At 73.5% G+C, this 56348-nt stretch carries 54 protein-coding genes (1 of these 54 only partly in view); 32 read left to right on the top strand and 22 right to left on the bottom strand.

Annotated features, from left to right (window positions below; all coding sequences use genetic code 11):
- The first annotated feature begins 147 nt into the window (after positions 1 to 147).
- The 4 genes from ACNAW0_RS06970 to ACNAW0_RS06955 all read left to right on the top strand — a co-directional run bounded on the left by ACNAW0_RS06970 (position 148) and on the right by ACNAW0_RS06955 (position 2799).
- A complete protein-coding gene (locus ACNAW0_RS06970; RefSeq protein WP_416286889.1) occupies positions 148 to 801 on the top strand; it encodes a class I SAM-dependent DNA methyltransferase in 654 nt (217 codons plus the stop codon).
- Entirely contained in the window at positions 798 to 1775 is a 978-nt protein-coding gene (locus ACNAW0_RS06965) for an asparaginase (protein ID WP_416286888.1), read from the top strand. Before ACNAW0_RS06970 ends, ACNAW0_RS06965 begins: the two co-directional genes overlap by 4 nt.
- Positions 1776 to 1920: 145 nt before the next feature.
- Positions 1921 to 2166, top strand: a complete 246-nt coding sequence (locus ACNAW0_RS06960) for a DUF5522 domain-containing protein (RefSeq protein WP_416286887.1) — start codon at positions 1921 to 1923, stop codon at positions 2164 to 2166.
- A gap of 78 nt (positions 2167 to 2244) precedes the next feature.
- Positions 2245 to 2799 (top strand): hypothetical protein, encoded by a 555-nt coding sequence (locus ACNAW0_RS06955; RefSeq protein WP_416286886.1) that lies wholly within the window; start codon positions 2245 to 2247, stop codon positions 2797 to 2799.
- A 72-nt stretch (positions 2800 to 2871) separates the two neighbouring features.
- Here ACNAW0_RS06955 and ACNAW0_RS06950 read toward each other — a convergent pair whose 3' ends face one another.
- Complete coding sequence (locus ACNAW0_RS06950) at positions 2872 to 3558, bottom strand: metal-dependent transcriptional regulator (RefSeq protein WP_416286885.1); 687 nt, start codon at positions 3556 to 3558, stop codon at positions 2872 to 2874.
- Positions 3559 to 3657: 99 nt separating this feature from the next.
- On the opposite strand from ACNAW0_RS06950, the gene ACNAW0_RS06945 reads away from it, so the two are divergent.
- The 3 genes from ACNAW0_RS06945 to ACNAW0_RS06935 are packed head-to-tail and all read left to right on the top strand — an operon-like array spanning position 3658 to position 8328.
- A complete protein-coding gene (locus ACNAW0_RS06945) occupies positions 3658 to 4515 on the top strand; it encodes a sulfurtransferase (protein ID WP_416286884.1) in 858 nt (285 codons plus the stop codon).
- A 48-nt stretch (positions 4516 to 4563) separates the two neighbouring features.
- On the top strand, positions 4564 to 5745 hold the full coding sequence (locus tag ACNAW0_RS06940) for an acetoin utilization protein AcuC (RefSeq protein WP_416286883.1): 1182 nt from the start codon (positions 4564 to 4566) through the stop codon (positions 5743 to 5745).
- A 24-nt stretch (positions 5746 to 5769) separates the two neighbouring features.
- Positions 5770 to 8328, top strand: coding sequence for a GNAT family N-acetyltransferase (locus tag ACNAW0_RS06935; protein ID WP_416286882.1), 2559 nt, complete (start codon positions 5770 to 5772; stop codon positions 8326 to 8328).
- Between the two features lie 82 nt (positions 8329 to 8410).
- Here the strand turns inward: ACNAW0_RS06935 and sigB are convergent, their stop codons facing one another.
- Positions 8411 to 9448: an RNA polymerase sigma factor SigB gene (sigB, locus tag ACNAW0_RS06930; protein WP_416286881.1), complete on the bottom strand. Its 1038-nt coding sequence runs from the start codon at positions 9446 to 9448 to the stop codon at positions 8411 to 8413.
- A gap of 221 nt (positions 9449 to 9669) precedes the next feature.
- Between sigB and ACNAW0_RS06925 the strand changes: the two genes are divergently transcribed.
- Complete coding sequence (locus ACNAW0_RS06925) at positions 9670 to 10455, top strand: sporulation protein (RefSeq protein WP_416286880.1); 786 nt, start codon at positions 9670 to 9672, stop codon at positions 10453 to 10455.
- Between the two features lie 9 nt (positions 10456 to 10464).
- Here ACNAW0_RS06925 and dtd read toward each other — a convergent pair whose 3' ends face one another.
- Together dtd and ACNAW0_RS06915 are read right to left on the bottom strand one after the other, a co-directional pair.
- Entirely contained in the window at positions 10465 to 10887 is a 423-nt protein-coding gene (gene dtd / locus ACNAW0_RS06920; RefSeq protein WP_416286879.1) for a D-aminoacyl-tRNA deacylase, read from the bottom strand.
- Positions 10887 to 12371, bottom strand: coding sequence for a methyltransferase (locus ACNAW0_RS06915; protein WP_416286878.1), 1485 nt, complete (start codon positions 12369 to 12371; stop codon positions 10887 to 10889). Before ACNAW0_RS06915 ends, dtd begins: the two co-directional genes overlap by 1 nt.
- A 185-nt stretch (positions 12372 to 12556) precedes the next feature.
- Between ACNAW0_RS06915 and ACNAW0_RS06910 the strand changes: the two genes are divergently transcribed.
- Positions 12557 to 13774 (top strand): S8 family serine peptidase, encoded by a 1218-nt coding sequence (locus ACNAW0_RS06910; RefSeq protein WP_416286877.1) that lies wholly within the window; start codon positions 12557 to 12559, stop codon positions 13772 to 13774.
- Positions 13775 to 13877: 103 nt separating this feature from the next.
- Positions 13878 to 14453, top strand: coding sequence for an HhH-GPD-type base excision DNA repair protein (locus ACNAW0_RS06905; RefSeq protein WP_416286876.1), 576 nt, complete (start codon positions 13878 to 13880; stop codon positions 14451 to 14453).
- A 92-nt stretch (positions 14454 to 14545) separates the two neighbouring features.
- Here the strand turns inward: ACNAW0_RS06905 and ACNAW0_RS06900 are convergent, their stop codons facing one another.
- Together ACNAW0_RS06900 and ACNAW0_RS06895 are read right to left on the bottom strand one after the other, a co-directional pair.
- Positions 14546 to 14857, bottom strand: a complete 312-nt coding sequence (locus tag ACNAW0_RS06900; protein ID WP_416286875.1) for a hypothetical protein — start codon at positions 14855 to 14857, stop codon at positions 14546 to 14548.
- Positions 14847 to 15158 carry a hypothetical protein gene (locus ACNAW0_RS06895; protein WP_231934773.1) on the bottom strand — a complete coding sequence of 104 codons (312 nt, stop codon included), beginning with the start codon at positions 15156 to 15158 and terminating at the stop codon, positions 14847 to 14849. Before ACNAW0_RS06895 ends, ACNAW0_RS06900 begins: the two co-directional genes overlap by 11 nt.
- Before the next feature lie 106 nt (positions 15159 to 15264).
- On the opposite strand from ACNAW0_RS06895, the gene ACNAW0_RS06890 reads away from it, so the two are divergent.
- The gene (locus ACNAW0_RS06890; protein WP_416286874.1) at positions 15265 to 15615 is read left to right on the top strand and encodes a DUF3099 domain-containing protein; all 351 of its coding nucleotides are present in this window, start codon (positions 15265 to 15267) and stop codon (positions 15613 to 15615) included.
- A 35-nt stretch (positions 15616 to 15650) separates the two neighbouring features.
- On the opposite strand, the gene ACNAW0_RS06885 is transcribed toward ACNAW0_RS06890, so the two are convergent.
- Both ACNAW0_RS06885 and ACNAW0_RS06880 read right to left on the bottom strand, forming a co-directional pair.
- Positions 15651 to 16550 (bottom strand): carbohydrate kinase family protein, encoded by a 900-nt coding sequence (locus tag ACNAW0_RS06885; RefSeq protein WP_416286873.1) that lies wholly within the window; start codon positions 16548 to 16550, stop codon positions 15651 to 15653.
- A 4-nt stretch (positions 16551 to 16554) separates the two neighbouring features.
- Positions 16555 to 17481, bottom strand: coding sequence for a pseudouridine-5'-phosphate glycosidase (locus ACNAW0_RS06880; protein WP_416286872.1), 927 nt, complete (start codon positions 17479 to 17481; stop codon positions 16555 to 16557).
- 88 nt (positions 17482 to 17569) lie between these two features.
- Between ACNAW0_RS06880 and ACNAW0_RS06875 the strand changes: the two genes are divergently transcribed.
- The 3 genes from ACNAW0_RS06875 (at position 17570) to ACNAW0_RS06865 (ending at position 20407) form a co-directional block, all read left to right on the top strand.
- Positions 17570 to 17788 (top strand): DUF3039 domain-containing protein, encoded by a 219-nt coding sequence (locus tag ACNAW0_RS06875; protein WP_416286871.1) that lies wholly within the window; start codon positions 17570 to 17572, stop codon positions 17786 to 17788.
- Between the two features lie 39 nt (positions 17789 to 17827).
- Positions 17828 to 18478 carry a trimeric intracellular cation channel family protein gene (locus ACNAW0_RS06870; RefSeq protein ID WP_416286870.1) on the top strand — a complete coding sequence of 217 codons (651 nt, stop codon included), beginning with the start codon at positions 17828 to 17830 and terminating at the stop codon, positions 18476 to 18478.
- Positions 18479 to 18670: 192 nt separating this feature from the next.
- Complete coding sequence (locus tag ACNAW0_RS06865) at positions 18671 to 20407, top strand: DEAD/DEAH box helicase (protein WP_416286869.1); 1737 nt, start codon at positions 18671 to 18673, stop codon at positions 20405 to 20407.
- A 154-nt stretch (positions 20408 to 20561) separates the two neighbouring features.
- Here the strand turns inward: ACNAW0_RS06865 and ACNAW0_RS06860 are convergent, their stop codons facing one another.
- Positions 20562 to 20795 carry a hypothetical protein gene (locus ACNAW0_RS06860; RefSeq protein WP_093410327.1) on the bottom strand — a complete coding sequence of 78 codons (234 nt, stop codon included), beginning with the start codon at positions 20793 to 20795 and terminating at the stop codon, positions 20562 to 20564.
- Positions 20796 to 21040: 245 nt separating this feature from the next.
- A complete protein-coding gene (locus ACNAW0_RS06855; protein ID WP_416286868.1) occupies positions 21041 to 22651 on the bottom strand; it encodes an RNA polymerase sigma factor in 1611 nt (536 codons plus the stop codon).
- A gap of 278 nt (positions 22652 to 22929) precedes the next feature.
- On the opposite strand from ACNAW0_RS06855, the gene ACNAW0_RS06850 reads away from it, so the two are divergent.
- Positions 22930 to 23751 (top strand): inositol monophosphatase family protein, encoded by an 822-nt coding sequence (locus ACNAW0_RS06850; protein WP_416286867.1) that lies wholly within the window; start codon positions 22930 to 22932, stop codon positions 23749 to 23751.
- An 8-nt stretch (positions 23752 to 23759) separates the two neighbouring features.
- Here ACNAW0_RS06850 and ACNAW0_RS06845 read toward each other — a convergent pair whose 3' ends face one another.
- Positions 23760 to 24275 (bottom strand): LytR C-terminal domain-containing protein, encoded by a 516-nt coding sequence (locus ACNAW0_RS06845; protein WP_416286919.1) that lies wholly within the window; start codon positions 24273 to 24275, stop codon positions 23760 to 23762.
- 434 nt (positions 24276 to 24709) lie between these two features.
- On the opposite strand from ACNAW0_RS06845, the gene ACNAW0_RS06840 reads away from it, so the two are divergent.
- Both ACNAW0_RS06840 and ACNAW0_RS06835 read left to right on the top strand, forming a co-directional pair.
- A complete protein-coding gene (locus tag ACNAW0_RS06840) occupies positions 24710 to 25006 on the top strand; it encodes a DUF4193 domain-containing protein (RefSeq protein WP_416286866.1) in 297 nt (98 codons plus the stop codon).
- A gap of 213 nt (positions 25007 to 25219) precedes the next feature.
- Complete coding sequence (locus ACNAW0_RS06835; protein WP_416286865.1) at positions 25220 to 26050, top strand: hypothetical protein; 831 nt, start codon at positions 25220 to 25222, stop codon at positions 26048 to 26050.
- A 6-nt stretch (positions 26051 to 26056) separates the two neighbouring features.
- On the opposite strand, the gene ACNAW0_RS06830 is transcribed toward ACNAW0_RS06835, so the two are convergent.
- The gene (locus ACNAW0_RS06830) at positions 26057 to 26551 is read right to left on the bottom strand and encodes a DUF3093 domain-containing protein (protein WP_416286918.1); all 495 of its coding nucleotides are present in this window, start codon (positions 26549 to 26551) and stop codon (positions 26057 to 26059) included.
- 91 nt (positions 26552 to 26642) lie between these two features.
- Here ACNAW0_RS06830 and dut point away from each other — a divergent pair, with 91 nt between their 5' ends.
- The 4 genes from dut (at position 26643) to ACNAW0_RS06810 (ending at position 29130) form a co-directional block, all read left to right on the top strand.
- On the top strand, positions 26643 to 27140 hold the full coding sequence (dut, locus tag ACNAW0_RS06825; protein ID WP_416286864.1) for a dUTP diphosphatase: 498 nt from the start codon (positions 26643 to 26645) through the stop codon (positions 27138 to 27140).
- A 25-nt stretch (positions 27141 to 27165) separates the two neighbouring features.
- Positions 27166 to 27849, top strand: coding sequence for a DUF3710 domain-containing protein (locus ACNAW0_RS06820; RefSeq protein WP_416286863.1), 684 nt, complete (start codon positions 27166 to 27168; stop codon positions 27847 to 27849).
- Between the two features lie 220 nt (positions 27850 to 28069).
- A complete protein-coding gene (locus tag ACNAW0_RS06815; protein WP_416286862.1) occupies positions 28070 to 28450 on the top strand; it encodes an OB-fold nucleic acid binding domain-containing protein in 381 nt (126 codons plus the stop codon).
- Positions 28447 to 29130 carry a DUF3159 domain-containing protein gene (locus ACNAW0_RS06810; protein WP_416286861.1) on the top strand — a complete coding sequence of 228 codons (684 nt, stop codon included), beginning with the start codon at positions 28447 to 28449 and terminating at the stop codon, positions 29128 to 29130. Before ACNAW0_RS06815 ends, ACNAW0_RS06810 begins: the two co-directional genes overlap by 4 nt.
- 90 nt (positions 29131 to 29220) lie before the next feature.
- On the opposite strand, the gene ACNAW0_RS06805 is transcribed toward ACNAW0_RS06810, so the two are convergent.
- Both ACNAW0_RS06805 and ACNAW0_RS06800 read right to left on the bottom strand, forming a co-directional pair.
- Entirely contained in the window at positions 29221 to 29904 is a 684-nt protein-coding gene (locus ACNAW0_RS06805) for a potassium channel family protein (protein WP_416286860.1), read from the bottom strand.
- Between the two features lie 3 nt (positions 29905 to 29907).
- Positions 29908 to 30573 carry a potassium channel family protein gene (locus ACNAW0_RS06800; protein ID WP_416286917.1) on the bottom strand — a complete coding sequence of 222 codons (666 nt, stop codon included), beginning with the start codon at positions 30571 to 30573 and terminating at the stop codon, positions 29908 to 29910.
- Positions 30574 to 30730: 157 nt separating this feature from the next.
- Between ACNAW0_RS06800 and ACNAW0_RS06795 the strand changes: the two genes are divergently transcribed.
- The 3 genes from ACNAW0_RS06795 (at position 30731) to dxs (ending at position 36031) form a co-directional block, all read left to right on the top strand.
- Complete coding sequence (locus ACNAW0_RS06795; RefSeq protein ID WP_416286859.1) at positions 30731 to 32782, top strand: APC family permease; 2052 nt, start codon at positions 30731 to 30733, stop codon at positions 32780 to 32782.
- Complete coding sequence (locus ACNAW0_RS06790; RefSeq protein ID WP_416286858.1) at positions 32779 to 34017, top strand: class I SAM-dependent RNA methyltransferase; 1239 nt, start codon at positions 32779 to 32781, stop codon at positions 34015 to 34017. Before ACNAW0_RS06795 ends, ACNAW0_RS06790 begins: the two co-directional genes overlap by 4 nt.
- Positions 34018 to 34087: 70 nt before the next feature.
- On the top strand, positions 34088 to 36031 hold the full coding sequence (gene dxs, locus ACNAW0_RS06785) for a 1-deoxy-D-xylulose-5-phosphate synthase (protein WP_416286857.1): 1944 nt from the start codon (positions 34088 to 34090) through the stop codon (positions 36029 to 36031).
- A gap of 57 nt (positions 36032 to 36088) precedes the next feature.
- Here dxs and ACNAW0_RS06780 read toward each other — a convergent pair whose 3' ends face one another.
- Positions 36089 to 37279 (bottom strand): hypothetical protein, encoded by a 1191-nt coding sequence (locus ACNAW0_RS06780; protein ID WP_416286916.1) that lies wholly within the window; start codon positions 37277 to 37279, stop codon positions 36089 to 36091.
- Between the two features lie 200 nt (positions 37280 to 37479).
- Here ACNAW0_RS06780 and ACNAW0_RS06775 point away from each other — a divergent pair, with 200 nt between their 5' ends.
- Positions 37480 to 39270, top strand: a complete 1791-nt coding sequence (locus ACNAW0_RS06775; RefSeq protein ID WP_416286915.1) for a hypothetical protein — start codon at positions 37480 to 37482, stop codon at positions 39268 to 39270.
- Between the two features lie 17 nt (positions 39271 to 39287).
- Here the strand turns inward: ACNAW0_RS06775 and ACNAW0_RS06770 are convergent, their stop codons facing one another.
- A complete protein-coding gene (locus tag ACNAW0_RS06770; protein WP_416286914.1) occupies positions 39288 to 41126 on the bottom strand; it encodes a hypothetical protein in 1839 nt (612 codons plus the stop codon).
- Between the two features lie 129 nt (positions 41127 to 41255).
- Here ACNAW0_RS06770 and ACNAW0_RS06765 point away from each other — a divergent pair, with 129 nt between their 5' ends.
- Positions 41256 to 42530 (top strand): PQQ-binding-like beta-propeller repeat protein, encoded by a 1275-nt coding sequence (locus tag ACNAW0_RS06765; protein ID WP_416286856.1) that lies wholly within the window; start codon positions 41256 to 41258, stop codon positions 42528 to 42530.
- A gap of 154 nt (positions 42531 to 42684) precedes the next feature.
- Here the strand turns inward: ACNAW0_RS06765 and ACNAW0_RS06760 are convergent, their stop codons facing one another.
- A complete protein-coding gene (locus tag ACNAW0_RS06760; protein WP_416286855.1) occupies positions 42685 to 43917 on the bottom strand; it encodes a C39 family peptidase in 1233 nt (410 codons plus the stop codon).
- A 127-nt stretch (positions 43918 to 44044) separates the two neighbouring features.
- Here ACNAW0_RS06760 and ACNAW0_RS06755 point away from each other — a divergent pair, with 127 nt between their 5' ends.
- From ACNAW0_RS06755 to ACNAW0_RS06745, 3 genes are all read left to right on the top strand, one after another.
- A complete protein-coding gene (locus tag ACNAW0_RS06755) occupies positions 44045 to 44713 on the top strand; it encodes a response regulator transcription factor (RefSeq protein ID WP_416286854.1) in 669 nt (222 codons plus the stop codon).
- Positions 44710 to 45870 carry a sensor histidine kinase gene (locus ACNAW0_RS06750; protein WP_416286853.1) on the top strand — a complete coding sequence of 387 codons (1161 nt, stop codon included), beginning with the start codon at positions 44710 to 44712 and terminating at the stop codon, positions 45868 to 45870. The genes ACNAW0_RS06755 and ACNAW0_RS06750 overlap by 4 nt, the downstream gene beginning before the upstream one ends.
- A gap of 213 nt (positions 45871 to 46083) precedes the next feature.
- Positions 46084 to 46470: a VOC family protein gene (locus tag ACNAW0_RS06745; RefSeq protein ID WP_416286852.1), complete on the top strand. Its 387-nt coding sequence runs from the start codon at positions 46084 to 46086 to the stop codon at positions 46468 to 46470.
- Positions 46471 to 46533: 63 nt separating this feature from the next.
- Here the strand turns inward: ACNAW0_RS06745 and ACNAW0_RS06740 are convergent, their stop codons facing one another.
- The 5 genes from ACNAW0_RS06740 to ACNAW0_RS06720 all read right to left on the bottom strand — a co-directional run bounded on the left by ACNAW0_RS06740 (position 46534) and on the right by ACNAW0_RS06720 (position 53242).
- Positions 46534 to 47331, bottom strand: coding sequence for a hypothetical protein (locus ACNAW0_RS06740; RefSeq protein ID WP_416286851.1), 798 nt, complete (start codon positions 47329 to 47331; stop codon positions 46534 to 46536).
- A 195-nt stretch (positions 47332 to 47526) separates the two neighbouring features.
- Entirely contained in the window at positions 47527 to 49626 is a 2100-nt protein-coding gene (locus tag ACNAW0_RS06735) for a 3-hydroxyacyl-CoA dehydrogenase NAD-binding domain-containing protein (RefSeq protein WP_416286850.1), read from the bottom strand.
- Positions 49623 to 50846 carry a thiolase family protein gene (locus ACNAW0_RS06730; protein ID WP_416286849.1) on the bottom strand — a complete coding sequence of 408 codons (1224 nt, stop codon included), beginning with the start codon at positions 50844 to 50846 and terminating at the stop codon, positions 49623 to 49625. The genes ACNAW0_RS06735 and ACNAW0_RS06730 overlap by 4 nt, the downstream gene beginning before the upstream one ends.
- Before the next feature lie 296 nt (positions 50847 to 51142).
- The gene (locus ACNAW0_RS06725) at positions 51143 to 52459 is read right to left on the bottom strand and encodes a ribonuclease D (RefSeq protein WP_416286848.1); all 1317 of its coding nucleotides are present in this window, start codon (positions 52457 to 52459) and stop codon (positions 51143 to 51145) included.
- A 210-nt stretch (positions 52460 to 52669) separates the two neighbouring features.
- A complete protein-coding gene (locus ACNAW0_RS06720; RefSeq protein ID WP_416286847.1) occupies positions 52670 to 53242 on the bottom strand; it encodes a DUF3000 domain-containing protein in 573 nt (190 codons plus the stop codon).
- A gap of 173 nt (positions 53243 to 53415) precedes the next feature.
- Between ACNAW0_RS06720 and hemE the strand changes: the two genes are divergently transcribed.
- The 3 genes in view from hemE to hemQ are tightly spaced (at most 10 nt apart) and all read left to right on the top strand, a layout consistent with a single transcriptional unit that may run on beyond the window.
- A complete protein-coding gene (gene hemE / locus ACNAW0_RS06715) occupies positions 53416 to 54507 on the top strand; it encodes a uroporphyrinogen decarboxylase (RefSeq protein WP_416286846.1) in 1092 nt (363 codons plus the stop codon).
- A gap of 10 nt (positions 54508 to 54517) precedes the next feature.
- The gene (hemG, locus tag ACNAW0_RS06710; protein ID WP_416286845.1) at positions 54518 to 55918 is read left to right on the top strand and encodes a protoporphyrinogen oxidase; all 1401 of its coding nucleotides are present in this window, start codon (positions 54518 to 54520) and stop codon (positions 55916 to 55918) included.
- A gap of 5 nt (positions 55919 to 55923) precedes the next feature.
- Positions 55924 to 56348: the 5' portion of a hydrogen peroxide-dependent heme synthase gene (gene hemQ, locus ACNAW0_RS06705; protein WP_416286844.1), read on the top strand. It continues 277 nt past the right edge of the window; 425 of the gene's 702 nt are visible here — the first part of the coding sequence; it begins with the start codon at positions 55924 to 55926; its stop codon lies beyond the right edge, outside the window.

The raw sequence follows: 56348 nt of genomic DNA, 5'->3' as shown, positions 1-56348 counted from the left end.
GCGAGCAGACCACGAACAGGGCGGCGCTCCACATGCCGAGAACGCAGACCAGCAGCGCGGGCCGCAGCCCGAGCCGGGTGCCGAGCGCGCCGCCGAACAGTGGACGGTACGTACGAGGTGCCGGGCCGGCGATTAGGGTTGCCGGTCGTGACCGAACCGAACTGGGTGGCCGAGACCCGTGCCGCGTACGACACGGTTGCCGTGGACTATGCCCGACTGCTCCCCGAGGTGGTGGAGGGCCCGCTCGACCGGGGGATGCTGACCGCGTTCGCCGAGCAGGTCGGGCCCGGTCGACCAGTGCTGGAGGTGGGCTGCGGCACCGGTCGGATCACTGCCCACCTGCGCGATCTCGGGCTGGACGTGGCCGGCTTCGACCTCTCGCCGGGCATGGTCGAGGTGGCTCGCCGGGCCTACCCGGAGCTGCGCTTCGAGGTCGGCTCGATGACCGCCCTGGCGCTGCCCGATGCCGGGCTGGCCGGGCTCGTCGCCTGGTACTCGATCATCCACCTGCCGCCCGAGCTGCTGCCCGAGGTGTTCGCCGAGTTCCACCGGGTGCTCGCTCCCGGCGGGTACCTGCTGCTCGCGGTCAAGGCCGGCGACCAGCGAATCCGCCTCGAGCAGGCGTACGGCCACACGGTCTCGTTTGACGTGTACCGGCTGCCGCCCGACCGGCTGGCTACGCAGCTCACCGAGGCGGGGCTGACCGTGCACGCCACGCTGGTCCGCGAGGCGGAGGGCCCTGAGCGGGGACCGCAGGCGTTCCTCCTGGCCACCCGGTCGGACGGGAGGGCGGAGCGATGACCGTCGCCCTGTTCACGCTCGGCGGCACGATCGCCATGGCTGGGACCAGCGGCCAGGGAGTGGTCAGCCGGCTCACCGGAGCCGAACTCACCGCCGCCGTACCGGGGCTCGCCGACGTCCCGCTCGACGTCCACGACGTGCAGGCGGTGCCCAGCGCCGCCCTGACGTACCGGCAGGTCCTGGACATCGTGGCGGCGGCGGGCGCGGCGGTGGCGGCCGGGGCGACCGGCGTGGTCATCACCCAGGGCACCGACAGCCTGGAGGAGACCGCGTTCCTGGCCGACCTGGTCTGGCCGCATGCGGCGCCGCTGGTGTTCACCGGCGCGATGCGCAACCCCACCCTGGCCGGCCCGGACGGCCCGGCCAACCTGCTCGCCGCCGCCCGGGTCGCCGCCGCGCCGGCCGCGCGCAACCTCGGCGTGCTGGTCGCGTTCAACGACGAGATCCATGCCGCGCGGCACGTCCGCAAGACCCACAGCACCAGTACGGCCACCTTCGCCTCACCCAACGTCGGCCCGCTCGGCCACGTCATCGAGGGAGAGGTACGCCTGCTCGCCCGGCCGCCCCGGCGCGCCCCGCTGTCGCCGGTGGACGCCGATCGGCTCGCCGCCACCCAGGTGGCGCTGCACACCGTCACCCTCGACGACGACGTGGCGCTGCTCGACGCGCTCGCCCGGAACCTCGACGGGCTGGTGGTGGCCGGCTTCGGAGTGGGGCACGTGCCGCCGGACTTCGCCCCGGCACTCGGCGCGTTGGCCGAACGGATGCCGGTGGTGCTCGCCTCGCGTACCGGCGCCGGGTCGGTGCTGCGCCACACGTACGGCGCGGTCGGCTCGGAGCGCGACCTGCTCCGGCGGGGGCTGGTCTGCGGCGGGCTGCTCGACCCGTACAAGGCGAAGGTGTTGCTCCGGCTCCTGCTGGCCGGCGGCGCCGACCACACGGAGGTCGCCGAGGCCTTCGCCCGGCACGGCTGAGCCCGGGCCGCCGGGCCCAAGATCCGCACAGCATCGGGGAAGTTGCTGCTTCCTGGCGTGAGGAGGCAGCAACTCCCGGGATGTTGCGCGCCTGGTGTGGTGACGGGCGGGTGGGTGTCAGCGGCGGTCTCCGTAGACTCGGGCGGTGAGTGAAGAGCGACGGCTGCCCCTGGCGGACCGGGCGTTGACCGAGCCGCACCCGTCCCGGTTGTCGCCCGAGCACCCGCGCCGCGAGCGGATCCTGGCCGCCCACGCGGTGGCGCTGGCCGCCGGGGAGGCCGGCTACCTCGACCCGGAGACCGGGTTCTTCGTGCTCACCGCCGGATTCCTCGCCCGGCGGGGCACCTGCTGCGGACGAGGCTGTCGGCACTGTCCGTACGTGGACGATTGACGACTTCCCTCCCACGCGGGCACCCCGTACGGTGTCCGACGGACATCCGGCGGGGGAGCCGCCGTCGAGGGTGGAGGGATGAACGTGCGGGCCCGGATCTGGCTGGCCGCTTCGGCCGTACTGCTGACCGCCGGCTGTGCCGCGGAGGCCACCCCGGTGGCGTTGCCTTCCGTGGCACCGCGGCCGGTGGAGGTGGCGGCGGCATCCTCGGGTGGCGCCTGCCGGCTGCTCGACTTCGAAGTGATCGCCGAGCACACCGGGGCGAGGTTCGACGTGGCCGCCGCCGTGGAGCGGGGCAACACCCACACCTGCGTGCTCCGCGCCGAGACCGCCCTCCTGCCGGAGCTGACGCTCACCGTCACCGAAACGTCGATCGACAAGTCGGGTTTCACCCAGGATGTGCTGCCCAGGGGCGCGACGAAGGTCAGCAAGCTGGGCGAGATCGCCTACCGGCAGAAGCTGCCGAAGAAGGGCAAGGTCGGCCCGGGGGCCGAGGTGGGGTGGCTCGCCACCGAGGGGCGCCTGGCCACCCTCCGCTGGACCTGCCCACTCGGGACGGACCCGGCGGAGGCCGAGAAGATGACCGGCAAGCTGGTCAACCTGGCCAAGGCGGTGGACACCCGCCAGCTGTGACCGGCGGGGTCAGGCAAAGCCCGCGACGGCCGATGGCCGCTCGCGGGCGCGGCGAAGATCCTGATCGGCGGGTCAGTGGGCCGCGACGAACACCCGGGAGGCCACCTCGCGGGGTAGCCGGATGCGGTCGCCGGAGCGGTCGATCGAGACCCCGTCACGCTCCTGCGCCACGGTCACCGTGGCACCCGGGTCGACGCCCGCCGCATGCAGCTGCCGCAGCACGTCCGCGTCGGTCTGCACACTCTCGCAGATCCGCCGCACCACCACCGGGCCGGTGAGGCCGGGGAAGGCCAGGTTGCGCTCGGTCTCCGGCGACTCGGCCTCGGGCTGCCCGGGCTCGCCCAGCTCCTCAAGGCCCGGGATCGGGTTGCCGTACGGCGAGCGGGTGGGGCGGTTGAGCAGGTCGTAGACCCGCTTCTCCACCGCGTCGCTCATCACGTGCTCCCACCGGCAGGCCTCGTCGTGGGCCTCCTCGTAGGGCATCCCGATTACGTTCACCAGCAGCAGCTCGGCCAGCCGGTGCTTGCGCATGACCGAAACCGCCGTGCCGCGCCCGCGCGAGGTGAGCGACAGGTGCCGGTCGCCCTCGACGGTGAGCAGGCCGTCCCGCTCCATCCGGGCGACGGTCTGGCTGACGGTCGGACCGCTCTGCCGCAGCCGCTCCGCGATCCGGGCACGCAGCGGCGGCACCCCCTCCTCCTCCAGCTCAAGGATGGTGCGCAGGTACATCTCGGTCGTGTCGACAAGATCATGTTTCACGTCAGAGGCCCTCCCGATGATCGATGCTACCCCGGACCCCCGACGACCGGCCGACGGCGAACCGTGGGTTCGCTGCCCGGATGGTGTTGACTGGACCGCATGTCCGGAACCGCCAACCTGCTCGTCGAGCCCGACCAGCTCGCCACCGAGCTCCACCGCGCCGACCCGCCCACCCTGCTCGACGTCCGCTGGCGGCTCACCGGGCCGCCCGGCCGGGGCGACTACACCGCCAACCACCTGCCCGGTGCCGTCTTCGTCGACCTCGACACCGAGCTCTGCGGCCGGCCGGGCGCCGCCGGCCGGCACCCGCTGCCCGACCCCGCCGCGCTTCAGTCCGCGCTGCGCGCCGCCGGGGTACGCGCCGGTCACCCCGTCGTGGTGTACGACGGCGGCGACGGCATGTCCGCCGCCCGGGCCTGGTGGACGCTGCGCTGGGCCGGCCACCGCGCGGTCCGGGTGCTGCACGGCGGCTTCCCCGCCTGGGTCGCCGCCGGCCTGCCCGCCTCCACCGAGGCGCCCACCCCGCCGCCCGGGGACGTCACCGTCACACCTGGTGAGCTGCCGGTGCTCGACGCGGGGGAGGCCGCCCGACTGGCCGCCGCCGACACCGGGGTGCTGCTCGACGTGCGGGCCGCCCCGCGCTACCGGGGCGAGACCGAGCCGATCGACCCGGTCGCCGGGCACATGCCGGGAGCGGTCAACCTGCCCGCGCCGGAGTACGTCACCGACGGCCGCTTCCCCACCGTGGAGGCGCTGCGTCAGCGGTTCGCCGACGCCGGGGTCGCCGAGGACGCGCCGGTCGGGGCCTACTGCGGCTCCGGGGTGACCGCCGCCCAGGCGGTCCTGGCGCTGCACCTCGCCGGCCGGCCGGACGCCGCCCTGTACGTCGGCTCATGGAGCAACTGGGTGGCCGACCCGGACCGTCCGGTCGCCACCGGTGGGACACCCGGCCACTGAGCAGCACGTGGCCTGAGCAGGGCCGGGCGCCCATGCGACGATGGCCCAATGGCCGACGACACGGTGGTGGTGTGGGACGAGGCCCTGCTCGCCTACGACATGGTTGATCATCCGCTCGACCCGGTCCGGGTCGAGTTGACCATGGCGCTCGCCCGCGAGCTGGGCGTGCTGGACCGGCCCGGGGTACGGCTGGTCAAGCCGGAACCGGCCGACGACGAGCTGCTGACCCGGGTGCACGAGCCGCGCTACCTCGACGCCGTACGGGCCGCCCCCCGCGACCCGCTCTTCGCCGGCTTCGGGCTGGGTACCTCGGACAACCACGTCTTCGAGGGAATGCACGAGGCGAGCGCCCTGGTCGCCGGGGCGAGCGTGGCCGCGGCCGAGGCGGTGTGGCGCGGCGAGGCCCGCCGGGCGGTCAACGTGGCCGGCGGGCTGCACCACGCCATGCCGGCTCGGGCCGCCGGGTTCTGCGTCTACAACGACCCCGCGGTGGCCATCGCCCGCCTGCTCGACCTGGGCGCGGAGCGGATCGCGTACGTGGACGTGGACGTGCACCACGGCGACGGCGTGCAGGAGGCCTTCTACCACGACCCCCGGGTGCTCACGGTCAGCCTGCACGAGACCCCGCTCGCGCTCTTCCCCGGCACCGGGTTCCCCGACGAGACCGGCGGGCCGGGCGCCGAGGGCAGCGCAGTCAACCTGCCGCTGCCGCCGGGCATCGACGACGCTGGCTGGCAACGCGCCTTCCACGCCGTCGTGCCGTCGGTGCTCCGGGCGTTCCGGCCGCAGCTGCTGGTCACCCAGTGCGGGGCGGACGGCCATCGACTCGACCCCCTCGCGGACCTGCGTCTCTCCGTGGACGGGCAGCGGGCCACCTACCTGGCGCTGCGGGCCCTCGCCGACGAACTCTGCGACGGCCGCTGGGTGGCCTTCGGCGGCGGCGGGTACGCGCTGGTCGAGGTGGTGCCCCGGGCCTGGACACACCTGCTCGCCGTGGCCACCGGCGAGCCGATCGACCCGGCGACGCTCACCCCGCCCGCCTGGCGGGAGCTGGCGGCCATACGGCGGCCCGGCCGCGAGGTACCGCTGCGGATGACCGACGACGTCGAACCGTCGTACGAGCCGTGGCAGCCCAACGGCGAGCCGGACGCGGTGGGCCGGGCGATCGCGGCCACCCGCCGGTCCGTCTTCCCGCTGCTCGGGCTCGACCCGCACGACCCGCGGGACTGACCGGCGGTAGGGGAGGACCGGCCGGTGACCACCGTCGAGCAACCGGTGGACGTGCTGCTCAGCGACGGCACGACCGTCCAGCTGCGACAGATCCGGCCCGACGACGGGCCGGGGATCGTGGCGATGCACGCACGCTTCTCCGAGCGCACCCGCTACCTGCGCTACTTCTCGCCGTACCCGCGCATCCCGGACCGGGACCTGCACCGCTTCGTCAACGTCGACCACCGCGACCGGGAGGCGTTCGTGGTGCTGGCCGGCGAGCGGATCGTCGCCGTCGGCCGGTACGAGCGGCTCGGCCCCGGGTCGCCGGAGGCCGAGGTGGCCTTCGTGGTGGAGGACGCGTACCAGGGCCGGGGGATCGGCTCGGTGCTGCTGGAGCACCTGGCCGACGCCGCCCGCCGGTTCGGCATCGTGCACTTCGTCGCCGAGGTACTCCCGGCCAACGGGGCGATGCTGCGGGTCTTCTCCGACTTCGGCTACCAGGTCCAGCGCCAGTACGCCGACGGCGTGGTGCACCTGAGCTTTCCGATCGCCCCCACCGAGGCGACCCTGGCGGTGCAGCGCGGCCGGGAGCACCGGACCGAGGCCCGCTCGATCGCCCGGCTGCTCGCCCCGCGCGGCATCGCCGTGTACGGGGCCAGCACCACCGGGCAGGGCGTCGGCGCGGCCCTGCTCGGGCACCTGCGCGACGGCGGGTTCACCGGCGCGATCGTCCCCGTGCACCCGACGGCGGCGGCCGTGGCCGGGCTGCCCGCGTACCCGTCGGCGGCCGACGCCGGGCTCGACATCGACCTGGCGGTGGTGGCGGTGGCCCCGGAGGCGGCGGCCGAGGTGGTCGCCGACGCAGCGCGGGCCGGCGCGCACGGCCTGGTGGTGATCTCGGCCGGCTTCGCCGAGTCGGGGTCGGCGGGGGCGGCCGCCCAGCGCGTCCTGGTCCGCGCCGCCCACCTGGCCGGCATGCGGGTTGTCGGCCCGAACTGCCTGGGCATCGCCAACACGGACCCGGCGGTACGCCTCAACGCCACCCTCGCCCCGGTGCTGCCGGCCCCCGGCCGGGTGGGCATCTTCAGCCAGTCCGGCGCGTTCGGGGTGGCCCTGCTCGCCGAGGCGTCCCGGCGCGGGCTGGGCCTGTCCAGCTTCGTCTCCGCCGGCAACCGGGCCGACGTCTCCGGCAACGACCTGCTCCAGTACTGGCAGGACGACCCCGGCACCGACGTCATCACGCTTTATTTGGAGACCTTCGGCAACCCGCGCAAATTTGCCCGGCTGGCCCGGCGGATCGGCCGGCGCAAGCCGATCGTCGCACTCGCCACGCTGGCCCGCCCGCCGGGCGTCGGGGACGGGGGCACGGCCCTGGACGCCGCCGCGGTCAGCGCGCTCTTCGCCCAGTCCGGGGTGATCCGGGTGGACACCGTCTCCGAGCTGCTCGACGTGGGCGTGCTCCTGGCCCACCAGCCGTTGCCGGCCGGCCGCCGGGTCGCCGTGGTCGGCAACTCGTCGGCGCTGGCCGGGCTGGCGGCCACCGCCTGCGCCGCCCAGGGCCTCACCGTCGCCGACGGCTACCCGCACGACGTCGGCCCCCGGGCCGGCGCCGCCGAGTACGCCGCCGCGCTCGCCGCCTCCGCCGTCGACGAACGGGTCGACGCCGTGGTGGCCGTCTTCGCACCACCGCTGCCCGGCCAGCTCACCGATCCGGAGGCCGACTTCACCGCCGCCCTGCCCGACGCGGCGACCGTCGGCAAGCCGGTGGTGGCGACCTTCCTCGCCGGCCGGGTGCCCGCCGGAGTGCCGGCGTACCCGAGCGTGGAGGAGGCGGTGCGGGCGCTCGCCCGGGTCACCACGTACGCCGACTGGCTGCGCCGCCCGCCCGGGGTGCTGCCCGAGCTGGACCGGATGGACCGGGCCGCCGGGCAGGCCGCGCTGCGGGCCGACGGCGCGGATCCGGCGGGGCTGCTGCGGGCGTACGGGATCGACGTGGTGGAGTCGGCGCCGGCGCGCTCGGCCGACGAGGCGGTGGCGGCGGCCGAAAAGCTCGGCTGGCCGGTCGCCCTCAAGGCCGCCGCGTCCGGGCTGCGGCACCGGCTCGACCTCGGTGCGGTCCGGCTCGACCTGACCGACCCGGCCGCGCTGCGCCGCGCGTACGTCGAGATGGCCCCGGTCTTCGGCACGGACGTCCTGGTCCAGCCGATGCTCCCGCCCGGCGTGGCCTGCGTGGTGGAGCTGGTGGAGGACCCGGCGTTCGGGCCCGTGGTCGGCTTCGGGCTGGGCGGGGTGGCGACCGAGCTGCTCGGCGACCGGGCCTGGCGGGCGGTGCCGCTGACCGACCGGGACGCCGCCGAGCTGGTCGACGAGCCCCGGGCCACGCCGCTGCTGCGCGGCCACCGGGGGGCCGTGCCGGTGGATCGGGCGGCCCTGGTCGACCTGCTGCTGCGGGTCGGGCGGCTCGCCGACGAGCAGCCCCGGGTCCGCTCGCTCACCCTCAACCCGGTGCTGGCCCGCCCGGACGGCATCTCCGTCCTGCACGCCACCGTCCGCGCCGGCCTCGAGGCACCCCGCCCGGACACCGGCCCCCGCCGGCTGTAAGGAGGGGTCCCTGTTAACGCCTCCGGTAGAGCAGGGGCCCCCTCTTAACACCTCAGCCGTGGCCGTTCCGATGCCGTCCCGCTCAGCAGGCGTACGCCTCCAGGCGGTTGGCCCGCTCCGGGGCGCGCAGCTTCAGCAGCGTCACCTTCTCGATCTGCCGGATGCGCTCCCGGGACAGGCCGAACTCGCGGCCCACCTCGTCGAGGGTGCGCTGCCGGCCGTCGTCCAGGCCGAACCGGAGCCGGATCACCGCCTGCTCCCGCTGGGACAGGGTGGCCAGCACGATGCGTACCTCGTTGCGCAGCTCGCCGTTGGCGGCGGCGTCGCCCGGCTCCTCGCGCGGGTCCACCGCGGCGACGAAGTCACCGAGCGCGCTCTCCCCGTCGTCACCGACCGCCTGGTCCAGGCTCACCGGCTCCCGGTCGTACGAGATCAGCTCGATGACCTGGTAGTCGGGGATTTCCAGCGCCTTGGCCACCTCGGCCACGGTCGGCTCCCGGCCCAGCGCGACGGACAGCTCCCGGCGGACCCGGACCATCCGGTTGACCTGCTCGACCATGTGCACCGGGATGCGGATGGTGCGGGCCTGGTCGGCCATGGCTCGGGTGATGGCCTGGCGGATCCACCAGGTGGCGTAGGTGGAGAACTTGTAGCCCTTGGTGTAGTCGAACTTCTCGACCGCGCGGATCAGGCCGAGGTTGCCCTCCTGGATCAGGTCGAGGAAGGCCATCCCGCGACCGGTGTAGCGCTTGGCGATGCTCACCACCAGCCGCAGGTTGGCCTCCAGCAGGTGGTTCTTGGCAGCGTGGCCCTCGGCCACGATCAGCTCCAGGTCGGCGCGCAGCTCGGCGGAGACCGGGGTGCAGGTGGAGAGCTTCTCCTCGGCGAACAGGCCGGCCTCGATCCGCTTGCTCAGCTCGACCTCCTGTTCGGCGGTGAGCAGCTTGGTGCGGCCAATGCCGTTCAGGTACGCCCGGACCAGGTCGGTGGAGACGCCGCGCTCGTCGGTGGCGTCCAGGTCGGTCAGGGCAGCGTCCTGGTCGGTCGGGTTATCGGTGCCGAGCTCGGTGTCGATGGTGGCAGCCGGGCGGGTCTGGTGCTCGATCATCTGCAGGGCCATGTCAGTGTCTCCCCGTGTCCTTGGTGCCGCTTACCGGTCCCGGTGGCGTGCCGCAGCGGTGCCGGTGAGAACAGCTTGGCGGTCGGGGCGTGAAACGGGAGTGAGGCGATCGGGGAACCGACAGCAATCCGTGCGGAATCTCCGGTATCGCGTGCCGGACCCGGTTACCGTGCCAGCGGCGGCCAGCCGGGTTCGCCCAGCTCAGGCGATCGGAGGACGTGGTGGCCTTCAAGCGGCTCAGGCAGGCGATGGGGGTGGACGGTCCGTCCGTGGAGACGGTGCTCGTCAACCCCGACTGCCGCCCCGGTGGCCACCTGGAGGGCCGCGTCCAGGTGGTCGGTGGGGACCACCCGGTGGAGCTCACCCACGTCGCGCTCGGCCTGGTCACCAGGGTCGAGGTGGAGAGCGGCGACTCGGCGTACGACACCACGCAGGAGTTCGGCCGTCGGCGGGTGACGGGCACGTTCCGGCTGGACCCGGGGCAGCGGTACGACGCGCCGTTCCGGTTCGAGCTGCCGTGGGAGACCCCGCTGACCGACCTGTACGGCCAGCCCCTGCGCGGCATGACGATCGGGCTGCGTACCGAGCTGGAGGTGGCCCGGGCGGTCGACCAGGGCGACCTGGATCCGGTGGCGGTGCACCCGCTGCCCGCCCAGGAGCGGCTGCTGGAGGCGCTGCTGCGGCTGGGTTTCCGGTTCGCCCGGGCCGACGTCGAACGCGGGCACCTCTACGGCGTGCACCAGACGCTGCCGTTCTATCAGGAGATCGAGTTCCTTCCAGCACCGCGGTACGCCGGCGTGATCAACCAGCTGGCGGTCATCTTCGTGACCGGCCCGCACCGGATGCAGGTGGTGCTGGAGGTTGACAAGCGGGGTGGCCGGTTCTCGGCGGGCGAGGCCTTCGGCCGCTTCACCGTCGACCACGCGACGGTGGACCGTACCGACTGGCCCGCCCAGCTCGACGCCTGGCTCCGCCAGTCCCTCCACCGCCGCGGCCTCTTCTCCTGACCGGGGGCATCAGAGGTCGAGGAGGAGGGTGCGGGGGCCCACGTTGACGCTCTCGACCAGCATGTGGGTGCGGAAGCGGCCGGTCTCGACCATCGCGCCGCGGGCGCGCAGTTCGTCGACCACCGCGGTGACCAGGGGTTCGGCCTGCTCGGCGGGGGCCGCGGCGGTCCAGCTCGGGCGCCGACCCTTGCGGGCGTCGCCGTAGAGGGTGAACTGGCTGACCACCAGGATCGGCGCCCCGGTGTCGGCGGCGCTCTTCTCGTCGTCCAGGATGCGCAGCTCGTGGATCTTGCGGGCCATGGTGGCCGCGACCTGCGGGGTGTCGGCGTGGGCCACCCCGAGCAGCACCAGCAGACCGTTTCCGATCTCGCCGACCACCTCACCGTCGACGGTCACGCTGGCCCGGCTGACCGTCTGCACCACCGCCCGCATCAGTCCGCCACCGGTTCGACGATGCCCCGCTCGACCAGGTGCGCCACGATCGGGCCGGCCGCCTCGGCCAGCTCGTCCGGGGTGACGTCGTGCGCGGCGGCGAGCAGGGCGAGCTGGTCGCGCAGCGGCAGCCGGCCGTCCGCGCCGCCGACCAGGGCGAGCACCAGCGGGTCGATCTCCTCCGTCCAGCGCAGCCCGCGCGGCATGGCGAGGACCTGCCGGTCCACCGCCCAGCCCTCGTCGCCCATGGTCGCCTCCTGCCGCAGTTGGAGGCCCTCGGCGGCCCGGTAACGCGCGGCGAGCAGCCCGTCGGTGTCACGGGACCGCAGCCAGTCCTGCCGGTCGAACCACGCGGCGATCCGGTCGCCCATCGGCGGCTCCACCCGCTGGCGCAGGTCCTCGACTCGGACGACCGGCTGGTCGTGGCCGGACCGGCGCAGCGAGACGATGCCGAAGCCGATCGCCTCCACCTTGTGCGCGTCGAACCAGTCCAGCCAGGCAGCCATCCGCTGCGGGTCGGCCGCCTCGCCGACGTCGGTCAGCCACAGGTTGACGTACGCCATCGGGTCGGCCACCTCGCGCTGGATCACCCAGGCGTCCAGCCCGGTGCCGGCGAACCAGCCGGCCACCCGTTCGTCCCACTCCTCGCCGGTGACGTGCACCCAGTTGGCCAGGTACTGCATCGTGCCGCCCTCGGTGAGCAGGTGCGGGGCGGCGGCGGCCAGCTCGGCGCCGATCGCGTCGCCGACCCGGCCCGAGTCCCGGTAGACGTGCGTGGTGGTGCCGGGGCCGACCACGAACGGCGGGTTGCTGACCACCAGGTCGAAGCGGCGCCCGGCGACCGGGGCCACCATGTCGCCGCGGAGCAGCTCCCAGTCCTGCCCGTTGAGCGCGGCGGTGGTGGCCGCGAAGCGCAGCGCCCGCTCCGAGACGTCAGTCGCGGTCACCCGCCGGGCGTGGGTGGACAGGTGCAGGGCCTGTACGCCGGAGCCGGTGCCCAGGTCCAGCGCGGTCTCCACCGGGCGGCGGACGGTGGCGCCGATCAGCGTCTGGGTGGCCCCACCGATGCCGAGCACGTGCTCGGCGTGCAGCGGCTTCCCGGGCCGGGCGCTGGCCGGCACGTCGGCGAGCACCCACCACTCGTCGCCGTACGGCTCGAGGTCGACCCCGGCGCGCAGCCCGTCGCCGTACCGTTCGACGATCCCGCCGGCGACGGCCTCCTCGACCGTCAGCGGGGCGAGCGCAATGGCCACCGCCGTCTCCGGCTCGGTCTGGTCGCAGATGAAGACCCGGATCAGCGTGGCGAGCGGGTCGCGTTCCTCGGTGGCCCGCAGCGCGGCGCGGAAGTCGTTGCGGGCCACCCCGCCGGTGGCCTGCGAACCGAGCCGGTCGGCGATGCCGTTGGCGGTGAAGCGCGCCTTGGCCAGCGCGGCCCGCAGGGCGTCGACGCCGGCGGGGGAGAGCAGCATGTCTTGACGATCCACGTCGCCATCCTGCCTTCCCGGGGCCGGCGATCGGCCGACACCCACGACTTCCATACCGTGACCTTCATCCACCCGTCGCGATCCCTTTCATCATCTTCGATCTCTGGTTACCATCTCCCCCAACATTCGCCGATGGGTGCCCCGGGCGGCCACGAGCCCGGGCGTACCCGGTAGGGAGCCAGAGAATGTCCGACGTGTCCGTGAACCGGCGCGCGCTGCGCGCGCTCGCCATCGCGGCAACCGCCGCGGCCCTGTCCGCCGCCGCCTCCACCCCCGCCCTCGCCGCCCCCACCGGCGACATCCGCTACGCCTCCTCTCCCGACGCCATCAGCGGCAGCTACCTCGTGGTACTCAAGAGCGACGCCGTGGGTTCCGCCAACAGCCTCGCGGCCCGCACGGCGGTCCCGGGGCGCGCCGCCGGCCTCGCCAAGCGCTACGGCGGCGCGGTCGGCACGGCCTGGAGCGCCGCGCTGACCGGCTACAGCGCGAAGATGAGCGAGGGGCAGGCCCGCCGGCTCGCCGCCGACCCGGCCGTCGCGTACGTCGAGCAGGACCGGGTGGTGACCACCCAGGCCACCCAGACCGGCGCGACGTGGGGGCTGGACCGGATCGACCAGCGCAACCTGCCGCTGAACGGCAGCTACACCTACCCGAACACGGCCAGCAACGTGCGGGCGTACATCATCGACACCGGCATCCGGATCACGCACAGCGACTTCGGTGGCCGGGCGAGCTGGGGCACCAACACCGTGGACAGCAACAACACCGACTGCAACGGCCACGGCACGCACGTCGCCGGCACGGTCGGCGGCGCGAAGTACGGCGTGGCCAAGGGCGTACGCCTGATCGCGGTCAAGGTGCTCAACTGCGCCGGCAGCGGCACCACCACCGGGGTCGTCTCCGGCGTCAACTGGGTCACCGCGAACGCGGTCAAGCCGGCCGTGGCCAACATGAGCCTCGGCGGCGGCGCCAGCACCACCCTCGACAACGCGGTGGCCAAATCGATCAGCTCCGGGGTCACGTACGCCATCGCGGGCGGCAACGACAACGCGAACGCCTGCAACTACTCCCCGGCCCGGGTCGCCTCCGCGATCACCGTCGGCGCCACCACCAGCACCGACGCCCGTGCCTCGTACTCCAACTACGGCACCTGCCTGGACATCTTCGCGCCCGGCTCGTCGATCACCTCGGACTGGAGCACCGGCGACACCGCCACGAACACGATCAGCGGCACCTCGATGGCCACGCCGCACGTGACCGGCGCGGCGGCGCTCGTGCTCGGCACCTACCCGTCCTACACCCCGTCGCAGGTGGCCAGCTACCTCACCACCAACGCCACCACCGGCAAGGTGACCAGCCCCGGCACCGGCTCGCCGAACCGGCTGCTCTTCGTCGTCAACTGACGACCCGCCCCGTACGCGGCCCGGTGGATCCGTCCACCGGGCCGCGTCGCGTCGTGCGGGGAGTCGGCGTGGCGGGCGACAGCCCGACCGGCAGGATGGGGACATGACGCTCTCCCTGCCCATCGACCCCGAGGCCAACGCGCTGCTGGCCCGCAGCCCGCTGGCGCTGCTGCTCGGCATGGTGCTCGACCAGCAGGTGCCGATGGAGAAGGCCTTCTCCTCGCCGTACGTCCTCACCCAGCGGCTCGGCCACGAGCCGGACGCCCGGGAACTGGCCGGGTACGCCCCGGAAGGCCTGGTCGAGCTCTTCGCCCAGCCACCGGCCCTGCACCGGTTCCCCAAGGCCATGGCGGCCCGGGTCCAGGAGGTGTGCCGGGTCCTGGCCGAGCGGTACGACGGCGACCCGGCCGGGCTCTGGTCCGATGTCACGGACGGGCGCGAGCTGCTACGCCGGGTCGGTGAGCTGCCCGGCTTCGGCAAGCAGAAGGCGCAGATCTTCGTCGCCCTGCTCGGCAAGCGGTTCGGCATCACCCCGGACGGCTGGCGGGAGGCCGCCGGCGGGTACGGCGACGCCGAGGCGTACCGCTCGGTCGCGGACGTCACCGACCTCGAGTCGCTGCGCCGGGTCCGGGAGTACAAGCAGCGGATGAAGGCGGAGGCGAAGGCCGCGAAGGGCTGACGCCGCGAAGGCCTGACCGCCGCCCCGGGCGCGCTCAGGCGGCGGTGGGCCTGGCCGGTCTGCGGCCGCGATGGGTCTGCGGCCGGCGGCGCTCAGGCGGCGGTGGGGCGGGACAGCGCGGCCAGCGCCCGGCGCACGTCGGCGAGGGAGACCGTCGCCGAGTCGTCCAGTTCGGCCAACCCGGCCTCGATCCACTGCCGCATCAGCGTGGTCACCCCGATGCCGCGCGCCTCGGCGGCGGCCCGGACCCGTTCGTACGTCTCCAGCGGCAGGCGTACCGAGCGGCTGACCATCGGCACGTCGGTGTCGGGGGCGGGCAACTCCGCCGGCTGGCTCTCGTCGATCAGGTCGGCGAGCGCGTCGCCGCTGTCGTGGAACCGCTTGGTCGCCTCGTTACGGTGCATCGTGACCGCCTCCTCGTCGGCGTGATCTCCGCACCGCCTCGTCGTAGCGCTTGGCCTCGACGTCGCTCAGTTCGCGGGCGGAGAGGATGTCCCAGTCGTTGTCGGTGCCGTCGGCCTCGGCCAGCAGCACGGCGAGGCGTCGTCCCCGGTGGTCGGTCGCGTAGACCACCATGACGTCGTCCCCGAGGTGCCGGATGACCCGTCGCGTGCTGTGCAGGGCCTCCCAGACTTCCCCGGGCGTGACGTCGTAGACCCGCAGGTTGGCCAACGCCTCGTCGGTGAAGCTGAACCGGTTGCCCACGGGCGGAGCGTACCACGTGCGTAACACGCGCCAGGTCGCGGCGAATTTAGTCGATCAACGGCTGCGGGTGACAGGATGAGGAGTAATCCCCTCGAGGAGGTCCGTGGTGAAGCATCAGGCGTACCAGCCCATCCTGATCACCGACGCCTCGCGCAGCCAGGACGACCAGCTCAACAGCCGGCAGAAGCGCTACGTGCTGATGATGGGCATCCGAGTCGCGTGCCTGGTGGTCGGTGCGATCCTGGTCGGCGCGAAGGCACCCCTGCTCTGGCTCTGGCTGCCGCTGTGCGGCATCGGGATGGTGTTCATCCCGTGGCTGGCGGTGCTGCTGGCCAACGACCGTCCGCCGAAGGAACAGCATCGCCTCGCCAACAAGCTCCACCGTCGCCCTGAGACCCCGCCGATGGCACTCCCGGCCGAGGAGCACCCCCACAAGGTCATCGACGCCGAACCCTGACCGGTCCGGGTGCCCACGCCCGGACCGGCACGCCGTCAGCGGGTGGGGCGGGCGCCGAAGGAGGAGACCGCCAGGGCGCCGAGGTCGCCGGCGCGGGAGAGGGCCGCGCGGGGGCCGGCGCCGGCCAGCCAGGCGGTGAGCAGGCCGGCGGCGAAGGCGTCCCCGGCGCCGGTGACGTCCACCACGGGTACCCCGTGGGCGGGTGCCGCCTCGACCACCCCGTCACGGTCCACCCAGACCGCGCCGGCCGCGCCCCGCTTGACCACCACCCGCCGGGCCACTGAGGTCAGCGCCCGTCCCTGCGCCGCCGGGTCCAGCCCGCCGGCGAGCACCGTCGCCTCGTCCGTGTTGACCAGCAGCAGGTCGACGTCGCGTACCCAGGCCAGGAAGGCCGCCGCGCCGACCCGCCGCAGCGGTGCCGCGGACGCCGCGTCGACGCTGGTGGTCAGCCCGCGCTCGCGGGCGGCGGCCAGCGCGCGCAGTCCCGCGCCGCGCGACCCGGCGTCCAGCAGGGTGTACGCGGACAGGTGCAGGTGCCCGGCGTCGGGCGCCGCCGCCAGGGCCCGGTCGACGTGCCCCGCGGTCAGCCGCAGGTTCGCCCCGCGCTGGCTGACCATGGTGCGCTCCCCGTCGTGGGCGAGCACGATGACCGTGCCGGTCGGGTAGCCCTCGTGGCGCTCGACCGCGCAGGTCACCCCGACCCGGTCCAGCTCGGCGACCCGGTCGCGGCCCGCCTCGTCGTCCCCGGTCGCGGCCACCAGCGTGACGTCGGCTCCCTGGCCGGCGAGCCAGGCGGCGGTGTTGGCCGCCTGCCCGCCACCGCTGAACCGGATCCCGGCCGTGGTGTCCGAGCCCGTCGCCAGGGGCCCGGAGAGCACCGCGACCACGTCGGTGATCACGTCACCGACGACCACGATGCGGCACGCGCCGCTCATGCCGTCACCTCGCTTCGCTCGGCGCCGCGGCGACCGCGATCCGTGCCGCCAGGTCGGCGTTGCGCAGGATGATCCGGACGTTCACCGCCAGGCTGGCGCCCTCGGTCGCCGAGTGGAAGTGGGCGAGCAGGAACGGGGTGACCGCCTTTCCCGTCACCCCCTCGCGGGCGAGCATGGCCAGCCCTTCGGCGAGGGTACGGTCGTGCAGCGCCGGGTCGAGCTGCTCGTCGGCGGGGAGCGGGTTCGCCACGATCAGCCCGCCGTGGTGCACGCCCTGCTGTTCCCGGGCGAGGAGTACGCCGGCCACCTGCTCCGGTGAGTTTACCGACCAGTCCAGGTCGAAGCCGGCGTCGGCCAGGTAGAAGCCGGGGAAGCGGCGGGTCCGGTAGCCGACCACGCTCACGCCCAGCGTCTCCAGCCGCTCCAGGGTGGCGCCCACGTCGAGGATCGATTTCACCCCGGCGCAGACCACCGCGATCGGCGTCCGGGCCAGGGTGACCAGGTCGGCCGACTCGTCGAAGGTCTGCGCCGCCTCCCGGTGCACCCCGCCGAGGCCGCCCGTGGCGAAGACGCCGATCCCGGCCGCCGCGGCCACCGCGCTGGTGGCGGCCACCGTGGTGGCACCGTCCGCGCCGGTCGCCGCCGCCACCGCGAGATCGCGTACGGAGAGCTTGCTCACGCCGTCGACCGTGGCGAGCCGGGTCAGCTGCGCGTCGTCCAGGCCCACGATCAGCTCGCCGGCGACCATCCCGATGGTGGCCGGAACCGCGCCCGCGTCCCGGACCGCCTGCTCGATCTGCCGGGCGACCAGCAGATTGTCCGGCCGGGGGAGGCCGTGCGAGACGATGGTGCTTTCCAGGGCGACGACGGGACGACGGTCACGCAGGGCGCCGGCCACTTCGGCACCGAAACCGATGTGAAAGTTGGTCACTTCCGTTACGGTACGGGCCACCTACGGGCCGGTCTGCGGTGGACCGGCCCCGGGGGACCTGTAAAACTGGAAAGTTGGAGGTGTAAACGTGAGCACACAGGTTCTTGAGCGTCCCGAGGTGAAGGACGCCGACACCGGTCCCGAGATGTTCCACTACGTCCGTAAGGAAAAGATCGCCGAGAGTGCGGTCATGGGCACGTACGTCGTCGCGCTCTGTGGCGAGACCTTCCCGGTGACCAAGGCCGCCAAGCCGGGTTCGCCGGTCTGCCCGAAGTGCAAGGAGATCTACGACTCCTGGGGCGAGTGACCGCGGGCGGCCCACCGCCCGCCCACGTACCCTTCGCCGGTGACCACCTCCACCGTCCTGCTCGTCGCCGACCTCACCGGTGTCGCGGTCTTCGCCGCCTCCGGCGCCTCCGCGGCGGTGGCCAAACGGCTCGATCTCTTCGGGGTGGCCTTCGTCGGCGTCGTCGCCGCGCTCGGCGGCGGGATCTTCCGCGATCTGGTCATCGACGAGGTCCCGCCGCTGGCCTTCGCCGACTGGCGGTACGCGGTCACCGCGGCGGCGATCGCCGCCGCCGTCTTCTGGCTGCACCCGCAGCTCGCCCGGCTGCGCACCACCGTGCTGGTGCTCGACGCGGCCGGTCTCGGCCTGTTCACCGTCACCGGCACGCTCAAGGCCCTCGACGCCCACGTCCCGCCGGTCGGCGCCTGCATGATCGGCATGCTCACCGCGATCGGCGGCGGCCTGGGCCGGGACCTGCTCACCGGGGAGATCCCGGTGGTGCTGCGCCGGGAGATCTACGCACTCGCCGCGCTCGCCGGATCGATCCTGGTGGCGGTGCTGTCGGCGTACGGACAGGCGCACCCGGTCGGGCTGATCCTCGCGGTCGCCCTCGTCATCGTGCTGCGGCTGGTCTCACTGGGGCGGCGCTGGTCCGCCCCGGTCGCCACCCTGCGCCCGCCCCGCACCGGAACCCGGGGCCCACGGGGCTGAGCCGGCCCCGGTGCGGGCCACGGGTGGGGTGGGCGGATGTGACCAGCGTGGCGTCGAGTGGGGAGAAGCGGCCCCGCTGGTTATGCTGAGTCGGCCTTCGCGGCACGTTCTGCGCGGAGGCGTTTTCATGGGCGGTGGCACCCGTGGCCCTCGGCCGTGGCCCGCCGTCGTGCGGTCGGAGAGGAGCTACGGGTGGCACCCCGGTTGCCGGCGATCGACACGTTCCCGCCTCTGCGTGCCTGGCAACGCAAGGCGATGGTGGACTACCTACGTCGCCGTAGCGAGGACTTCACCGCGGTCGCCACGCCCGGCGCCGGCAAGACCACCTTCGCCCTGCGGATTGCCGCCGAGCTGCTGAACGACGGCACCGTCGAGGCCGTCACCGTGATCGCCCCGACCGAGCACCTGAAGACCCAGTGGGCGCAGTCCGCCGCCCGGGTCGGCATCCAGCTCGACGCCGCCTTCCGCAACGCCGACCTGCACTCGTCCGCCGACTTCCACGGCGCCGTGGTCACGTACGCCCAGGTCGGCATGGCACCGCAGGTGCACCGGCGGCGCACCATGACCCGGCGCACGCTGGTCATCCTGGACGAGATCCACCATGCCGGCGACTCGCGTACCTGGGGCGACGGCATCAAGGCGGCCTTCGAGCCCGCGGTACGCCGGCTGATGCTCACCGGGACGCCGTTCCGCTCCGACGACAACCCGATCCCGTTCGTCAGCTACGAGCGGGGCGGGGACGGGTTACTGCGCTCCCGCGCCGACTCCGTCTACGGATACTCCGACGCCCTGCGCGACGGCGTGGTCCGGCCGGTGCTCTTCCTGGCGTACTCGGGGGAGACCCGGTGGCGCACCAACGCGGGGGAGGAACTGGCGGCGCGGCTGGGCGAGCCGATGACCCAGGACCTGATCGCGCAGGCCTGGCGTACCGCCCTGGACCCGGCCGGCGACTGGATGCCGCAGGTGCTGCGGGCCGCCGACGCCCGGCTGACCGTGCTGCGCGAGGCGGGCATGCCCGACGCCGGCGGCCTGGTCATCGCCACCGACCAGCAGACCGCCCGCTTGTACGCGAAGCTGCTGGAGCAGGTGACCGGAGAGAAGGCGGCGGTGGTGCTCTCCGACGATCAGGGCGCCTCCGCGCGGATCGCGACGTTCGCGGCGTCCGAGCAGCGTTGGCTGGTCGCGGTGCGGATGGTCTCCGAAGGCGTGGACATCCCCCGCCTGGCGGTTGGCGTCTACGCGACCAGCGCCAGCACCCCGCTCTACTTCGCGCAGGCGATCGGCCGGTTCGTCCGGGCCCGACGGTCCGGGGAGACCGCCTCGGTCTTCCTGCCCAGCGTGCCGCACCTGCTCGGGTTGGCCAGCGAGATGGAGGCCGAGCGGGACCACGTGCTCGGCAAGCCGAAGGAGTCCGACGGCTTCGACGACGACCTGCTGGAGCGCGCCCAGCGCGACGACCAGGCCAGCGGCGAGCTGGAGAAGCGGTTCGCCGCGCTCTCCGCGACCGCCGAGCTGGACCAGGTGATCTTCGACGGGGCGTCGTTCGGCACCGCCGCCCAGGCCGGCACCCCCGAGGAGGAGGAATATCTCGGTCTCCCCGGGCTGCTCACCGCCGACCAGGTCGCGATGCTGTTGAGCAAGCGGCAGGCCGATCAGTTGGCCGCGCAGCGGCGCAAGGCCGCCCAGCGAGCCGCCGAACCGGCCGCTGAGGCTCTGGCACCCGCGCCGCTGCCGATGAGTGCCGCCCAGCGGCGGGTGGCGCTCCGGCGCCAGCTGAACGCGCTGGTGGCTGCCCGCCACCACCGCACCGGGCAGCCGCACGGCAAGATCCACGCCGAGCTGCGCCGAATCTGCGGCGGCCCGCCGAGCGCCCAGGCCACCATCGAGCAGCTCGAGGAGCGCATCGCCACCGTCCAGACCCTGACGTAAGGAGGGGCCCCCTATTAACGCCTCGGGTAGCGGAGGGGCCCCCTTTTAACACCTCGTGCGACAGGCCTGCGAGCCAGGAACGGACGCGAAAAGCCGACCGGAGGCACCCTCGGGGGCCTCCGGTCGGCTATGTCGTGGTTGTGCGGTTGTGGAGTCAGTTCGCCATCAGGTCGGCGCCGCGCCACGTGAACTCGGGGTCCGTCGCGTACCGTACGGTGATCTTGACGAGATCCTCCGCGTACTTGTTCGCGTGGTGCCCACAGAACACCAGCTCGCTCCCACCCGCCAGAGTGATCCGGAGCTTGCCGGCAGCATTGCAGCGGTCGCACCGTTCATCGGCGGCCGGGGGGCTCACCGTCTCGGGCGGCGGCGTGAGGGTCGGGGTCATCGCCTTCCTCCTCTGGTCGTCACCGATGAACACTCTCTTCGGTTGCTCACCTATCGTGCAACACCCATCTCGGGCCCTGTCTTCCCTGTGTGCCCGCGGGGGACCGGGGTCACACCTGGCGTGAAGGACAGTGTGCCGTGCATCAAGGGTGCCACGCCAACGATCACAAACAGGCAACCGACGGATCACCATAGAGTGTTCCACGGCTGGTGATCAAACCGACACGACTGGTTGACGTGCGCCGGTCAGTCCAGGTAGTCGCGGAGCACCTGGGAACGCGAGGGGTGCCGCAACTTCGACATGGTCTTGGACTCGATCTGCCGGATGCGCTCCCGGGTCACGCCGTACACCTGGCCGATCTCGTCTAGGGTACGGGGCTGGCCGTCGGTGAGGCCGAAGCGGAGGCGTACGACGCCCGCCTCGCGCTCGGAGAGCGTCTGGAGGACCTGCTGAAGCTGGTCCTGGAGCAGCGAGAACGAGACGGCGTCGACCGCGACCACGGCCTCCGAGTCCTCGATGAAGTCACCGAGCTGGCTGTCACCCTCGTCGCCGATGGTCTGGTCGAGCGAGATGGGCTCCCGGGCGTACTGCTGGATCTCCAGCACCTTCTCGGGTGTGATGTCCATCTCCTTGGCCAACTCCTCCGGCGTGGGCTCGCGACCCAGGTCCTGGAGCAGCTCACGCTGGATCCGGCCGAGCTTGTTGATCACCTCGACCATGTGCACCGGGATGCGGATGGTGCGGGCCTGGTCGGCCATGGCTCGGGTGATGGCCTGGCGGATCCACCAGGTGGCGTAGGTGGAGAACTTGTAGCCCTTGGTGTAGTCGAACTTCTCGACCGCGCGGATCAGGCCGAGGTTGCCCTCCTGGATCAGGTCGAGGAAGGCCATCCCACGACCGGTGTAGCGCTTGGCCAGCGAGACGACCAGCCGCAGGTTGGCCTCCAGCAGGTGGTTCTTGGCCCGCTCGCCGTCCCGGGAGATCCAGAGCAGGTCGCGCTGCATGTCCCGGTTGAGCTTCTCCTCGCCCTCGTCGGCGGCGCGCAGCTGCTCGGCGGCGTAGAGGCCGGCCTCGATCCGCTTGGCGAGCTCGACCTCCTGCTCCGCGTTGAGCAGCGGCACCTTGCCGATCTGCTTGAGGTAGGCCCGGACGGAGTCGGCGGAGGCGGTCAGCTCCGCGTCGCGTCGCGCCTGCTTGAGCGCCTCGGACTCCTCGTCGTCCCACTCGAAGTCGTTGTCGCTGGCGGAGCTGGCCGCGTCGGCCTCGGCGGCCTGGGTCAGCTCGGCCGGCTCGTCGACCACCACGTCCTCGATCTCGGCGGCCAGCTCCTCCGGGTCGATGTCGCCCTCGGGGCCCTCGCCCTTCGCGGCGGCCTTCGCCGGCTTCGCCCCGGCGGTCTTCGCCGCCACGGTCGCCTTGGTGGCCCGGGTCGCCTTGGTGGCCTTCGCCGGGGCGGCGGCCTTGGCGGCCACCTCCGCGGTGGTGCCGGCGGCCTTGCGCGCGGTCGCCTTACGCGGGGCGGGAGCCGGGGCCTCCTCAGCGGCCGGCGCCTGCTTCGGGGCCGGCGCGGCGGCCTTCTTGGTGGTCTTGGCGGTGGTGGCCCGGGAGGCGGGGGTGGCGGACCGGGCGGCGGCTACCCGGCGGCGGGTGCTGGCGGAGCCGTCCACGACCACCGTCACCCCGGCCTCGGAGAGCGCACGCAGGATCTTCTTGGCCTGGGCCGGGGTCACCTCAGCGGACTCGACGGTGCGCGCGAGCTGGGCCGACGTGAGCTGGCCGCCGGCGCTCTGCGCGTGGGCGATCAGGGTGTCGGTGAGCGAGCGAACGTCGGCGCCGGTCTGGCGGGGATCTGTCACGAAGACCTTCCGGAGGCGAAGAGCGAGCACGGCCGGTTCGTCCGGCGCAGCACGCCGTGCCGGACGATGTCGTTGAGGGCCCCCGTGTCCCGGACCGGCCGGTCGGTGGCGGTCCGTGGCGCGTGGGCAGGCTGAATTGTAACGCCGTCTGCGGCGATCATTCGGCGCCGCACGGCGGACCGGCGGTGTGGGCCGCCGATTCGGCGCAGATGTGGACTTTGTAAGGATGATACCCGCGGGCGATCCGGACAACCCGATCGTGCGGGAAGGGGACGAACATGATCCGCTCGGCACCCACGTCGCGGGAGCTGCTGGAGATCGCCGTCACGGTGGCCCGGGACGCGGCCGGCACCGCGCACCGGATGCGGGCCGAGGGGGTCTCGGTGGCCGCCACCAAGAGCACGGTCACCGACGTGGTCACCGCCGCGGACCGGGCCGTCGAGCGGCAGGTGCTGGACGCCCTGCGTACGCTCCGGCCGGGCGACGCGGTGCTGGGCGAGGAGTACGGCGCGGGGGAGACCGGCCCGGCCGCCGACGGCGGGGTGCGCTGGATCGTCGACCCGATCGATGGCACGGTCAACTACCTCTACGGGCTGCCGTACTGCGCGGTCTCCCTGGCCGCGGAGGTGGCCGGCGAGGTGGTGGCCGGGGTGGTGCGCAACGTCGCCACCGGCGAGGAGTGGACGGCGACCGCGGGCGGCGGTGCCTGGCGGGACGGGCAACGGCTGCGCTGCTCCACCGAGACCGACCTCGGGCAGGCGCTGGTCGCCACCGGCTTCGGCTACGACGCCGACCGCCGGGCCCACCAGGCCCGGGTGGTCGCGAAGCTGATCCCGCACGTCCGGGACATCCGCCGGCTGGGTGCCGCGGCGCTGGACCTCTGCCTGGCCGCCGAGGGGCGGCTGGACGCCTACTACGAGAAGGGGTTGGCCGCCTGGGACATGGCCGCCGGCGGGCTGGTCGCGCGCGAGGCCGGGCTGCTGGTGACCGGGCTGGCGGGGCGGCCGGCCGGGCCGGACCTGGTGATCGCCGCGCCGCCGGCGCTCTTCGAGCCCCTGCACACCCGGCTCGCGGCCCTGGATGCCTCCGGCGGCCCCTGAGGCCAGGGTTACTTGCCCGCTGGAGCCGGGCAGGTGCCGGGCGGGGCCTCCGGGGAGCCGAGGTCACCGAGGGACTGGTTGACCTCGGTGGTGGTGGCGAGCTGCTGGAAGGCGTTGCCGAGGACCACGTCGACCGTGTCGTCCTTGCGATTGATGTCGAACTGCGTATCGGCGTTGTTGAGGAAGTAGGCGCGCAGCAGGTGCGCGGAGCCGACGCCCTTGGGGCCGTAGCGCAGCACCGCGACGCGGTCGACACCCTTCGCCGCGTTGGCCACCTTCTTCACCTGGAACTTGCGGTTGCGGAAGTCGTCGGCGACGCTGCCCGCCCTGCCGACCTCGTCGGTGGCGTTGAGGACATTGATCTTGACGTCTTTGGGCTCGTGCAGGGCGACGTCGGCCAGGGGCCAACCCTTGGGGCAGTCCTTTGCCGTGCCCGCCGAGCCCTGGCTGTCGCGCACGATCGCGACGACGACGAAGACCAGGGCGAGGACCGCCAGCAGACCGACGACAACGAGTGCCCGCACTCGCGCAAAACTCATCTGGGCGCTCCCCGCACGATGGTTGGGTGACGGCGGCCGCTGGCGGTCGGACCGCCCGCCGGCCGTCGAATACGCCGCTGAGGTTAACGGTTGTCCGGCCGTCGCGTGGAAACAGTCCGACATGCCGGCGCGCCACCGGAGGAACGGGTACTACTACCCCTATCTTCGTGTCGCCTGAGTCACATTGGGAACAACTTCGGGCGCAGGGGCGTACATCTCTGCCACGAGGGCGGTATACATGCCTCGCCCAAAGGGGGGGTAAGGTTCCGCGCTCGCTGGGGGTTCCTCTCTGGCGGGACTCGGCCCACCGGTCGTCGCGTCGGGTGACCGACAGAAATGGTGGCCGGCCAGTGGAACCGAAGTACGTCCTCCGGCGTTACAACCGGCAGCGACCATATCGATATGGGAGAGTGAAACCGATGGCCACCGACTACGACGCCCCGCGTCGCGACGAGGTCGACCTCGGCGAGGACAGCCTGGAAGAGCTCAAGGCCCGGCGGGTCGACTCACAGTCGGGCGCCGTGGACGTCGACGAGGCCGAGGTGGCCGAGAGCTTCGAGCTGCCCGGCGCCGACCTGGCCGACGAGGAGCTCACGGTCAAGGTGCTACCGATGCAGCAGGACGAGTTCCGGTGCGCCCGCTGCTTCTTGGTCCACCACCGCAGCCAACTGGCGGTCCATCGCAACGGCGAGCTGATCTGCCGCGAATGCGCCTGACCCCGGCAGGTGTCACCGGCGGCGGCCTCTCTGACGGGGCCGCCGCTGTTCGAGTCGCCGTGCGCGCATGGCGAGGAGCTGCTTGACTCGTACGGGCGGCTGCCGCGCCGCGTGAGCACGGGAGGGCGGACGCGTGAGGGAGCGGAGCGAGCGAACCATTTGGCTCAGTAGCGTGGCGCCTCGCGCCGCCGGGGAGCGGAGCGAGGCGGCAGCGTGAGCGAGCGGGACGGTGGACCGGGCGCCGAGCGACCGACCGAAGGCGCCGACGCCGAGCGGCCCGCTGCGGTCACACCGGACGGTGACGCGGACCAGCTCGGCGCGACCGTCGCGGCGTTGACCGCCGACGACCTCGCCCCCGCCCGCCGCCGGCAGCTGCTCGCCCGGGTGGTCGGCCAGGCCCGGGCCCGTGGCCTCGCCGACCTGTTCAAGCCGAAGGCCGCGCTCCGCTGGATGACCGAGACGGTCGCCGAGGTCGCCCCGCACGTACCGGTCCGTGACCTGGCCACCCTCCGCCGGCACTTCCCCGGCCTGAGCGACGACGAGCTGGCCGAGCGGCTGGTCCGCAACGCCGCCCGGGCCACCGCCGGGGTCGGCGCGGCCGGCGGCGGGGTCGCCGCGGTCGAGTGGACGGTCGCCCCGACGCTGCTCTCCGCACCCGTGCTGCTGGCCGCCGAGACGATCGCCGTGGTCGCGATCGAGCTCAAGCTGATCGGCGAGCTGCACGAGGTCCACCGGGTGCCGCTGCCCAACCGCGGCACCGAGCGCGCCGTGGCCCTGGTGCAGTCCTGGGCCGGCCAGCGCGGAATCAACCCGATGCTGCCGGGGGTCGGGGTGACTGCCGTGCTCGGCACCGCCGCCCGTCGGGAGCTGCGGGAGCGTCTGCTGCGCCGCTTCGGCCGGAACCTGACCACCCTCGGGCCGTTCCTGACCGGGGCCGCCGTCGCCGGCTACCTCAACCGCCGGGCCACCCGGAACCTCGCCGACCAGGTCCGCAAGGATCTGCGCCGCCGGGTCCGGGCGGCGCTGCCCCCCGCCCCGCCCTGACCCGGGTCAGCCGGCGTCGCGGGCGGCGAGGATCGCCGTGGCCAGCTCCACCGGGCGCCGCGTGCTCACCACCCAGAAGGGGGTCGGGTCGGCCGGGTCGTCGAGGACCACCTGCACCGCGCCGCCGATCCACGGGCGCTGTACCACGAAGGCGAGCGGGTCGGACCCGACGCCGAGCACCTCGCGCCGGCCGGCGGCGTCCAGCGGGACGACGTCGGCGACGTAGCGCACCGGCAGGTTTGCGTCGTCCACCCGCAGCTCTCCCTCGGTGACCGCCACCCGGATCCGGCCCAGCCAGGCCAGCACGGCCACCGCCGCCGGGATCAGCACCGCGAACGGCAGCCAGGACCGCAGCCCCGGCGCGCCCATCCAGAGCTCGGCGGCGAGCAGCCCGGCGCAGGCGAGCCCAGCCGGCCAGGCCCACCAGGGCAGCCGCAGCCGCTCCGCGTACGCCGACGGGACCGCCGCCGGCGAAGCCGGGGCGGACGAGGACGACGACAGGCTCACAGTCCGAGGGTACGGCGCACGACGGGCCGGCCAACCGGCAGGATGGCAGGGTCACCCCCGCAGGACCGGACGGAAGAGGAAGACCGTGACAGACGTCGTGCCCGTGCCCGTACGGCAGCTCGACCCGGAGCTGCCGCTGCCGGCGTACGCCCATCCCGGTGATGCCGGCGCGGACCTGGTGGCCGCCGCGGACGTGGAGCTGCCGCCCGGCGGGCGGGCCCTGGTGCCGACCGGCGTGGCCATCGCGCTGCCGCAGGGGTACGTCGGGCTGGTGCATCCCCGATCGGGGCTGGCGGCCAGGCTCGGCGTGACGGTGCTCAACGCGCCCGGTACGGTCGACGCCGGCTACCGGGGTGAGATTCTGGTCAACCTGATCAATCATGATCGGGAGACGCCGGCGAAGATCAGCCGGGGCGACCGGATCGCCCAGCTCGTCATCCAGCGGGTCGCGCGGGCGGATTTCCGGCCGGTGGCCGAGCTGTCCGCGTCCCGGCGCGGTACGGGCGGGCACGGGTCGACCGGCGGGCACGCCAGGCTGATCCCGGCCCCGGCGGGCGGGCAGACGGAAGAGGTGGCAGGGTGAGTGTGAACAGCGGAGGGTGGGCGAAGTGATCTTCTCCCGAAAGCGGGCCGGCGCGGCACAGGACGCGCGTGACGAGCGGGCCACCGAGGTCCTCGACACCGAGGACACCGGGGATCCGACCCCGTCGGCGCCGGACCGCGGCCCGTACGACGTCGCCGAGGCGCCCGACGAGCCGCGGCTCGACCTGGGCAGCCTCCAGATCCCGGCGGTGCCCGAGGTCGAGGTGCGGGTGCAGGCCGACCCGCAGGGCGTGATCCAGCAGGTCGTGCTGGTGCACGGGGAGAACGCCCTGCAGCTCGGCGTCTTCGCGGCGCCCCGCTCGGAGGGCATCTGGGACGAGGTGCGCGAGGAGATCCGGCAGTCGCTGTTCAACGACGGCGCCGCCGCCCAGGAGGCCGAGGGGGAGTACGGCACCGAGCTGCGCGCCCGGGTCCGCACCCCGGACGGCCTGACCGACCTGCGCTTCGTCGGCATCGACGGGCCGCGCTGGATGGTGCGCGGGGTCTACCAGGGCAAGGCCGCCACCGACCCGGTCTCGGCCGGCCCGCTGGCACGGTGCCTCAGCGGACTGGTGGTCGACCGGGGTCAGGAGGCCAAGCCGGTCCGTGAGCCGCTGCCGCTGCGGCTGCCCCGCGAGGTGGCCGAGCAGCAGGCCGCCGAGCAGGAGGCCGCCGGGCAGCAGCCGGCGCCAGGGCAGCGCGAGGCCTGAGTCGTACCCTGCCGGGCCCGGGCCCGTCGGCTCCCGCCGGCGGTACCGGGCCCGTCGTGCGTCGGCGGCCGCCCCGGTACGCGGGTGAGCGATCCCGCCCCCGACGTCGGCTCCGCGAGCCGGTTGGTTCGGCGTACGCTGGCGGGACCGTTCCGGCATCTGCCGGGCCGGGCCAGTGCCGGCGCGGGCCGGCGAGCGTGGAGAGGGTGACGCGGAGGTCATGACGACCGACGAGAGCCGGCTGTCGCTGCGGCGCCTCCTGCATCGGCTCACCGCGAGCGAGGCTGAGATCGAGGCGCAGGAGCTGCGCCGGGAGAGCGCCGAGTCCGGCGGCATGCCGGCCCGGCAGTGCACGAGGGGTCAGGTGGTCTCGGTCGCCGGGCGGCTGCGCACGGTGGTCTACACGCCCCGGACCAACCTGCCCACGCTGGAAGCCGACCTCTACGACGGCAGCGACGTGGTCACCCTGGTCTGGTTGGGCCGGCGGCACATCGCCGGCATCGAACCGGGCCGGCACCTCACCGCCCGCGGCCGGGTGGCCGTCCGGGACGACCGCAAGGTCATCTACAACCCGTACTACGAGCTGGAGTCGCCGAAGTGACGACCGGACAGCAACCGACCACCGGGCCGGAACTCGGGCCGGAGGACGAGCAGCCACTGCCCAGCCTCGCCGAGCAGATGGCCGACCAGCTCGGCGGCTGGCGGGGCCTGGTCGAGTCGAGCATCCCCGTGGTGGTCTTCGTGATCGCCAACGTGGTGGGCGAACTGCGCCCCGCCGTGATCGCCTCGGTGGCCGTGGCGCTGCTGATCGCCGGGCTGCGGCTGGCCCAGCGCCGGCCGGTCCGACACGCGGTCAACGGCCTGTTCGGCATCGCCATCGGCGCCGCCATCGCCTGGCGTACCGGCAACGAGCGGGACTTCTACCTCCCGGGCATCCTCTACGGCATCGGCTACGGCCTGGCCCTGCTGTTGTCGGCCGCGGTGAAGCAGCCGCTGGTCGGCTGGATCTGGTCGGTGCTGGTCGCCAAGGGCCGGTCGGAGTGGCGGGACGATCCCCGGCTGGTGCGCACCTTCACCCAGCTCACCGTGCTCTGGGGCGTGGTCTGGCTGGCCAAGGTGGGCGTCCAGGCCGGGCTCTACCTGGCCCACCAGGACACCGCGCTGGGCGTGGCCCGGCTCGCCCTGGGCTACCCGCCGTACGCGCTGCTGCTGCTGATCACCGTCTGGGCGGTGCGTCGGGTGACCCGGGAGACCGCGCCGCAGCCGTTGCCGGGGGCCTGAGCCCCGGCCGCACGTCGGGGGGCTGAGCCCCGGCCGCACGCAGGAGCCTGAGCCCCGGCCGCACCGGGGCCGGCGGGCGGGCCGCCCGGCTCAGCCGCGCTCGTGCTCGCCGCTGGCCGGCCCGAGGATCACCGCGCGGACCTCGTCCTCCACGACGTCGGTGCACACGAAGATCAGCTCGTCGCCGGCCTCGATCGGGTCGTCCGGGCTGGGCACCAGCACCCGCTTGCCGCGCAGGATCGCCACCAGCGCCGCGTCCCGGGGGATCGGCACCGCGTGTATCGGCTGGCCCACGTACGGCGCGCTGGGCGGCAGGGTGATCTCGACGAGGTTCGCCTCGCCCTGCCGGAAGGTCATCAGCCGGACCAGGTCACCGACCGTGACCGCCTCCTCGACGAGGGCGGCCATCACCCGCGGCTTGCTCACCGAGACGTCGACGCCCCACTGCTCGGTGAACAGCCACTCGTTCTCCGCCCGGTTGACCCGGGCCACCACGCGGGGCACCGCGAACTCGGTCTTGGCCAGCAGCGACACCACCAGGTTGACCTTGTCGTCGCCGGTGGCGGCCACCACCACGTCGCAGCCGGCGACGTTGGCCTCCTCCAGGCTGGCCAGCTCGCACGCGTCGGCGAGCACCCACTCGGCCGCCGGCACCCGGTCGGGGCGGAGCATCTTCGGCTGCCGCTCGATCAGCATCACCTGGTGCCCGTTCTCGATCAGCTCCTGGGCGATGGACCGGCCCACGTTGCCGGCGCCGGCGATGGCGACGCGCATGGCTCACTGCCCCCCTTCCGGCGGCGCTGCCGCCAGCGAGGTGACCGACCCGATGATGTCGTCGGTCACCACCATGAAGACCTGGTCGCCCTCCTGCACCACCGTGGAGGCGGTGGGCAGGGTGCCGATCCCGAACCGGGTCAGGTAGGCCACCCGGGAGCCCGCGTACTCCTCCAGCTGCCGCAGCGGCTGGCCGATCCAGTCCTTGTGCACCGGCACCTCGATGATCGACACGGTGCTGGTCACGTCCCGGAAGATCTCGACGGTGCCCTCGGGCACCAGGTGCCGCAGCATCCGGTCGGCCGTCCACCGGACGGTGGCCACGGTGGGGATGCCCAGGCGCTCGTAGACCTGCGCCCGGCGCGGGTCGTAGATGCGGGCGGCCACCCGGGAGACGCCGAACGTCTCCCGCGCCAGCCGGGCCGAGATGATGTTGGAGTTGTCGCCGCTGGAGACCGCCGCGAAGGCGTCCGCCCGCTCGATGCCGGCCTCACGCAGCACCTCGCCGTCGAAACCCGCGCCGGTGACGGTGATGCCACCGAAGTCCGGCCCGAGGCGGCGGAACGCGTCGGCGTCCTGGTCGATCACCGCCACCGAGTGGCCCCGGGACTCCAGGCTGTGGGCGAGGGTCGACCCGACCCGGCCACAGCCCATGATCACGACATGCACGGCGTCCACTCCTCCCACGGTGCGCCCCGGTGAGCCCGTCGACTGCGAGCCTGCCACGTCCGCGCCGCAGATGACGATCGACCGTACCGCGCGGGTCTGCGTACCGGTGATCAGGCACCCGTGCCGCCCACGTCCGGTGGTCGTACTCTTGGCGGTTGTGGCCAGACCCACCTCGCTGGTGAAGCGACTCCTCGTCGGTCGACCGTTCCGGTCCGACCGTCTTCAGCACACCCTCCTACCGAAGCGGATCGCGCTGCCGGTCTTCGCCTCCGACGCGCTGTCCAGCGTCGCGTACGCGCCGGACGAGATCCTCCTGACGCTCTCCATCGCGGGCGCGTCGGCGTACGTCTTCTCGCCGTGGATCGCGCTCGCGGTCGTGGTGGTGATGCTCACCGTGGTGGCGAGCTACCGGCAGAACGTGCACGCGTACCCCTCGGGCGGCGGCGACTACGAGGTGGCGACGGTCAACCTGGGCCCGCCCGCCGGGCTGGCGGTGGCCAGCGCGCTGCTGGTCGACTACGTGCTCACCGTCGCGGTCTCGATCTCCTCCGGGGTGGCCAACCTCGGCTCCGTGCTCCCGTTCGTGGCCGCCCACAAGGTGCTGATCGCGGTCGTCGCGGTGACCCTGCTCACCGCGATGAACCTGCGCGGTCTGCGCGAGTCCGGCACGGCGTTCGCCATCCCGACCTACGGGTTCGTGATCGTGATCGGCGCCATGCTGCTCACCGGCCTGATCCGGGTCTTCATCCTCGGCCACGAGCTGCGCGCGCCCAGCGCCGGCCTGCAGATCCAGGCGGAGCACAGCGTGACCGGGTTCGCGCTGGTCTTCCTGCTGCTGCGGACCTTCTCCTCGGGCAGCGCCGCGCTCACCGGTGTGGAGGCGATCTCCAACGGGGTGCCGGCGTTCAGGGCGCCGAAGAGCCGCAACGCGGCCACCACCCTGCTGCTGCTCGGCCTGATCGCGGTGAGCATGCTGTTCGGCATCGTCTGGCTGGCCCGGCTGACCGGCCTGCAGTTCGTCGAGAGCCCGAGCCAGATCGTCTCCGGCCCCTCCGGGTACGTGCAGAAGACCGTCACCACCCAGCTCGGCGAGGCGGTCTTCGGCCACGGGTCGGTGCTGCTCTACATCGTCGCCGGGATGACCGCGCTGATCCTCTTCCTGGCCGCCAACACCGCCTTCAACGGCTTCCCGGTGCTCGGTTCGATCCTGGCCCAGGACCGCTACCTGCCCCGGCAACTGCACACCCGGGGCGACCGGCTGGCCTTCTCCAACGGCATCGTCTTCCTCGCCGTCTTCGCGGCGGTGCTGATCATCGGCTTCCAGGCCGAGGTGACCCGGCTGATCCAGCTCTACATCGTCGGCGTGTTCGTCTCGTTCACGCTCTCCCAGGCGGGCATGATCCGGCACTGGAACCGGCACCTGCGCAACGAGCGGGACCCGGAGGTGCGCCGCCGGATGGTGCGCTCCCGGGCGATCAACGCCTTCGGCATGGTGCTGACCGGCACGGTCCTGGTCATCGTGCTGCTCACCAAGTTCCTGCTCGGCGCCTGGATCGCGATCGCCGCGATGGCGGTGATCTACATGCTGATGCTGGCCATCCGCCGGCACTACGACCGAGTCGCCGCCGAGCTGGAACCGACCGAGGCCCGGGCCGTGCTGCCCGCCCGCAACCACGCCATCGTGCTGGTCAGCAAGCTGCACCAGCCGACGCTGCGGGCCATCGCGTACGCCCGGGCCACCCGGCCGGACACGCTGACCGCGGTGACCGTGAACGTCGACGAGAAGGACACCCGGGACCTGCAGGCGGACTGGGAACGGCGCGAGTTGCCCGTTCCGCTGACCGTGATCGACTCTCCGTACCGGGAGATCACCCGGCCGATCCTGAACTTCGTCGCCTCGGTCCGCCGTGAGTCGCCCCGCGACGTGGTCACCGTCTTCATCCCCGAGTACGTGGTGGGCCGCTGGTGGGAGAACCTGCTGCACAACCAGAGCGCGCTGCGGCTGAAGACCCGGCTGCTCTTCGAACCGGGCGTGATGGTGACCAGCGTGCCCTGGCAGCTCGCCTCGACCGCCAACAAGAACCTGGACCGGTTGGACGCCACGCTCAGCCGCGGCCCGAAGCGCGGGCCGCGGGTGGCCCCGCGCAGCACCCTGCCGCCCACCGCCCCGCCGGCTGGGAACGGCCCGACCGCCGGGGAGCGACCGTGACGGCGGCCACCCGCCGCGGGCTGGAGGAGGCCGAGCGGGTCGAGTTGACCGTGGACGCGGTCGCGCCGGGCGGGCACTGCGTGGCCCGGGTGGACGGCCAGGTGGTCTTCGTCCGGCACGCGCTGCCCGGGGAACGGGTGGTGGCCGAGGTGACCGAGCTGCACCGGGGCTTCGCCCGCGCCGACGCGGTGGACGTTCTCGCCGCCTCCCCGGACCGGGTCGAGCCGCCCTGCCCGTACGCGAAGCCGGGCCGCTGCGGCGGCTGCGATCTCCAGCACGTCGCCCCCGCGGCCCAGCTCGACTGGAAGACCGCCGTGGTGCGCGAGCAGCTCACCCGGCTCGGCGGCCTCACCGACGGGCAGGTCGACGCGCTCGACCTCCGGGTGACGGCGCTGCCCGGCGGGCCGCTGGGCTGGCGGTCCCGGGTCCGCTACGCGGTGGACGGCGCGGGCCGGGCCGGACTGCTCAAGCACCGCTCGCACGAGGTGGTGCCGATCGCCCGCTGCCTGATCGCCCACCCGGCCATCCAGGAGCTGCCGGTGCTGGCGCCCAGCGGGGCCCGCTGGCCGGACGCCGAGGCGGTGGAGACGGTCGCCTCGACCGGTGGGGACGTCAGCGTCACCGCCCTCGCCGCCGGCGCCTCCACGCCGGTCAGCGGCCCGGCCGTGGTCTGCGAGGTGGCCGCCGGCCGGGAGTGGCGGCTCCCCGCGTCCGGCTTCTGGCAGGTTCACCCGGCCGCGGCGGACACCCTGGTCGGCGCGGTCCTCGACCTGCTCGACCCGCGGCCCGGCGAGACGGCCTGGGACCTGTACGGCGGCGCCGGCCTCTTCGCCGCCGCCCTGGCCGGCCGGGTCGGCGACGCCCGGATCACCGTGGTCGAGTCCGCCGAGCAGGGCGCGGCTGCGGCCCGGGAGAACCTGGCCGACCTGCCCGCGGTGGAGGTGGTGGCGGCGCGGGTGGAGACCGCGCTGCGGCGCCGCCGGGTCACCGGGCCGGTCGACCTGGTGGTGCTCGACCCGCCCCGCGCCGGCGCCGGCGCGCCGGTGGTACGCGACATCGCCGCCGCCGGCCCGCGCGCGGTGACGTACGTGGCGTGCGACCCGGCCGCCTTCGCCCGGGACGTGCGCGCCTTCACCGGGCTGGGCTGGCGGCTGGCCGCGCTGCGCGGCTTCGACCTGTTCCCGATGACCCAGCACGTCGAGCTGGTCGGCCTCCTGCTGCCGATTGAACCGTGACCGGCGTCGTCGGGTGCGGGGATCCACGGTCGGGCTGCGGGCCGGTGGGCGGCCGATAGACTCTTCGGTCATGAGCGTTGAAGAGGACACGGCCAACCACGGTCGGCTGCTGGGTACCGTCCGTGGCCCGCAGGACGTGAAGCGGATGACCGCCGAACAACTGGACATCCTCGCCGCCGAGATCCGTGACTTCCTGATTGCCAAGGTTTCCCGCACCGGCGGGCACATCGGTCCCAACCTGGGCGTCGTCGAGCTCACCCTGGCGATGCACCGGGTCTTCGACTCGCCGCGGGACCGGCTCCTGTTCGACACCGGCCACCAGGCCTACGTACACAAGATCATCACTGGCCGGCAGGAGGGCTTTGACCGGCTCCGCCAGCGCGGTGGCCTCTCCGGCTACCCCAACCAGGCGGAGAGCGAGCACGACCTGATTGAGAACTCGCACGCCTCCACCGCCCTGTCCTACGCCGACGGGCTGGCCAAGGCGTACGCGCTGCGCGCCGAGCGGCGCAACGTGGTCGCCGTGGTCGGTGACGGCGCGTTGACCGGCGGCATGTGCTGGGAGGCGCTGAACAACATCGCCACCGCCGGCAACCCCCTGGTCATCGTGGTCAACGACAACGGCCGGTCCTACTCGCCGACCATCGGCGGCCTCGCCGACCACCTCTCCTCGCTGCGGCTCAACCCGGGCTACGAGAAGATGCTCGACACCGTCAAGGACACCCTCGGCAACACCCCCTTCGTGGGCAAGCCGATGTACGAGGTGCTGCACGCGGTCAAGAAGGGCATCAAGGACGCGGTGGCCCCGCAGGCCATGTTCGAGGACCTCGGCATCAAGTACGTCGGCCCGGTCGACGGCCACGACGTGACCGCGGTCGAGTCCGCGCTGCGCGCCGCGAAGAACTTCGGCGGCCCGGTGATCGTGCACGCGGTCACCCGTAAGGGTTCCGGCTACCGCCCGGCCGAGGAGGACGAGGCGGACTGCCTGCACGGCCCGGGTGCCTTCGACGTCGAGACCGGTCAGCTGGTCGCCGCGCCGTCGGTGAAGTGGACCCACGTATTCGCCGACGAGCTGGTCAAGATCGCCGACGGGCGTCCCGACGTGGTCGGCATCACCGCCGCCATGGCCGAGCCCACCGGCATCGCCGCCCTGGCCAGCAAGTACCCCAAGCGGGTATACGACGTGGGCATCGCCGAGCAGCACGCCGCCACCTCGGCGGCCGGCCTCGCCATGGGCGGGCTGCACCCGGTGGTGGCCGTCTACGCCACCTTCCTCAACCGGGCGTTCGACCAGGTGCTGCTGGACGTGGCGATGCACAAGCTGCCGGTCACCTTCGTGCTGGACCGGGCCGGCATCACCGGCCCGGACGGGCCGAGCCACTACGGCATCTGGGACATGTCGGTCTTCGGCGTGGTGCCGGGCCTGCGGATCGCCGCGCCTCGCGACTCGGCCAGCCTTCGCGAGGAGCTGCGCGAGGCGGTCGCCGTGGAGGACGGTCCCACCATCCTCCGCTTTCCGACCGGCACCGTCGCCGGCGATCTCCCGGCCGTCCGCCGGGTCGGCACGGTCGACGTGCTGGCCGAGTCGGCGCGTACCGACGTGCTGCTGGTCGCGGTCGGCTCCTTCGCCGCCCTCGGCATGGAGGTGGCTGCCCGGGTCGCCGAGCAGGGCTACGGCGTCACCGTGGTCGACCCGCGCTGGGTCCGCCCGGTTTCGGCCGAGCTGGTCGAGCTGGCCGCCGGGCACCGCCTCGTGGTCACCGTCGAGGACGGCGTCCGGGTCGGCGGCGTCGGCGACGCGCTCGCCCAGGCCATGCGGGACGCCGACGTCCGGGTGCCGCTGAAGGACCTGGGCGTGCCGGCCGACTGGCACCCGCACGGCACCCGCGCGCAGATCCTGGCCGACCTCGGCCTGACCGCCCAGGACGTGGCCCGCGACGTCACCGGCTGGATCTCCGGCCTGGACGCCGAGCCCGTGGAGGCGCCCGCCGACAAGGCCGCCGCCAAGAACTGACGAACGTCCCGAACGGGCGGCCCACACACGCAGGGCCGCCCGTTCCTGGCGCGAAGGTCAGCGTCCGCCGACCGACCGGTACCAGGTCTTCTCCGTACCAGCCAGGCTGAACGTCTGGCTGCGGTCTGGCTCTGGCACCACCACCAGCCCCGGCCGTTCCGCCAGCCGCGAGGTCCCCGGCGGAGCGGCGAACGAGGCGTTCCGGTTGGCGCGCCAGCTCAGCACCGCCACCGGCTGCCCCGGCACCGGCAGGCGGTACGCCTGCAGCTCGCTGGACCGGTCGGCCACGGAGACGATCGGCGCGGCGCCGTCGGCCGGGCGGTATAGCACGGCGGTCATGGTGCCGGAGGTGCTCTCCCAGCTGAGCTGTTCCAGGTCGCCCGGCCTACCGCCCAGCGCCACCTCGCCCAGCGACCGGACGGCGATATTGGCCATCGGCCAGGACGCCGGGACCGAGCCCGGCGCTGCCCCCTCGCCGCGGCGGGGGACGCTGCCGAACGGGCCCGTGGCGGCGGCGAGGACGCAGGTGTCCAGCCCGGCCAGGGCCCGCTTGCCGGAGCCGGTCTCGTCGCGAACCAGGGGATAGCGGGGGGCGGCGGTGGCCGTACCCAGGTCGAGGAGGCGGTTCGCGGCGCGGCCGCGCGGCAGCGACCGGGTGGGGCGCAGCGTCGCGGTCAGTTCCACCGCCCGGCAGTCCGGTACGGCGATCGGCTCGGTGAGACCGTCGGTGCTGGCCAGCGCCTTGCCGTCCGGGCCGAGCAGCCGCTCCACCCGCGCCGAGGTGTAGTAGCGGCGGCCCTCCGAGAGGTGGACCGGCAGCACGTCGGAGTAGACCAGATAGCCGGGGTCGGTGTACTCGGTGGCCTGGGTCACCCGCCACCGGTCCCCGTCGCGGTCGAGTTGCAGCAGCCAGGAGGCGCTCTCGCCGGGTACGTCGGCGGCGACCAGGGCCAGCGGCGCCCCGGCCACCTGACCGGCGTAGAGGACGCCGGACGACGGCAGGTGCGCCCGGTCGTCGACCGGCGAGCGCCACTGGCGCACGGCCGAGCTGATCCCGGCGATCGCGGCGGCCTCGCCGGACAGGCTGCCGCGCGCCGGCCAGACGGTCAGCGGCCCGTCCAGGCTGTCGTAGCCGGCTCGCAGGGCGGCCTGCTGCTGCCCTCCGGCGACGGGCCCACACCCGGACGTGGCCAGCAGCAGGGCCAGCAGCGCGGTGGCCGTCGTGCCGGGTCGGCGGACTGTCGCCACCTGTACGCCCCCGATCGCGTCGGTCGTGATTGGAAGCCACATGGTACGAGGTGTCCGACCAGCCCCTACGCGCCGGCCCTCACTAGTCTCCACAGTGGAACCCGGTGGGTTTCACGGCTGTCTTCCGGCTCCGGTAGAGTCCGCCAACTGTGACTCTTGTCGAGCCCCGTGTCGCCGTTGTCACGCCGAAACCCCTCGTTGTGGAGGCATCGCCAGATGCCGGACCGGGCCGGTCAACCCCACGCTGGCGGTGGGCGCCACGCCGCCTCGACCTCGCCGTGTACGGCGTGTTCCTGCTCGCCGCGCTCTGGGTCACCAGCGGGATCTGGGTCGACCCGGACGGCCGGGTGGCCACCCTCTACAGCAGCGACCCGGCGCAGGTGCAGTACTTCCTCGCCCACTCGGTACGCGTCGTGCTGCACGGCGAGTACCCGTTCTACACCGACCGGTTCAACTATCGGGACGGGGTGAATCTGATGGCGAACACCGCCACCCCGGCCCTCGGCATCCCGATGGTACCGATCACCGTCCTGTTCGGACCGGCGGTGTCCTTCGTCACGCTGGTGACGCTCGGCCTGGCCGGCACCGCCGCCGCCTGGTACCGGATGCTCGCCCGGCACGTGGTGCGGCACCGGCTGGCCGCGGCCGTCGGCGGTTGGTTCTGTGGGTTCTCGCCGGCGATGCTGTCGCACGCCAACTGGCACCCCAACATCATCTCCCAGTTCCTGCTGCCGTTCATCGTCTGGCGGGTGCTGGTGCTGACCCGCTCCACCCGCCCGGTCCGGGACGGCGTGCTGCTCGCCCTGCTGGTCACCGCGCAGGCGTTCATCAACGAGGAGATCCTGCTCTTCACCGCGCTCGCCTGCGGGGTGTTCCTGCTCGCGATGGTCGTCCAGCAGCGCCACCGGTGGGCGACGGCGTGGCGCCCGCTGGGGACCGGACTGGTGGTCTGCGCGGTGCTCGCCGGCGCGCTGCTGGCGTACCCCCTCTGGGTCCAGTTCGCCGGGCCGATGGCGTACCACGGGCTCAGCGACACGGTCCGCGACTACGGCAACGACATCTCCGCGTTCTTCGCCCAGGGCTCGACCACGCTGGGCGGCAACGAGCGGGCCAACGTCAACCTGGCCCCGAACTACTCGGAGGAGAATGCCTTCTTCGGCTGGAGCCTGTCGCTGCTGGCCGTCGGCATCGTGGTCTGGCTGCGCCGAGAGGTGCTGGTCCGGGCGCTCGCGGCGACCGGGCTGTTCTTCGCGGTGCTCTCCCTCGGCGAGCGGGTGACCTGGTGGGACCGGGAGCTGGTCACCGGCCCGTGGGAGCTGCTGGTCCGGCTGCCGCTGCTCGACGCGGTGGTGCCGACCCGGTTCGGGCTGATCACCACGGTGGTCGTCGGAGTGCTGCTGGCGTTTGCGGTCGAGCGGGCCTGGTCGCTGCGTACCGCCGAGCGGCGGACCGTGCGTACCCTCACCGCCGCCGGCCTGATGTTCGCGCTGCTGCCGATCGCGCCGATGCCGTTGCAGGTCACCAGCCGCCCGGCGGTGCCGAAGTTCATCACCGCCGACCGGTGGCGGCAGTACGTCGGCCCGGACCAGACCCTGGTGTCGGTGCCCCTGCCCAGCATGGGCAACACCAACCCGATGCGCTGGGCGGCCAGCACCGACCTGGCCTTCCGGATGCCCGGCGGCTATTTCCTGGCCCCGCGCAACGGGGTCACCGGCGACCCGGGCCGGTTCGGCGGGCGGCCCAGTGGCATCGGCGAACTGCTGGCGGAGGTCGCGGCCACCGGGCGTATGCCGGAACTGGACGATCGGCAGCGCCGCCGTTTCCTCGACGAACTGCGGCACTGGCAGGCCGCCGTCGTGGTGCTGCCGCTGGACCAGCCGAACGCCGAGCCGCTGCGCCGGACCGTCGAGCAGTTGGTCGGCCCCGCCCGCCAGGAACTGGACGTGTGGCTCTGGGACGTCCGCGCCCTGACCAGCCGACGGAATGGTTGACAGGGGCCCCTCCTGACTTACACCCGGTCGCGGACGTTCCAGAGGTAGACGTCGTCGACGCGCTGTGGCGGGCCGAGCAGGGCGGTCATCAGCTCGCGCAGCACCGGCTCGCGCGGGCCGGCGCCGAGCACCACCACCGACGCCCGCCAGAAGCGCAGGTCCTCGACGGCCTGGCGGCGATGCTCCGCGGTGATCGTCGGGACCTGGTTGGCGTCCATGGTGGCGTAGACAAGCGTGCTGGTCGGCCGGTTCGGCGCGCCGAAGACGCCCTCGCCGTTACTGTTCGGGCCGATGAAGTAGCCGCCGGGGATCGGGAACTCCTGCCCGGTCAGCGCGCTCCAGCGCAGCGTCGCCAGCCCGTGCACGTTGCTCGGGATCGGCACCGGCACCAGGGTCCGGCCGGCCGGCACGTACGGCCGCCAACCGCCCGCGGTGATGAAGTGCGGCGGCGGGTCGATCCGCTGGGCCGGCAGCGGGCGCGGGCACAGTGGCAGCAGGGCGGCCAGGATCGCCGCGTACCCGAGGCCGCGTAGCCAGCGGCGCCGCGAGCCGGCGGCGGGAACCGGGTCGGGGGTTTCCCCGGAGCGTGGGGCCGGAACGGCTGGGCGACCGCCCCCGGCCAGGGCGTTCCAGGCCAGCGCGAGCAGCACCCCCAACGCGCCCGCCACCACCAGGGTCAGCCGGGTCGGCATCATCATCTCGACCAGCGGCAGGTCGTCCGGCACGTACGCCCAGGGGCCGTCGACGCCGGTCTCCACCCCGTCGAAGCGCACCTTCGGGCCGATCGCGGCGACGGCGAAGACCACCACTAGCACGGCGACGATCCGGGCCGGCAGCGACCGGCGCCACAGCAGCACCAGGGCGACCAGCGCGACCAGCACCAACGGCCAGCCGAACCAGGAGTTCTGTTCGGTCAGCCCGATGGTCTTCTCGACCGCCTCGTCCCCGGCCACCGTGTCCCGGGCGAACGTGACGAAGGCCATCAGGTCCTCGCCCCAGCTGTGGAAGACCCCGCCCTGCAGGCCCCGGTAGGACTGCGGCCCGTTGAACTGGAACCAGACCGGGTACGCGGCCAGCAGCAGGGCCAGCCCACCGCCCACGCCGATCGCGGCGAGGAACGTGCCGGCCCGCTCGCGGGCCGCGCGCGGCCGTTGCACCGCGTACGCGACCACGACGACCAGGCAGGCCAGCGCGGTGAGCAGCAGCATCTCCTCGTTGATGAAGATCTGGTACGCCACCAGCAGGCCCAGCGCGATCCCGTTGCGCCGCCAGCGCCCCGGCTCGCCGAGCCGCAGCACCCGCGCCACGATCAGCGGTAGCAGGAAGTTGGAGGCGAAGTTCGGTTGCCCGTTGGCGTGGTGCACGACGCCGGGGGCGAAGCCGAGGAACGCGCCGCCGACGAACGCGGCCGCGCGGGAGCGCACCAGGTGCCGGGAGAGCATCCAGTACGAGGTGGCCGCGGTCGCGGACAGGGCCGCGCCCAGGTAGAGCGCGTACACCACCTGCGGGCCGAGTAGCAGGGTGAGCGGCGCCAGCGGCAGGGTGACCCCGAGCAGCGAGGTGTTCGCCATCATGTTGACCCCGTCCGGGGTGTTCTGCCTGACGGTGAACAGCGGGTTCTCCAGGTGCCGCACCGAGTGGGCGCCGTGCGCGAAGAGCCACTCGAACCAACTGTGGTCGGTCGGCAGGTGCGACGAGACCCGGTGCTGCACGTCCCCCCAGTAGTTCAGGCAGACGAGAACGCCGAGCAACACATAGGCTCCGATGGCCAGCACGTCGGCGCGGGTCGGCCGGCGCCGGGGCCGGCGCGGCACCTCCGCCACGACGGGCTCGACCGCGACGGACGAGGAGTTCAGCGAGGGGTTCAACACCGGCACAGCCACGACGGGCCATCGTACCGGCCGGCCCGGCGTCGCCCCGGCGGCCGGTCTCCCCACTATGGACTCATGAGCCGGCATACGGCAGCGGCGGGGAGAGGGGTTGCCGTGACGGTCATCGACCTGGGTGAGATCCGCGACGACGCCGCGTCGGATCCGCCGGCCCGGCCACCGCGGGCCGTCGGCCGTCCGTACCGGTTCGTCGCGGTGCTGCTGGCGGCGTTGGTCACCCTGGCCGGCGCGGCGCCCGCGCCCCGCCGGGTCGCCGCCACCCTGCCGGGCGGTCCGACCGCTGTGGCGTTCGTCATCGACGACCGGGTGTACGTGGTGGAACCCCCCGACCCGGAGCGCGGCGTCGGCCGTCGGCTGATCGCGTACCGGGTGACGGCGGATCGGGCGCGGACAGTGTGGCGGACCCCACTGCCCGGCGACGGCGTCGGCGAGCTGGCCTGGGCGGTGGACGGGAGGCTGCTGCTGGCCGGCCGGACCGACAACGACGCCGGGTGGGAGACGATGGCCCTCGACGTCGCGACCGGACGGCTCGCCTGGCACCAGCCCGGGGTGGCCTTCCCGACGGGCGATGTCGTGCTCCTGCACACCCGCGACGGCGACGGCGCCGAAGAGACCCGCCGGCTGGACGTCCGCACCGGAGAGACACTGTGGTCCGTGCCGACGACCTCGGCCATGCTGCACCTCAGCCTGGGGCCGGCCGGGGTCGAGCGGGTGGTGCTGGTGCACGACTCCGGCAGGACGGAGGTTCTCGACGCCGCCTCCGGTGTCCGGGTGACCGCCCGCGACCTGCGTTTCGGTGAGCCGCCCTCGCCAGGGCGCACGGTGGTGGCCGCCGGCCTGCTGCTGGTGATCGGAACCGCCGACGACACGGTGACCGGCTACGACCTGGACCGGCTGGAACCACGCTGGACCGTCTCGCTGCCCCTGGTCGACTTCGCCGAGTCCTGCGGTCGGTCGCTTTGCGCGTACCGGCAGGCCAGCGGGGTGTGGGTGCTCGACCCGGCCACGGGCACGACCCGGTGGGCCGATTCCCGGTCGGGGCAGGCGCTGGCGGCGGCGGACGGGCGGCTCCTGGTCGCCCAGCCGACGGCCACCGAATCCAGGCTGGCGGTGGTGGAGGAGACCACCGGCCGGGTCGCCGCCGAGCTCGGCACGTGGCAGGTGGTCCCGCGCGCCGGCCGGGACGGCCCGATGCTCGGCGTACGGCCGGACGTGGATGGCCGGTTGATCATCGCCGAGCTGGACCTGGCGGCCGGACACGCCTGGGTCCGTGACGTCCTGCCGGGCGTCGTCGGGGACTGCCGGGCCGGTGGGGCGCTGCTCGTCTGCCACCGGACTGACGGCAGTTTCGTGCTGCGGTGGAACCGGTGAACCGCGTGATCGAGCTGGGGGAACTGCCGCACGGCGACGAGCCCGAGCCGCCGCCACCGGAGCCGCGCCGGCCCCCGGCGGCCGCGACCCGGGTCCGTGTTGGTCTGCAAGCGGCCGTCCGGTGGGCTGGTGATCTGGCCGCTGGACCGGTGAGTCACCAGTTGGCCTGGGCAGGCGCTGGGGGCAGCGGCACCGAACCCGGCCGGACGACGTACGCGATGCCGCCGCTGCCCGCCTGCCAGGCCGCCTCGAACGGTCCCCGTGGCACGGTCCGGCGCACCCCCTCGTCGTCCGGGGCGTACGGGTCGTTGAGCACCGGGTCACCGTCGGCGGTGAAGCCGACGAGCACCATCAGGTGGCCCCGGGTGTCGTAGTCCAGCCCCGGCACCTGGCCGGCGGTGAACGCGGCCGACAGGATCAGCGGGATGCCGGCGGCGACGAACCGTTCCGCCTCGGCCAGGCCCCGCAGCCGGGTGACGAAGGCGTCCACCCCGTGCCCGCCCGCGTACGCGGTGTTGAAGGCCCAGTTCCCGGCCCCCGCGTACGCGTGGTCGTAGCAGTGCCGGGCGGCGTGCACCACCACCGGCCGGGGGCCGGGCGGCTCGACCCAGGCGTACCGGTCGGGGGTGGGGCCGGCGTCCCAGAAGTCCAGCACCATCGAGACGCAGGTGGGGCTGCACCAGGAGTCCCCGCCGCCGCCCCAGCGGGTCTCCCCGCCGGCGTGCAGCCGCTGCGCGTACCGGGGCACGTCGAGCACCCGCCCCCGGGCCCCGAGGCAGTCCGCGCCCGCCGCCACGTCGGCCAGATCGGCCAGGTCGGCCAGGTCGGTCGGGTCGGCCAGGTCGGTCGGTGCCTTGGTCGAGGCGACCGCGCCGACGGTCCGCAGCACCGGGCCGGCGGCGGCGTCGCACCGGCGGAACAGGGTGACCCGGACCTGCCAGCCGGTGACCGTCGTCGCCGCGACGCACACCGTGTCGACCATCACCCGCGCGTCGTCGCCGCTCTGCCCCGGCACCGAGCTGCGGCGGATGGTGGCGTCGTCGGCGGCCCAGTGGCCCAGCACGTACCAGTCGGTGGACGGCGCGTCCTCGTGCCAGCCGCGCACCTCCACCCGGAGCCAGCCGCCCTCCGGGGTGTCTGCGGTCCACGACGGTACGATCTCGTCCGCGGCGAAGCCCACCCTGACCACCGGGGACGTCCAAGCGGCCTGCTCGTAACCGGCGGTGACGCCGCTGTACGGGTCGGTGTGGTCCACCCGGCCGGCCGGCTCGGCGACCACCAGCCCGTTCGGGCCGGCGGCCACCCCGTCGGCCGCCCCGAGGTCGAGATCCTCCGGGAAGCGGAAACGGCGGTACGCCACGTCCCGCCGGGCGGGCGTTCCGGTCATCGGCAGCTCCTTGTCACCAGGTGCCGGGAAGCATGGCGTACCCGAAGATCTTTTGCAACGGCGGCGCGGGACGCTGGTTTGGCGGCCGGCACTACGTTGTCGGCAGGTCACGAGGCGGGAGGCCGGGATGCGGGTACTGGTGGTCGAGGACGAGCGGAACCTCGCCGACGCGATCGCGCGCGGGCTGCGCAAGCGCGGCATGGCGGTGGACGTCGCCTACGACGGCACGACCGGGCACGAGGCGGCCTTCGTCACCCGGTACGACGTGGTGATCCTGGACCGGGACCTGCCCGGTGTGCACGGCGACCGGATCTGCGCCGACCTGGCCGCCTCCGGCACCCTGACCCGGGTGTTGATGCTGACCGCGAGCGGCACGGTCGCCGACCGGGTCGAGGGGTTGCAGCTCGGCGCCGACGACTACCTGCCCAAGCCGTTCGCCTTCGACGAGCTGGTCGCCCGGGTGCAGGCGCTCGGCCGGCGGGCCACCCCGGCCGCCCCGCCGGTGCTGGCGCTGGCCGACCTGGTGCTCGACCCGGCCCGCCGGGTGGTCACCCGCGGCGGCGTGCCGGTCGACCTCACCAACAAGGAGTTCGGCGTGCTGGCCGAGCTGCTGAAGGCGCGCGGCGCGGTGGTCTCCAGCGAGGAGCTGCTGGAACGGGTCTGGGACGCGAACACCGACCCGTTCACCACCATCGTCCGGGTCACCGTCATGACGCTGCGCAGGAAGCTCGGCGACCCGCCGCTGATCGAGACGGTGGTCGGGGCCGGCTACCGCACCGCCGAGGTATCCGCATGACCCGCCGCCTACGGTTGCGGCCCACCCTTCGGCTGCGGCTCACCCTGCTCAACGGGGTGCTGCTGGTCGGGGCCGCGGCGATCCTGGTGGTGCTGGCCTGGCTGCTGGTCCGGGACGCGCTGCGCCCGGCCGATGAGCTGTTGCCCGGCACCACGGTGGTGCTCGAGGACGGCCGTGCCCTCGAGGCCGGGCAGTGGCAGCGGCAACTGGTCGACGCGGCCTCCCGGGAGTTGCTGCTCAAGGGCCTGGGGGCACTGCTGGCGATCAGCGTGGTCGGGGTCGCCGGGGCGTACCTGGTGGCCGGTCGGGCGCTGCGCCCGCTGCACCAGGTCACCGCCACCGCCCGCCGGCTCGGCGAGACCACGCTGGACCAGCGGATCCGCTGGTCCGGCGCCGACGACGAGGTGGCCGAGCTGGCCAAGACCTTCGACGCGATGCTGGATCGGATCGCCGCCGCGTTCGAGGCGCAGAAGCGCTTCGTCGCCAACGCCTCGCACGAGCTGCGGACCCCCCTCGCGGTGATGCGGACCGAGATTGACGTGACGCTCAGCGACGACGAGGCGGACATCACCGAGTACCGCCGAATGGCCACCGTGGTCCGGGACGCCTCGGAGCGGGCCAACGGCCTGGTCGACGCGCTGCTGGTGCTGGCCCGCAGCGAGGCCCAGGCCGGGCGCCGGCTGGCCCGCCGCGCCGAGCGCGACCTCGCGGTGAGCGCGGCCAACGCCCTCTCCGCGATGGGCCGGGAGGTGGAGCGGATCGGCCTCAAGGTGCACACCGCGCTGCGACCGGCGCCGGTGGTCGGGGACCCGGGGCTGCTCGACCGGCTGGCCGGCAACCTGGTGGAGAACGCCGTCCGCTACAACCACCTGCACGGCCGGCTGTGGATCCGCACGGGCAGCGACGGGCGGCGATCCTGGCTGGTGGTGGGGAACACCGGCTTCGAGGTGGCCCAGGCCGACGTGCCGGGGCTGTTCGAGCCGTTCCGGCGCGGCGGCCAGGAGCGTACCGGGGCGCGCGGTTCCGGCCTGGGGCTCTCCATCGTCCGGGCGGTCTGCGACGCGCACGGCGGCACTGTCAAGGCGGTCGCCCAGCCGGGTGGTGGCCTGGAGGTGACCGTCACCCTGCCGTCCGCCGACGCCACCACCGTCACCTGACCGGCCCGCCCCGCGCCGCAACGCTGGTCAGGCCGGCGGCCGGCAAAATGCCTTGTGCGCAGGGCGGATGCGGTGGCATGATCTGCCGCGTCAGCCCGACGTGCCGGAAGGGGGTGTTGGTTGATGTCCACCATGAACAATCCCACGCCCCGCCCTGGTCACCGCTGACACGATCCACTTCCGCGGGGCGCACTCCCATCAGGAGGAAGCACCGTGAGTGCACAGATCCACTGCGTCACCGTCGAGACCGACGACCCGTACGCCCTGGCGAGCTGGTGGGCCGAGGTGCTCGACCGGAAGCTGCACGACGACGACCACCCGGGCGACCCCGAGGCGGTGCTCGTCGCGCCCGACGGGCACGGTCCCGACCTGCTCTTCGTACAGGTGGGGGAGCGGCACGGCAAGGGCGCGTTCCACCTCGACCTGCATGCGGCCGAGGGCACCCGGGACGCCGAGGTCGAGCGACTCCTCGGCCTCGGGGCCGCCCTGTTCGCCGACCGGCGCCGGCCGGACGGCACCGGCTGGGTGGTGCTGACCGACCCGGAGGGCAACGAGTTCTGCGTCTGCCGCAGCCCGGCGGAACGGGCCGCGGCGCACTGATCCGGACAGCGAACCGGGCCCCCGCCAGCTTGGCGGGGGCCCGGTCACAGGTCTTCGGAAGGTTCAGTCCTTCTTCTCGACCTCGCCCCGGATGGCGACGAACTGCGGCTGGAGCTCGGCGGCGGACTTGAAGTAGATGATGACCATCCCGAGGCTGCCCCGGTCGGCCCAGACGCAGACGCCCACCGGTACGCCACCGGCGTCGCCGTCGCCGCACTTGGCTTCGCCGCCCAGTGGGCCGGCGTCGACCGTCTTGAACTCCTTGACCCCGAGCTCGGAGCCCATGCCGTTGCTGGCGTCGTCCAGCTCCTTCTTCGGGTCGGCCAGCAGGCCGGACACGCCGGCGACCATGACCAGGTCCTGCTTCGTCGGGTCACCGTAGATGCCACCGATGACGCTGGTGGACCCCGGCACGCTGTCCTTGAGCACCGTCTTCATCTCGTCCGCGGCGGACTTGAGCTCCGGCTCGTCCACCTTCGGCCGGCCGCCCAGCGTCTCGGGCTCGACCAGGCGGGTCTTGGTGGCGCCGACGACCTCCTTCACCGTGTCCTTGGTGGCGAAGTAGATGGCCGTGCCGCCGCCCACGCAGAGCACGACCACGACGGCCAGGATGATCAGCAGGATCTTGCCGACGCTGGACTTCTTCTTCGGCGGCGGGCCGGCGGGGGCACCGAAGCCGGGCTGGCCGGCCTCCGGGTATCCACCGGGCTGCTGCGGAGCCTGCGGGAATCCACCGGGCTGCTGCGGGGCCGGCGGGTAGTCGCCGCCGTACTGGGGCTGCTGCGGCGGCTGGTATCCGCCGGGCTGCTGCTGCGGCGGGGGGTTGGAACCCGGGTATGGGCTGGACGGCGGCTGCGACATGATTTTGGTCAGCTCCTGTGAGTAATCCGGACGCGTGATCGTATCGAGGCACGCCAAGCGGTCGTTGTCCGCCCCGGGCTGGCGTGACGAAACCGGTACCGGCCCGTGACCCGATGGGTCGAACGACGATCGCGGTGGCCGGGCCATCCGGGAGGGACGATCGGCCACCGCGATCGCGGGGGAGCGGTGCGCGGATCAGGGCCGTAGGCTGGCCACCCCGCGCGGCAGGAACCGCCGGCCGGTGACCCGCTCGGAGGTGCCGGTCCGGTCCAGGTACGGCGTGACGCCGCCCAGGTGGAACGGCCAGCCGGCGCCGAGGATCAGGCACAGGTCGATGTCCTGCGCCTCGGCGACGACGCCCTCGTCGAGCATCAGCCGGATCTCCTGCGCCAGCGCGTCCAGCGCGTTCTGCCGGACCTGCTCGGCGGTCAGCGGCTGGTCGCCGACCACGAGCAGCTTGGCGACCTCGGCGTTGACCTGGTCGTCGACCACGATCGGCTGGCCGGAGTCGGCGATCCGCTTGAGGTTCTCGCTGACCGTGAACCGGTCCGGGAAGGCGGCGTGCAGGGTGCCGCCCACGTGGTACGCCACGGCTGGACCGACCAGCTGGAGCAGCGAGAGCGGGCGCATCGGCAGGCCCAGCGGATCCAGCGCGCTGTCCGCCACGTCCAGCGGGGTGCCGGCGTCGACGGCGGCGAACACGGTGCCGAGGAAGCGGGTGAGCAGCCGGTTGACCACGAACGCCGGGGCGTCCTTGACCAGCACCGAGGACTTCTTGAGCTGCTTGCCGACGGCGAACGCGGTGGCCAGGGTGGCGTCGTCGGTCCGCTCGCCCCGGACGATCTCCAGTAGCGGCAGCACGGCGACCGGGTTGAAGAAGTGGAAGCCGACCACCCGCTCCGGGTGCTCCAGGTCCGCGGCCATCGCGGTGACCGACAGCGAGCTCGTGTTGGTGGCGAGCACCGCCTCCGGCCTGACGACCTTCTCCAGCTCGGCCCAGACCTGCTTCTTGACGGTCAGGTCCTCGAAGACCGCCTCGATGACGAAGTCACAGTCAGCGAACGAAGTGAGCTGGCCCGGCGGCGACGCCGCGAAGGCCTCTGCCTTCGGCGAGCCGCTGACCAGGCCGTACAGCTTGGCGGCGGTGCGCTTGTCCATCCGGCCCTTGCTGACCTGCTTCTCGATCTGGCTGTGCACGTAGCCGAGGCCCTTGTCCACCCGGGCCTGGTCCAGGTCGGTCAGGACGACCGGCACCTGAAGGCGGCGGGCGAACAGCAGCGCGAGCTGGCTGGCCATCAGGCCGGCGCCGACGATGCCCACCTTGGTGACCGGCCGGGCCAGGCCCTTGTCGGGCGCGCCGGCCGGCCGCTTGGCCCGCCGCTGTACCAGGTCGAAGGCGTACAGGCCGCTGCGCAGCTCCTCGGAGAAGACCAGGTCGGCCAGGGCCTCGTCCTCGGCGGCGGTGCCGGCGGCGAAGTCGGCGTCCTTCGCCGTCTCCAGCAGATCGAGGGCCTGGTACGCGGCCGGGACCGCCCCGTGCAGCCGCTGGTCGAGGGTCTGCCGGGCGAAGTAGAGCACGCCCGCCCACATGTCCCGGTCGACCTCGGGCCGGGTCACGGTGACCTCGCCCCGGACCACGCCGGCGGCCCACTCCAGGGACCGCTCCAGGAAGTCGGCCGGCTCCAGCAGCACGTCCGCGATGCCCATCTCCGCGGCCTGCTTCGGCTTGAGCATCTTGTTCTGCATCAGCGGGTTCTGGAGGATCACCTGGGTGGCGGCGGGGATGCCGATCAGGTTCGGCAGCAATTGGGTGCCGCCCCAGCCGGGCACCAGGCCGAGGGAGACCTCGGGGAGCGCGAGCGCCGTGGCCCCGCCGGAGAGCGTCCGGTAGTGGCAGTGCAGGGCCAGCTCCAGGCCGCCGCCCATCGCCGCACCGTTGACGAAGGCGAAGGTCGGGATCTCGCTGTCCTTGAGCCGGGCGAAGACCCGGTGACCGAGCCGGCCGATCTCCAGCGCCTGGTCGCGGCTCTCGAGCAGCGGCAGGCTGATGATGTCCGCGCCCACGCAGAAGATGTACGGCTTGCCGGTGACCGCGATGAACGCCGGGTCGGCCGCCACAGCGGCGGTGATGGCCTCGTCCAAGCTGGTCAGCCCGGCCGGGCCGAAGGTGTTCGGCTTGGTGTGGTCGAGGCCGTTGTCGAGGGTGATCAGGGCGGCGGGGCGGTCCAGCCCCGGCACGTCCACCTGGCGCAGCAGCGCCCTGGTGACAATCTCGTTCGGTGCGGCGAGGCTCACTTGTCTCCACCTTCCCGCTGGGCCGGCGTGCTGGACTCCGTCCAGTGCGGGTTCTCCCAGACGACCGTGCCGCCCATGCCGATGCCGATGCACATGGCGGTGAGGCCGTAGCGGACCTCGGGGTGCTCGGCGAACTGCCGGGCGAGCTGGGTCATCAGCCGTACGCCGGAGGAGGCGAGTGGGTGGCCGATGGCGATCGCGCCGCCCCACGGGTTGACCCGAGGGTCGTCGTCGGCGATGCCGAAGTGGTCGAGGAAGGCGAGCACCTGTACGGCGAACGCCTCGTTCAGCTCGAACAGGCCGATGTCGTCGATGGCCAGGCCGGCGATGCGCAGCGCCTTCTCGGTGGACGGGATCGGGCCGACGCCCATCACCTCGGGCTCGACGCCGACGAAGCCGTAGGACACCAGCCGCATGGCGATCGGCAGGCCCAGCTCGCGGGCGGTCTCCTCGGCGACGATCAGCGCGGCGGTGGCGCCGTCGTTCAGGCCGGCCGCGTTGCCGGCGGTGATCTTGCCGTGCGGGCGGAACGGGGTCTTAAGGCCGGCGAGCTTCTCCAGCGAGGTGTCCCGGGGCGCCTCGTCCACCGTGGCCAGGCCCCAGCCGTTCTCCTCGTCGCGGATGGCCACCGGCACCAGGTCGCCCTGGAGCTTGCCGTTGGCGTACGCCTTGGCGGTCTTCTGCTGCGAGGCGAGCGCGAACGCGTCGGTGCGCTCCTTGGTGATGTGCGGCACCAGGTCGTGCAGGTTCTCCGCGGTGGCGCCCATGACCAGGGCGGACGGGTCGACGAGTTTTTCCGCGATGATCCGAGGGTTGGGGTCGACGCCCTCGCCCATCGGGTGGCGGCCCATGTGCTCGACGCCGCCGGCGATGGCCACGTCGTACGCGCCCATGGCGATGCCGCCGGCGACGGTGGTGACGGCGGTCATCGCGCCGGCGCACATCCGGTCGATGGCGAAGCCCGGCACCGTCTTGGGCAGGCCGGCCAGCAGGGCGGCGGTGCGGCCGATGGTCAGGCCCTGGTCGCCGATCTGGGTGGTGGCCGCGATGGCGACCTCCTCGACCCGCTCCGGCGGTAGCTGCGGGTTGCGTCGCATCAGCTCGCGGATGCAGCGGATCACCAGGTCGTCGGCGCGGGTGTTGGCGTACATGCCATCCGCTTTGCCGAACGGGGTGCGGACGCCGTCGACGAAGACGACATCCCGAACTTCACGGGGCACTTGGAGCCTCCTTATCGACCACAGTTCGGCCAACGGCCATAATTCCGCCTCCGCGCCGCCAGGCGGCGCTTCGGACGGAATGAAGGCCGCCACGCCACGGAACGGCGCCAGGACCGACTGAAGGTCGGCCGGCACTGGCATTTCCCCGGATGCTACTCGTCAGTAACCAGCCCCGCCCCCACCCCCGCCTGTGTCCCACCCCACACTCCGCCCACCGACCCTCGCCCCGTTGATCAAGGAGTTTGCGTCCTGTGTCGCAGACACAAAATTCCTTGATCAACCGCGAAGGGTGCGGGTCAGGAGGCGGTGAGGGCCTCGGAGAGGGCGGGGAGGAGGAGGGTGAGCTGCCACTCTCTCGCGCCGAAGCCGCGCAGCGTTTCGGCGACGGTGTCGTCGGTGATCTCCTCCGGCGGCTGCCAGGCCAGGCGGCGGACGTAGTCCGGCGCGATCAGGTTCTCCGCCGGCAGGTTGTGCTCGCCGGAGATGCGCAGCACCAACTCCCGGCAGCGGGCCAGCCGGCCGGCCGCCACCGGGTCACGCTCCGCCCACCGGTGCGGCGGGGGTGGCCCCTCAAGGACGGGGGTCACCGGCAGCGCGTCGTCGGGCAGCTGGCGCGCGTCGTCCAGAGCCGCCAGCCAGGTACGGGCCAGTCGGCGCACCGAGCGACCACCGAAGCCGGGCAGGGTGAGCAGGGTCTTCTCGTCCTTCGGGTCCAGCTCCGCGGCGGCCACGATCGCCGAGTCCGGCAGCACCCGCCCCGGGGCCGCGTCCCGCCGTGCGGCGATCTGGTCCCGGGCGTACCAGAGGGAACGCACCCGGGCCTGCGCCCGGGCGCCGCGCACCCGGTGGATGCCGGAGGTGCGCCGCCACGGCTCCGCCCGGACCCGGGGCGGACGGGCGCCGTTGCGGACCAGCGCGGCGAACTCCTCCGCCGCCCACTCCGACTTGCCCTGCCGGTGCAGCTCCTCGTCGAGGGCGTCGCGCAGGTCGACCAGCATCTCCACGTCCAGCGCCGCGTACGTCAGCCAGGACTCCGGCAGCGGCCGGCTGGACCAGTCCGCCGCCGAGTGGTGCTTCTCCAGCGTGTAGCCGAGCAGTTGTTCGGTCAGCGCGGCGAGGCCGACCCGCTCGCACCCGGCCAGCCGGGCGGCCAGTTCGGTGTCGAAGAGCCGGCGCGGGCGCAGCCCCACCTCGGCGAGGCAGGCGAGATCCTGGCTGGCCGCGTGCAGCACCCACTCGGCCTCGGCGATCACCGCGTCCAGGGCGGAGAGGTCGGGCAGCGGCAGCGGGTCGATCAACGCGGTGCCGGAGCCGGCCCGCCGCAGCTGTACGAGGTAGGCCCGCTGGCTGTAGCGGTATCCGGAGGCGCGTTCGGCGTCCAGGGCCACCGGGCCGCTGCCCGTCGCGAAGCGCGCCACGACCTCGTCGAACTCGCTCGGTGTGGCCACCGGCGCGGGGGTGCCGTCGCGGGGGGCGGTCAGCGGCACGGGTCCGTCGGCGCCGGGTTCGGTCTCCGCGTCCGTCGGCTGCGGTGCGGCCGTCGACACATGCGGCGATGCCTCTCCCGTACGGCTTGCGGCGGCCCGACGGCGCAGGGGTGGTTCGTCGGTCACCTGACAACCCTAGTTCGCCGGGGGATCCGGTGTGCGTAGCCGGCCCGCCGTGTGTCGGCGGGATGGCTCGCGGGTGTCCTGACCGGGCCGGGTGGCGCCACGTGGCAGGGCCGGACAACCGGCACACACCCCGTTCGCGCCGGTACCGCCCATCGAGCCATCGAGCAGGACCCGGCTGTCATCCGGCGGCCGTCGCCGTGCGCCCGCCGCTCAGGCGGCACCGGCCGCACGGCGGGAGGGCAGGGCCGTCACACCGGGCGGCGGCAGCCCGGCCGTCGAGGCGAGGAGGGCGCACCAGCCGAGCAGGTGCGGGGCCAGGTCGACGCCGAGCGGCGTCCACGAGGCGCGGATCTCGATGTCCCCGGCGGCGGGCGGCCCGGCCAGCTCGCCGAACCGGGTGGAGAGCGTCTGGGTCACGGTGCCGCCGATCGCCCGGTACCGGGCGCCCTGCGCGTCCAGCGCGTCGGTCAGCCAGGTCCAGCCCACCCCGGGCAGCAGCGGGTCGCTGGCCAGGTCCACCTCCAGCTCGGCGGTCACGTAGGTGACCAGCCGCAGGGTGCCCTGCCACGCCTCGTGCCCGGCCGGGTCGTGCAGCAGGATCAGCCGCCCGGTGGCCACCTCGTCGCCGTCCCGGAGCACCGCCGCGGAGAGCGCGAACGCGTACGGGGCCAGACGCTGGGGGGCGCCGACCTCCTCCAGCACGATCTCGGCGCGCGGCGCCACTGATCGCAGTCCCGCGACCGCGCGGGCGAAGGTTTCCGGGAGCGCGATCGGGGGGGCCATGCCGGCAGCCTATGCCGCCGCCGTCCCGCACGGCGTCACGGCACGCCGAGCGGGCGTACGTGTTAAGAAGGGGCCCCTGCTCTACCGGAGGCGTTAACAGGGGCCCCTCCTTTCACGTCACAAAGGTGATGGGGGCGGCGGGGTGGGCCGGGCGGCGTGGCACGATTGCCGCGATGACCACCGAAACCACGGGCACCGCCGCCCGAGACGGAGCATCCCGCCCCGGCGGGACGGCCCACTCGCCCTTCGTCCGCGCCTGCCGTCGCCAGCCGGGACCGCACACCCCGGTCTGGTTCATGCGTCAGGCCGGCCGCTCCCTGCCGGAGTACCGCGAGATCCGGGCCAACGTGCCGATGCTGGAGTCGTGCCGCCGGCCGGAGCTGGTCACCGAGATCACCCTCCAGCCGGTCCGCCGGCACGGGGTGGACGCGGCGATCCTGTTCAGCGACATCGTGGTTCCGGTGGCCGCGGCCGGCGTCGACCTGGACATCGTGCCCGGCACCGGGCCGGTGGTGGCCGAGCCGGTGCGCACCGCCGCCGACGTCGACCGGATCCGCCCGATCACTCGCGACGACGTGTCCTACGTGGACGAGGCGGTCCGGCTGCTCGTCGCCGAGCTGGGCGACACCCCGTTGATCGGCTTCGCCGGCGCCCCGTTCACCCTGGCCAGCTACCTGGTCGAGGGCGGGCCGTCGCGTACCCACGCGAAGACCAAGGCGCTGATGTACGGCGACCCGGAGCTGTGGCACGCGCTCTGCGCACGGCTGGCCGAGGTGGCGCTCTCCTTCCTGCGGGTGCAGGTCGACGCCGGGGTCTCCGCCGTTCAGCTCTTCGACTCCTGGGCCGGCGCGCTGTCCGAGGCGGACTACCGCCGCTACGTGCTGCCGCACTCCACCCGCGTGCTCGGTGGTCTGGCCGATGCCGGAGTGCCCCGGATCCACTTCGGGGTGGGCACCGCCGAACTGCTCGGCGCGATGGGCGAGGCCGGCGCCGACGTGGTCGGCGTGGACTGGCGTACGCCGCTGGACACCGCGACCCGGCGGATCGGCCCGGACAAGGCCGTGCAGGGCAACCTCGACCCGTGCGTGCTGCTCGCCCCGTGGCCGGTGGTGGAGGCCGAGGTGCGCCGGATCCTCGACCAGGGCCGGGCGGCCCCCGGTCACGTGTTCAACCTCGGCCACGGCGTCCTGCCGGAGACCGACCCCGACGTGTTGACCCGGGTGGTCGCGCTGGTGCACGAGCTGTCCGCGCGGCCCGTCGAGTAGGGGAGGGACCATGGCGCGACCGTGCCGGGTGGCGATCGTCGGTGGCGGGATCGCCGGGTTGGCCGCCGCCGTCCGGCTGCGCGACCTCGCCCCCGCCGGCACCGAGATCACCGTGTACGAGCAGTCCGGCCGCCTCGGTGGCAAGCTGCGCACCGGTGAGCTGGCCGGCGGGCCCGTCGAGTTCGGCGCCGAGTCGTTCCTGATGCGCGACCCGGCCGGCGGGGAATCCGCCGCGGTCCGCCTGGTCCACCGGCTGGGCCTGGCCGACCGGATCGTGCACTCGAGCGTCGGGCAGGCCGCGCTCGTCGTCGACGGTGGGCTGCGCCCGATCCCGGGCGGCACGCTGGTGGGCGTACCCGGGGATCTGGAGAAGGTGACGGCGGTGGCGCGGCCGGCCGCGGACGCCGACCCCGACGGCGGCCGTCCGCTGCTCGCCCCGGACGCCGACGTGCCGGTCGGCGGGCTGGTCCGTGAGCGCTTCGGCGACGAGGTGGTGGACCGGCTGGTCGACCCGATGCTCGGCGGCGTGTACGCGGGCCGGGCCGACGATCTCTCCCTGGTCACCACCATGCCGGCCCTCGCGCGGGCGGCCCGGGTCGAGCACACCCTGGTCGGCGCGGTCCGGGCCGCCCAGGCCGCCGCGCCCCGCGCCGCCGGCGCGCCGGTCTTCGGCACCCTGGCCGGCGGGCTGACCACCCTGGTCGAGGCGGCGGCTCGGGAGAGTGGCGCGACCGTCCGCCGGGACGTGGCGGTCCGTGAGCTGCACCGCACCGCCACCGGCTGGCGGCTGGTCGTCGGCCCCACCCGCGACCCCGAGTCGGTCGAGGTGGACGGGGTGGTGCTCGCCGTGCCGGCCCGCCCGGCGGCCCGGCTGCTCGCCGGCCCGGCGCCCGAGGTGGCCGCCACCGTCGGCGGGCTGGACTACGCCAGCGTGGCCCTGGTCACCATGGCCCTGCCGGAGCCGGAGCTGCCGGAGCTGTCCGGGTTCCTGGTGCCGGCCACCGAGGGGCTGCTGATCAAGGCGTCGACGTTCTTCACCACCAAGTGGGGGCATCTGCGCCGGGCGGACGGGCTCGCCCTGGTCCGCGCCTCCGTCGGCCGGTACGGCGACGAGACGTCGCTGCAGCTCACCGACGACGACCTGGTCGCCACCGTGCACCGGGAACTGTCGAAGGTGCTCGGCGCTCCGCTGCCGGCTCCGGTCGCCCAGCACGTGCAGCGGTGGGGTGGGGCCCTGCCGCAGTACACCCCCGGCCACCTCGGCCGGGTGGCGGCGGCCCGGGCGGTGCTGCGTGCCGCCCACCCGGCCCTGGCCCTGGCCGGGGCCGGCTACGACGGCGTCGGCATCCCGGTCTGCGTCCGCTCCGGCGAGACGGCGGCCGAAGAGCTCATCACAGCACTGGGAGGATAAGCAGCATGACCGAGCAGACCAACGCGGCGCGGCTGCGGGAGCTCAACGAGACCATCCGCTACACCATGTGGTCGGTGTACCGGGCCACCAGCCCCCTCCCGTCGCTGCGCGAGAACGTCGTCGACGAGGTCGAGTCCCTCTTCACCGAGTTGGCCGGCAAGGACGTGACCATCCGCGGCACGTACGACGTGGCCGGCCTGCGCGCCGACGCGGACCTGATGATCTGGTGGCACTCCTCGTCCAGCGACGCCCTGCAGGACGCCTACCTGCGATTCCGCCGGACCACGCTGGGGCGGGCGCTCACCCCGGTCTGGTCGCAGATGGCGCTGCACCGGCCGGCCGAGTTCAACAAGAGCCACATCCCGGCTTTCCTGGCCGACGAGGAGGCGCGGGCCTACGTCTGCGTCTACCCGTTCGTCCGGTCGTACGA

It is taken from the genome of Micromonospora sp. SL1-18, assembly GCF_047921505.1.
GTDB lineage: Bacteria > Actinomycetota > Actinomycetes > Mycobacteriales > Micromonosporaceae > Micromonospora.
Note: the sequence above shows the minus strand (reverse complement) of the source record. Positions and strands in the feature narration are given on the sequence as shown.

Bases quoted from the DNA above. Each gene is read 5' to 3' on its own strand.
- hemG (WP_416286845.1), top strand. From the start codon at position 54,518: ATGGCGCGACCGTGCCGGGTGGCGATCGTCGGTGGCGGGATCGCCGGG.
- ACNAW0_RS06945 (WP_416286884.1), top strand. From the start codon at position 3,658: ATGTCCGGAACCGCCAACCTGCTCGTCGAGCCCGACCAGCTCGCCACC.
- ACNAW0_RS06815 (WP_416286862.1), top strand. From the start codon at position 28,070: ATGACGACCGACGAGAGCCGGCTGTCGCTGCGGCGCCTCCTGCATCGG.
- ACNAW0_RS06905 (WP_416286876.1), top strand. From the start codon at position 13,878: ATGACGCTCTCCCTGCCCATCGACCCCGAGGCCAACGCGCTGCTGGCC.
- sigB (WP_416286881.1), bottom strand. From the start codon at position 9,448: ATGGCCCTGCAGATGATCGAGCACCAGACCCGCCCGGCTGCCACCATC.
- ACNAW0_RS06805 (WP_416286860.1), bottom strand. From the start codon at position 29,904: ATGCGCGTCGCCATCGCCGGCGCCGGCAACGTGGGCCGGTCCATCGCC.
- ACNAW0_RS06755 (WP_416286854.1), top strand. From the start codon at position 44,045: ATGCGGGTACTGGTGGTCGAGGACGAGCGGAACCTCGCCGACGCGATC.
- dxs (WP_416286857.1), top strand. From the start codon at position 34,088: ATGAGCGTTGAAGAGGACACGGCCAACCACGGTCGGCTGCTGGGTACC.
- dtd (WP_416286879.1), bottom strand. From the start codon at position 10,887: ATGCGGGCGGTGGTGCAGACGGTCAGCCGGGCCAGCGTGACCGTCGAC.
- ACNAW0_RS06750 (WP_416286853.1), top strand. From the start codon at position 44,710: ATGACCCGCCGCCTACGGTTGCGGCCCACCCTTCGGCTGCGGCTCACC.
- hemE (WP_416286846.1), top strand. From the start codon at position 53,416: ATGACCACCGAAACCACGGGCACCGCCGCCCGAGACGGAGCATCCCGC.
- ACNAW0_RS06885 (WP_416286873.1), bottom strand. From the start codon at position 16,550: ATGAGCGGCGCGTGCCGCATCGTGGTCGTCGGTGACGTGATCACCGAC.
- ACNAW0_RS06760 (WP_416286855.1), bottom strand. From the start codon at position 43,917: ATGACCGGAACGCCCGCCCGGCGGGACGTGGCGTACCGCCGTTTCCGC.
- ACNAW0_RS06955 (WP_416286886.1), top strand. From the start codon at position 2,245: ATGAACGTGCGGGCCCGGATCTGGCTGGCCGCTTCGGCCGTACTGCTG.
- ACNAW0_RS06850 (WP_416286867.1), top strand. From the start codon at position 22,930: ATGATCCGCTCGGCACCCACGTCGCGGGAGCTGCTGGAGATCGCCGTC.
- ACNAW0_RS06860 (WP_093410327.1), bottom strand. From the start codon at position 20,795: ATGACCCCGACCCTCACGCCGCCGCCCGAGACGGTGAGCCCCCCGGCC.
- ACNAW0_RS06900 (WP_416286875.1), bottom strand. From the start codon at position 14,857: ATGCACCGTAACGAGGCGACCAAGCGGTTCCACGACAGCGGCGACGCG.
- ACNAW0_RS06720 (WP_416286847.1), bottom strand. From the start codon at position 53,242: ATGGCCCCCCCGATCGCGCTCCCGGAAACCTTCGCCCGCGCGGTCGCG.
- ACNAW0_RS06940 (WP_416286883.1), top strand. From the start codon at position 4,564: ATGGCCGACGACACGGTGGTGGTGTGGGACGAGGCCCTGCTCGCCTAC.
- ACNAW0_RS06910 (WP_416286877.1), top strand. From the start codon at position 12,557: ATGTCCGACGTGTCCGTGAACCGGCGCGCGCTGCGCGCGCTCGCCATC.
- ACNAW0_RS06840 (WP_416286866.1), top strand. From the start codon at position 24,710: ATGGCCACCGACTACGACGCCCCGCGTCGCGACGAGGTCGACCTCGGC.
- ACNAW0_RS06740 (WP_416286851.1), bottom strand. From the start codon at position 47,331: ATGTCGCAGCCGCCGTCCAGCCCATACCCGGGTTCCAACCCCCCGCCG.
- ACNAW0_RS06965 (WP_416286888.1), top strand. From the start codon at position 798: ATGACCGTCGCCCTGTTCACGCTCGGCGGCACGATCGCCATGGCTGGG.